This window comes from Rubricoccus marinus (assembly GCF_002257665.1).
Taxonomy (GTDB): domain Bacteria; phylum Bacteroidota; class Rhodothermia; order Rhodothermales; family Rubricoccaceae; genus Rubricoccus; species Rubricoccus marinus.
In genome coordinates this window covers 2,642,370-2,700,040 of record NZ_MQWB01000001.1, presented here as the reverse complement: position 1 = coordinate 2,700,040, position 57,671 = coordinate 2,642,370, and the positions used below count along the sequence as shown (strand labels likewise).

Sequence of the window (57,671 nt, the reverse complement as noted above, 5' to 3'; positions counted from 1 at the left end):
AAAGGCGCGGATCAGCGGGCCGCGCACCCACGGGGCCTCGGATGCGGCAAGGCGGCCGATCGCGCGCGAGAGGCCGTGCTGGGGGAGGATCTTCTGAAGCCGGACGAACGCGCTCATGGGGCGGGGGAGAGGGGCCAGGCCTACCGCCGAGCCCGCCGGGGGTTCTCGCGAGGTGCCTCTGGCGCCGGAGAGGGCGTGCCCATGAGGCGCGAAAAACAGGCCACGAGGGCGCGAATACATAGCCCGCACACGTTAGGGAAGAAACGCCTCCCCACACCGTGCCGACCCGACCCGCCGATCCCCACCGACGCCATCCCGCCCGCTCCATCGCTGGATGGATCCTCACGCTTTCGCTCGTCCTCGCCGGAGTCGGCTGGATCGGCGCCTCTGGCGACTCGCTCGCGTCCGCGCTCTCGCCAGAGGCGCTGATGAGCGACGCCGACCGCGAAGCGCTCGTGGACGCCCGCGCCGACTTTGCCGCGACGCTCGCCGAACGCGAGTCGGCCTTTGCTGCGATCGACTCGCTGACGGGCCGCGAGACGCGCCTCTTGCGCCGCTCGCTCAACCGCAGCCACGTCTCCACCGCCCGCCGCCTGGGCATCGATCCCGAGGCGCCAGAGGCCGAGGCGAGGGAAGACCTGGAGTGGCTCGCGTTCGAGAACCCGTACTACGTGGCCCGGCGCGGGCACCTCACGCCGGACGCCCTCGCGGCGCTGGACTCCATCGGCGTGCGCTTCCAGTCCCGTCTGGCCGAGGCCGGTCTGCCCGCGTACCGCTTCGTGGTCTCGTCCGCGCACCGGAGCGCCGAGTACCAGGCGGAGCTGCGCCAGAGGAACTCGAACGCCGCCAGCGGCACCTCCAGCCACCAGTTTGGGACCACGTTCGACATCGCTTACCGCCGCTACCGCTACCGCTACACGCCCGCTCAGCCTCTGGCGCGGCCGGTGCTCCCGGACTCGGTCTCGGTTCTCGCCAGAGGCCACCTCTCGCGCGAGCTGGACGCGATGGAGCGCGCCTGGGCCGACCGCATGGCGCATGAGTACGCGGGCATCCTGGAGGCCGAACTGGGCCGCGCGCTGATTGAGTTGGAGAACGAGGGCGTGCTGCTCACGCTCCGCGAGGTGCGCCAGCCGTGCTTCCACGTGACGGTCGCGAAGCCTCTGGCGTCGGCGGGCGGATCGGCGTAGCTCGGCGCCAGGGGGCTCCGGCGCCAGAGGCTAGAGGCGACGGCCGCCGTACCCTGCGGGATGCGACGGTTCAACCGCAAGGCTCAGAAGCCCATTCGGCAGCACCTCCGCCGCGAGGCGACACCTGCCGAGCGGGCGCTGTGGACGGGGTTGCGCAACAAGGCGCTGGGCGTGCGGTTCCGGCGCCAGCACGGCGTCGGGCGGTACGTGCTGGACTTCTACTGCCCTGAGGTCCGCCTCGCAGTGGAACTGGACGGCGCCGCTCACGACTCCCCAGAGGCACAGGACTACGACGACGCGCGGACACGGTGGCTCGGTGAGACGCACGGGATCCGCGTGCTCCGCTTCGAGAACCGGACGGTGTTCGAGCAGCCGGACGATGTGCTCGCGGCGATCCGGCGGGCGGTAGCGGAGGCGCCAGAGGTCTCTGGCGAATTGCGAAAGACATAAGGCGCCTCTGGCGGTCAGGCCTCGGCACCCCCCTGCCGTCGCTGCGCTCCGGCTGTCCCCCCTCGCAGAGCAAGGGGGGACGGGAATGCGGAAGGCCCGGGAGAAATCAAAGCCTCGGACGGGCACGAAGCTCCCCGATACGACAAGCCCCCCTCGCACCGTGAGGGGGGCTGCCGCGACAGCGGCGGGGGGGTGCCCACCCAGCGCGCCAGAGGCTACAGGTCGACGCCCACCGTGAGGTACGCGCTGCGGCCTCTGGCGGCGAGGTCCGAGATCGCGAGGTGCTCCTGGTAGAAGGTGTCCAGCACGTTCTCGACGCCCGCCTGGAGACGGAGGCTACTCAGGGCGCCAGAGGCGGGCCGCCATCCTGTACGGAGGGCGAAAACGGCGAAGCCGTCCGTGGCGCGCTCGCCGTAGGTGAAGCGCGAGACGCGGTTCTGGGCGAGCGCCCATCGCGTCTCGACCTCGGCAAAGAGCGGGCGTCGGTCGTAGCGCAGCGCGAGGACGCCGCCGACGGGCGGAATCATCGGCAGAGGCTCGTCGAGCGTCGTGTTCTGGCCGTAGGCCGCGGACACGCTCGCGACGGCTTCGAGGCCGCCGCCCAGCGGCGCGAGTGCGCTGATCTCGCCGCCCGCCATCCAGCCGCTGTCCACGTTGTCGTAGAGCCGGAAGCGGTAGGTGGAGCCGGCGAGGCCCGCCACCACGTCGCGGTCGGCCAGGCCCACGACGATGTTGGACAATTGATGCGCGTAGGCTGAGGCCTCTAGCGCGATGCGCGAGCCTGCGTGCGCGACGCCGAGTTCGATCTGGCGGCTCCGCTCCGTTTTCAGGTCCGGGTCGCCGGTGTAGAAGTAGCCGTCCACGTAGTTGTAGACGTAGTGGCCGTACTGCTCCACGACGGTCGGCAGGCGGCCCGCGTCCGCGAGCGTGAGGCGGAGGTGCGTTTGGAGCGTGAGCGAATAGCTCGCCATCGCGTTCACGCTCGGCACGAGCCTCTGGCGCGCCACGTCCGACGAGCCGGTGCGGCGCTCGAAGAGCTGGCGCATGGCCTCCAGACTCACATCGCGCGCGGTCCCGTCCACGCGAGCCGAGGCCGAGACCGTGAGGCGGTCCGCCAGAGGCCGCTCGGCTTTGAGCGTGAGCGAGCCGTTGAGCGCCGTCACGTCGCCGACGTTGAGCAGCACCATGTCCCGGATTCCGGGGTAAAGGCTGTACATCGTCATGTCGCCGAACTGGCGGAGGCGGTGGGCGTCGGCCGTGAGCGTCAGGCCCGTCGCGCCGAACACCGTCATGCCCTCGGCCTGCGCGCCGACCACCTCGGTGTAGCCGCCCATCGGCATGTACATCCCGCGCATCACCTCGCGCGCGAGCACGTTCCGGTTGCGGTCGTCCATGTAGTGATCCACGCGGTTGGCGTAGAGCTTGGCCTCGAGGTGGTGGAGGCCCGGGGCGCTGCCTTCGTATCCGAGGCTTCCGATGCGCGCCTGCGCGAGCACGGCGTCCATGAGCAGCGCCGGGTAGCCAATGAGCCACGCGTCGTCTGTGATAAGCTGCGCCGTGAGCTGGTGGGCGCGGCCGAGGCGCAGCGAGGCCGCCGCGGCGAGGTTGCGCTTCTCGTAGCCCGAGGTCTCGATCGTCTCGCCGCCGCCCGGCGCGTAGTCGCCAGAGCCGCGGTAGGAGCCGCTGACCCTCAGCGCCAGAGGCCCGATGCTGCCGCTCGCGGCACCACGCACGCGTCGCGCCATGCCGTTGGACTCGACGCCGCTCTCGGCCTGCATCGCCAGAGGCGCGCCGAACGTAGGGCGCTGCGTCGCGAGGTCCACCGACCCGCCGATCTGGGAGCCGCTGGCGAGATCCGAGGCTCCCTTCGAGACCGAGACGGCGCGCAGGTTCTCGGGCTCGACGTAGCTGGAGGCCGGGTCCATCTTGTCCACGCACGCGCCGTAGACCGGCATCCCGTCGATGGTGAGGCTGATCTGCCCGCCCTGGTAGCCGCGCACGACGGGCTCGGAGGCGAAGTTGGCGCGCTGGATCATGTTCACCCCGGGCAGCCGGCCGAGGAGGTCCTCGGTCGTCCCTGGCGTCCGCGTCGGCGCCGAGGGGGCGCCCGCGACCGTGTGCTCGCCCTCAACCGTCACGCCGTCGAACTGCGTGGCCTCTGGCGCGAGGCGGATCGCCAGAGGCTGCGTTCCGTGGACGTGCACGCGCTCGGGCGCGTAGCCGATGGCGGTGACGAGGAGAATGGTGTCGCCGCGTTGGAGCGCGAGGCGGAAGCGGCCGTCCGCGTCGGCAGCGGCGCCTCTGGCGGTGCCGTCCACGCGGACCGTCGCGCCGGGAATGGGGGCGTCGGTCTCGGAGTCCAGCACGCGGCCGGTGACCTCTTGCGCGGAGGCGCCAGAGGCGAGCAGGAGGAGCGCGAGGAGAGGGAGGAGGCGGGTCATTGGTCGTACACGGTGTAGCCCACGAACCGGGCGGTCGCGTCGCTCTCGCCGGGCGGGGTGAGGGTGACGGTCATTTCCCATCCGCCCGACATGATGAAGTCCACGTCCCACGAGTAGCGCCCATCGCCGAGGGCCTCTGGCGCGCTGTGCGGCGTCGAGTGGCCGTCGCCGCCGCCCATGTCCATGTAGGGATAGAGGTCGGCGCCGAGCCCGTCGGCAGGCACGAAGGCCGATCCCGTCCAGCGGAGCGCCGCGACCGTGAACAGGTTGTTGCCCACGACGGGCCGCAGCGGGTCGATCCACGAAACGAGCAGGTCGCCGTCCTTCTGCATCCACAGGTCGTTGCGCGCCTCGACGGCGAACGTCACCTCGCCAGAGGCCCCGTCCAGCGTCTCGACGCTCGCGCGAATGGTGAAGTCGCGGGCCGTCGTGTCGGGCGTGAGGAGAAACGCGGCGCCGCGGAAGAAGCCGTCGGCGTCTGCGGCCGTCGCGGGGTTCTCCACCGGCAGCGCGACGCCAGAGGCGGGTCCCGCCTCTGGCGTGGCCGAAATCACGATGCGCGCGTCGCGGACCGCTTCGCCGGAGCGCGCGACGCGGAGGCCGAGCCGCACGTAGCCCAGGTGCGCGCCGCCTCTGGCGGCGTAGAGCTCCACGTCCAGACCACCGCCAGAGGCTGTGCCGACGAGGGCGTCGCCGGTTAGTTCGTCAGGCGGTGGGGGCGGCTGCAGGCCCTGGAAGTCGAAGTCCTCCAGCCCGTCCGGGACGCACCCGGCGACGAGAATCAGCAGACACGTCGCGAGTGCGCGAGCGGAACCCGCGCCCCGGAGGAGGCTTCCGCGTACTGGGTGTACGGTGCTCGCGGAGATCTCCGGTTTCTGGCTCTTCAGCCCCATTCTCGTCATTCCCGCGAAGGCGGGAATCCAGGGTGTTGAGCGTCGGTGGAAGCCGCTCGCTTCAGAATCGCAGGGAGGGAGCCCGCCTCGACCATCGCGCCCGTCCAGCGCGTTCGTGGAGTGTACAGGGGGCGCTGTCGGAGGGATCGGCGCTGACGACGAACGCCGACGCTCTTTTGCCTCCGCCGGAGGCAGGACCGAGCCTCTGGCGCCAGAGGCGTCGGGCAGGGGCGGCGCGGTGTGGGGGCGGTGTCGTCTCATCGGGTCGGGGATCGGTCGACCGCAGCGGGACGGTCGTCGAGGGTCTGGAGAAAGGCCACGAGGGCGGCCTTCTCGCCAGAGGACAGGCGGAGCGGGCGGACGCGCGGGCTCTGTCCCGGCGTGCCGTCGCCTCCCTCGTCGTAATGGGCCACGACGGCTTCCAGGGTCTGGAACCGTCCGTCGTGGAAGTAGGGCGCCGTCCGCGCCACGGCGCGGAGGCTGGGCACGCGGAACGTGCCGCGGTCGCCAGAGGCGAACGTGATGCGCTCGCGGCCGGGGTCGTCGTCGGTGACGGACGTGCCGTTGTTCTCGAAGCCGTCCGTCGTGAGCTGCGCGCCCGCGTGGCAGGCGGAGCAGTGCGTTTGGAACAACGCGAGGCCGTCGCGGGCCTCTGGCGAGAGGGCGGAGGTATCGCCCGCTCGGTAGCGGTCGAAGGCCACAGGCGCGCTCACGAGCGTGCGCTGGTACGCCGCGAGGGCGTAGGTCAGCGTCTGGACGCTCGGGCCGTCGCCGTCGAAGGCGCGCTCGAAAAGGACGGGGTACTCCGGGTGCTCGCGCAGCCGCTCCAATGCGGCCTCTGGCGCGAGGTCCATCTCGTGCGGGTCTTCGAGCGGGACGAGCGCCTGGCTTTCGAGGAACAGCGCGCCGCCGTCCCAGAACAGGCTCTTGCGATAGGCCACGTTGAGCAGCGAGGGCGCGTTGCGAAGGCCTGTGGCCCCGCCGACGCCGACGCTCCTCTGGCGACCATCCGAAAACGACAGCTCCGGCAGGTGGCAGGAGCCGCACGAGACCGTCCGGTCCCGCGAGAGCACGGGATCGAAAAACAGCCTCTCGCCCAGCGCCACGCGGTCGGCGTAGAGCGGGTTCTGAGGGGGGACAGGGAGGGGCGCGAAGCCCTGTGGCACCGGAACCGTCACGAGCGCGGGGCGCTCGGGACTGGAACTGTCACACCCGCTGGCGGCCATCGCGAGAACGGCCGCCAGCAGAAACGGGCCGCGCCAGAGGCGGGCCAGCATGGGATTACATGCCGTGGCCGTGCACGCCGTGGATGCTGAAGGCCGCCTGGACGTTGGCCTTGGCGGCGTCCACCACGTCCTGGCAGCCGCCCGTCATGCACCAGCGCTTGGAGGCGTCAGAGAAGTCGAGGCCCTGCACGATGCGGTTCAGGTCCACCTGCACGTGGAGATCCTGCATCTCGCCGCCCTCCAGTTCAAAGCTCTGGTTGAGCGTGACGGTCTGCGCGTTGGCCGCGCCACCGACATGCATCCGCCACTGGCCGGACGCCGGGTCGCGAGGCGTTCCGGTCGAAGCGTCGACCGTGCCGTCGCCGTCGATGTCCAGCAGGCCATCGAATCGGAGGAAGACGTAGCCCGCGTTCCAGTTCCAGTGCATCGTCTGCGTCTGGGGCGCGAGCGGGTGATCGGCCGGCAGATCCTCTGGCGCGATCCGGTTGTCCAGCCCCTCTACGCCGAGAAGGAAACGAACGCCGGTGTAGCGGCCAGAGGGCACCTCGCCGAGGGACGTGAGCGTGTTGCCCGCGTCCGCGTCCACGAGGACGTAGCGCTTCTCGACGGTGTGCTGGATCTCGGTCTGGTTCTCGTCCTGCGCGCGGACGGTAATCGGCTCGTCGGCCATGAGCATAATCTCGCGGCCGTCCTCGTGGAGAAGCGTGATGCCGGAGAGGTACATCTGCGCGATGTCGAGCTCAGCCGTCATGCCGTTGACGGTAAATGGCTGAGCGGCCTGGAAGGCGTCGGAGCCGGTCATGGGCTCCACGTCGAGGCGGAGCGTGGCGGGCTGGTCGGAAGTGTCGGTGGAGTCGCAGCCCGTGAGGGGGAGGGCGGCGAGGCCGAGGAGAAGAGCGCCGGTGGGCGCAAGCGTGCGGAGGTTCATGCGTACGGAGAGCGTGCAGACGCCGGGCGCCTGCAAAGGGGAGACGGCCTCTGGCGACGCCGGAGGCAAGAGCGATGCGGAAGCGCGGCCACACGCGGCATCCGGCGCCGTGCGCCAGAGGCGGGGCGCCGAGCGGTGCGGCCGTATCCGATGGGGCGGCGTGAGCCGTCGCCTCGCCTCCAGGGCGAGGGCAGCTACGCCGTCGTCTCCGTCCGCGGGGGGTGGAAAACGCCCAGGGAGGCCTCCCTCCCGGAATCGTGGACATCTCGCGCAACGGGGCCTCTGGCGTCCGCGCTGGGCGGGGCCGGAGCCGCTGTGCGTTCCGTGACCGAGGCCCTCACCGAGAGGGCCAGTTCGAGAAGCGTGGCGGGCTCGTCGTGCGAGTGCTCGCCGTGGCCCATCTTCTCCATCCGGTCCATGAGCTGGCACTTGCCGTCGCAGTCCGTCTCGGGGTTTTCGCAGAGCACCTCCGCGATCCACTCCTGGTTGACGAGCCACGAGCTCTGCGCCAGGAGCAGCCCCTGCGTGCTCGCCACGAGGGCGAGAACAAGGACGAACTGGAGCGCGGAGCGGAGCCGGGTCACGGGCCAAAAATACGGAGGGGGAGGCGGAACCCGCCGCCCCGCCGCCTTCACGCCCGGGCCTTCTCAAAACAGAGACGCCTCTAGCGCCAGAGGCCGGCTACAGCCACACGATCCAGATCATCGCGAGCGCCGTCACCGCCACGATCACGTTGACGGCCGCGCCGCTCTGGAGGTAGTCCGAGAACCGGTACCGCCCGGCCGCCATCACCATCATGTTGGTCTGGTAGCCGACGGGCGTGAGAAAGCTCGCCGAGGCCGCAATCGCGACCGCAACCGCAAAGGCCTCTGGCGGGGCGCCGGTCGCCGCCGAGGCCTCCAGACCCACGCCCACCATGAGCGCGGCGGCGGCATTGTTGGTGATGACCTCGGTCAGCAGACTTGTCACGAGGTAGGCCGCGGCGATCACGGCGATGGGTCCGAGCGCGGATGCGGGGCCGGCGACGCCAGAGGCGAGGGCGGCGGCCAGCCCGGTCTGCTCGATGGCCTTTCCCAGACCCAGCGCGGCCACGATGACGAGGAGGACGGGGAGGTCCACCGAGCGCCGCGCCTCGGTCCACGACAGGCAGCCGGTCGCGATCGTGGCGACGGCGCCGAGAAACGCCGTCGTGACGATGGAGACGTCGAAAATGGCGGAGACGCCGATCACGCCGACAAGAATGGCGAGCGACGCCGCGGCCTGAGCGGGCCGGGCGACGGTCCGCGCGGCGCGCACGGGCGCAACGACGTAGAACGTGCCGCGGTCGCGGCCCCACCGCTCGGCAAAGGCCTCTGGCGCCTCCACGAGCAGCAGGTCGCCTTCTTGCAGCGGCGTGCGGCCTAGAGGCCCGTCGAGTGCGGCCTCGCGGCGGCGCACGCCGAGCACGACGCCGCCGTACTCCTCGCGGAAGCGCGCCTCTCGCAGCGTTGCGCCCGCCAGAGGCGACCCGGCCGCCACGACGGCCTCGTACACGGGCAACCCGCTAGGCTCCACGGCGTCCACCGCACGTTCAACGCCGAGCCGCGCCAGGAGCCGGTCCATTGCGGCGAGGTCGCCGGTGAACAGCAGCACGTCGCCCTCGCGCAAGACGGCCTCTGGCGAGGCGGGGACGGTCTGATCCCCGCTGCTGATGTGGACGAGGAACGCGTCGCCGAGCGACCGCAGCTCCGCGTCCTCGACGGTCGCGCCCGCCAGAGGCGATCCGGCGGGGACGCGGACCTCGAACAGGCAGTCGGCCGGGACCATCGCGTCGTCGCCGTCCAGCCCGCGGTCTGGCAGCCAGCGGTGGCCGATCAGGCCGAAGTAAGCGATGACGGCGAGGGCCGCTGGCGCGCCGACCGCCGTGAGGCCGAACAGGCCGAGCCCCGGAAGACCGGCGTCCTCCATCAGTCCCGAGACGAGAAGGTTGGTGCTCGTGCCGATCAGCGTCGTCATGCCGCCCACGATGGCGGCGTACGAGAGCGGGATCATCATCTTGGACGGCGAGACGCCCGCGCGCTCGCACCACGCCTGCACGCGCGGCATCAGCATCGCGACAAGCGGCGTGTTGTTGAGAAAGGCCGAGAGCGCGGCCGTCGTCACCATCATCTGCGTCGTCGTCGCGGCGAGCCCGGCGCCGCGGCGGAACAGGAGGCGGTCCGTGAACGCGAGCGCGCCCGTCGCCTGCACGCCCGCGGCGACGATGAACAGCGCGCCGACCGCCAGAGGCGCCGAGTTGGAGAACCCCGCGAAGGCGTCCTCTGGCGAGAGCACGCCGAGCGCGAGCAGCGGCGCGAGGCTGGCGAAGAGGAGGAGCTCGGGCCGCGCCACGTCGCGCACGAGCGCGACGACGAGGCCGAGGACGACGGCGAGCGTGAGCCACGCCTGCCAGGTGAGGGCGGTGAGCATCGGGGGCGGGGGAGGCGCCAGAGGCCGGCCGCGACGCTACCGCCGGCAGGCCGAACGGGGGTTTCGGGCGCCGGAGGCTACGCGATTACCAGGCCGAGAGCGCAGCCGAACGCCGCGCCTCGAAAACGTCACAGAGCGGCCCGCGTGGTGCGGCCTCGCCAGAGGCGGTGCCGCGCGCGCTGCGGGCCTAGAGCGAGCGCAGGAACGCCAGGAGGGCGTCGCGCTCCTCGCGCGAGAGCGCGCGGAACCGTTCGCGCGCGGCCTCGGCCTCGCCGCCGTGCCACATCACGGCCTCTACGACGCCTCTGGCGCGGCCGTCGTGCATCAGCTCCTCGGCGCCGTTGACGACGCGCGTCAGGCCAAGGCCCCACAGCGGCGGCGTGCGCCACTCGCTGCCGCTGGCGCCGAAGTCCGGGCGTCCGTCGGCGAGCGCGGGCCCCATGTCGTGCAGGAGGAGGTCGGTGTAGGGCCGGATCGTCTGGTTGGAGACCGCCGCCACGCCCGTCTGGGATCCCGTGCGGAGCTCCGGGGCGTGGCAGGACGCGCAGCCCACGCTCGCGAAGAGCCTCTCGCCGCGCACCACCATCGGGTCGAGCACGCCGCGGCGCGCGGGCACGCCCAGCGTTTGGGTGTAGAACGTCACCGCCTCCACGGTCTCGCGGTCGATCTCGGCCTCGCCAGAGGCCGACAGCGCCCACGGCGACGACACGCCCATGTCCTCGCTGTACGCCGTCACGGTCTGGGAAATCAGGCTGGGCTGGTTCGCCTTCCACCCGAAGCGCCCCACCCGCATGCGCCCCTCGATGGGGTCCCAGACGACGTTGGGGCGGCCCGACACCTCGCCGCCGGCCTCTTGCGCCCGCGCGAGTGCGTAGAGGTCGCTCTCGCGCACGGCTTCGAGCAGGCCGAGGCCGAAGACCGGGCGCGAAAAGCGCGGCGAGACCTCGGAGGGGAGGGCGTGCAGCGGCCGGCCGATGGTGTACGCCGGCTCGCGGAGGCTCACCACCGTCCCGTCGCTCAGCACCTCTCGGCGCTCGGTCCACGCCACCTGCACGGTGCCTTCCGGCTGGTGGCCGAGGATCGCGCGGTCCTGCACCTGGAGGCCGAACCCATCCGCCGCCAGAGGCCCGCCGTTGAGGTCGCGCCCGCGCTGGCTCACGCGCAGCAGCAGGGACTCGCGGCTACGGCCGTCGCGCGCGTGGCACGCGATGCAGGACGTGTTGTTGAAGACCGGCCCCAGCCCACCGTTGACCGGCGCGGGCGCGGTCACGAACGTGGCCTCGAACTCGGCGTCGCCCACGAGGTGGAGCGCCAGGTCCCCCGCCGAGAGGTTGGGCGCCGGCGTCGAGAACCCGTTGCCGCTGGCGTCGAAGACCGTCGTCGCGCCTCCCGCCAGGGGCTCGGCGCCGCCCGAGGGCGCGGCGGAGTCGCACGCGGCGAGCGAGACGGCGAGGGCGAGGAGAGCGAGGACGCGCATGGCGGGCGCCTCTGGCGCCAGAGGCTGTGGGGGGACGCCAGAGGCCTCTGGCGGGGCCGTCGGGCGGGCTAGCGGAGCGCGGCGGTGACGGGGCCTTCGAGCGTGGCGCGGAGCGCGAGCACGGCGTCGATGGCGGCCTGCACCGTGGGGCGGCTCTCGAAGATGGCCGTCGAGAACGGCGCCGGGATGGCCTCGATGGCGTTGATAGCGGCCGTGATCTCCGCCTGCACGCGGGCGTCGAGCGCCTCGTCGCGCGCGGACACGAGGTCCGTCAGGCCGGCGCCGCTGCGCCCGTCGTAGGCGCCGAGGTACACGTTCTGGACGCTGCGGATGTTGTTGCTGAAGTCGGCGATGGAGTTGCCGCTAAAGCGCGACTCCTCCTCGGCCGTCGAGCGGTCGCCGTAGGGGCCGCCGAGCTTGCCCGCGCCCACCTCGTCGGTGATGGTGATGAGCCCGCCGATGAGCTCCTGCACGGCGGCGTTCTGGCTCACGTAGAGGCTGCCGCTCAGGCCCGCGTTTTTGATCTCGGCGGCATAATTGCCGCCGGATGGCATCCAGAGGGTCACGAGGCGGGCCGCGTCGTCGCGCAGGACGGCCGTCGCGGAGGCGAGGTACTGCACCTCCCGGTCCGTGAAGTCGGCCGCGCGCTTGTCGCCGTCCTCGCCGAACAGCAGGTACTCGATGGTGTGGAAGCCACGCAGCGTGGCCTCCAGGCCCGCCACGTAGGAGGGGGTGAGGCTCGCGCCAGAGGCCAGCACGGCGTCCAGGTCGGTCTGGTTCACGGGCCAGCTGTCCAGCGAGGGGTCCAGGCCCTCCGTATCGACGGGGCCGAAGAGGAAGCCTTCGGACAGCTCCCAGGGCGCCCGCGCGTCGCGCCACGCCTGTTGCGCGAGGGCGAGGCGCGCGTCGGAGCGGTCTGCGTCGAGGTCGTTGACGGCGACCACCAGGTCGGCCGCCTCGGCGGCGAGGTCGCCGTAGGTCGCCGTGATCACGTTGTCGGCGACGTTTTCGAGGGCCGGGCGCGCCTCGACGTCGTCGGTGCCGACCCCGCCGCCGGTGTCGCAGGCGGCGAGAGTCAGCGCGAGGGCGGAGAGGAGGAGAAAGCGGGTCATCGTAAAAAGGTGGGGAGGCCTCTGGCGCCAGAGGCCGGAAACGGAGGCCGGCCTCTGGAGGCCGAAGGAGGTGTGGGTTTAGAACTCGAAGCCGAGGCCGAGCGAGGCGGTGTCCTCGATCCGGTCGGCGCCTGTGCCGAGCACGCGGCGGCTGAGGTGCGCTTTGAACACGACGGGCTCCACGGGCCGCCAGTTGAGGCCGGCGGTGTAGGCCGTGCGCTGCCAGCGCGGGTTGTCGAAGACCGCCCCGGTCACCTCGGCCATGCTGTCGTAGGCGTCGGCGCGCGCGAACACGTCCAAGCGGTCGCCAGAGGCCCGGAGCGCGGGGACGACCTGGGTGAGGTCCAGCCCCGCCTCCACGCCCACGCCGTAGGCCGCGCTCGCGACGGGTGTGCGGCGCACGCCGAGCGCGTTGGGGAGGTTGCGGTTGGCCTGCGAGACGGCGCCCGCGTTGCCGAGGCGGCCGTAGAGCGCCGCGCCGCGGAGCGTGAGCGCGCCGCGCTGCACCTCGCCGTGCACGCTCCCGATCGCCACGACCGCGGAGACGTCCAGGTCGGGGCGCGGGCGGTTGCCGGCGCTGTCGCCCACGTAGCCGCTGGCGCCCACGCGCACGCCAGAGGCCGGCGCCCAGTCCAGACGCGCATGGAGCGCGAGGTCGTCGGCGTTGACGGTCTCGAACCGGCTCTGCCCGCCGCGCTGCACCCAGTTCGCCGAGCTGAAGCCGCTGGCGTCGAGGCCGCTCACGAGCGAGACGACGTAGGCCGCGCGCCCGAGCGATCCGTACGCCTGCACGCCGGTCTCGTACCAGTTGCTGGGGATGATCGTCGCCTCGGCCTCGCCGCGCGTCGTGGTGTAGTACTCGTTGGGCTCGTCGTTGACGGCCGCGAGCCCGATGGGCAGCTTCACCTTGCCCACGCGGACGCCGAAGGCCGGTCGCAGCGCGAACTCCACGTGGAGCTGCTCCAGCACCACCTCGCCGCCTTTCTCGATCTCCTGCTCAAACTCGCCGAACTCCTCGAACACGTCGAACTCCAGCGCCGCCCCCGTCCCGGCGTGCTCGATCTCGAACTCTGCGCGGAGCGCCACGCGCTCGGCCAACTGCAGGGTGGGGTAGAGCACCAACCGCTCCACGTCGATGGCGGCGCGTCGCGCCGGGTCGGTCTCCCAGTCGTAGGCGGCGTAGTTGATGACGCCGTAGCCGCGGATGGAGAACGGGGTCGCAGCACTGTCTGCCGGGGGGCTCTGGGCCATCGCCGCGGATGAGACCAGCAGAAGGGCAAGAAGCCAGGAGCGGGGAGGGGTGAGCACAGGCACTTGTTTAGACTGAGTCCAAACTAGGGGCCTTGTCTGGATCGAGTCTATCTAGCCCGTTGAGTTCGTGCCCCCTTCACCGGTACGGCTCCGTTCTGCCGATGGCGGACACGAAAAACGCCGACCCTGGGGAGGGTCGGCGTCGGACGCTCCGTAGAGCGTAGTAGCGGGGGCCAGATTCGAACTGACGATCTTCGGGTTATGAGCCCGACGAGATACCACTTCTCCACCCCGCAGTGTGGAGCCCCAAGGTACGGGTCTCAGATGGGACCGTCAACCACTAGATGTGGTCTCGCGGTGAAGACGGTGTGGCGCGAAAGTGGAGAGGAAGCCTTTCGGGGGCTAGATTCACCGCTACATCCCCGCGCATCGCGCGCTTTGCCCGCTCCTATGGCCACCGTCCGCCCGTTTCGCGCCCTCCGTCCCACGCCAGAGGCCGCCGAGCGCGTCGCCTCCGTCCCCTACGATGTCATCTCGTCTGCCGAAGCCCGAGAGCTCGCAGCCGGAAACGACCTCTCGTTCCTCCACGTCATCCGTCCCGAGATCGACCTGCCTCCCGGCACGGACGAACACGCCGACGAGGTCTACGCCGCGGGCCGCGCCGCGCTGGACCGCCTCGCCTCCAGCGACGACTTCGTGCAGGAGGCCGAGCCGTCGCTCTACGTGTATCGCTTGGAAATGAACGGGCGCGCGCAGGTCGGCATCATGGGCCTCGTCTCCGCTCAGGAGTACGACGACGACGTCATCCTCAAGCACGAGCTCACGCGCCCCGATAAGGAGGACGACCGCTTGCGCCACATCCTGACGCAAGAGGCCCACGCCGAGCCGGTCATGCTGACCTACCGCGCGCACGAGGACATCGACGACGCCGTGGCGCAGGCGATGGAGGGCGAGCCACTTTTCGACTTCCGCGCCAAGGACTACGTGCAGCACACCATCTGGAAGATGAAGGACCCGGGCGCCGTCGTGGACGCCTTTGCCGAGGTCGACAACCTCTACGTCGCCGACGGACACCACCGCTCGGCTGCGGCCTCTCGCGCGGCCAAGGAGAGCGGCGCCGAGGGCGCGCAGCACTTCCTCGCGGTCCTCTTCCCGATGGAGGACATGGAGATCCTGTCCTACAACCGCGCCATCAAGGACCTACCGGCCGGCGCGCGGAAGTTTCTGCAGCAGCTCGAAGCCCGCACCGGCGAGCTCGTCGAGACGCCTCTGGCGGAGCCGGAGGAGCCCGGCGTTGTCGGGGTGTACCTCGGCGTGGAGTTCGGCTGGCTGTGGATGACGCTCCCGGAGACGACGCGCGACGGCATCGCCGACACGCTCGACGTGGCGCGCCTCGGCGAGCACGTGCTGGAGCCGCTGCTGCACATCACCGACCCCCGGACCGACGAGAACATCCAGTTCATCGGCGGCATCCGCGGCACGGAAGAGTTGGAGCGCCTCGTGGATTCAGACGAGTGCGACGTGGCCTTCGCGATGTACCCGACGAGCCCGGAGGACCTGCTCGATGTCTCGGACGAAGGCGAACTCATGCCGCCCAAGTCCACGTGGTTCGAGCCCAAGCTCCGTAGCGGCCTGCTCGTGCACCGCTTTTAGAGAGGGATCCGGGAAGGAGTCTGGCGGGATGGGGAAACCGCGTCCCGCCGCGTCCCTTTCCCACCTTGCCTCTCCTCTCCCTCTTTCCCGTTCATGACCATTCTCGTTGCCGACTCGTTTAGCCCCGCTGCCCAGGAGCGGCTGCGGATGGCGGGCCACACCCTCATCTCTGAGCCCTCGCTCAAAGACGACGCCCTCACCGCGGCTCTTGCCGAGCACTCGCCCGAGGTGCTCATCGTGCGCAGCACGAAGGTGACGCCAGAGGCGCTGGACGCGAGCCCGAACCTCGAACTCGTGGTGCGCGCAGGAGCGGGCGTGGACACGATCAGCGTGGACGGCGCGAGCCGCCGCGGCATCTTTGTCGCCAACTGCCCGGGCAAGAACGCCGCGGCCGTCGCCGAACTGGCGTGGGGGTTGATCCTCGCGCTGGACCGGCGCATCCCGGATAACGTCGCCGAGGCGCGTGGCGGCACGTGGAACAAGAAGGAGTTCGCAGGCGCCAGGGGCGTGCAGGGCCGCACGTTGGGCCTTATCGGCATGGGCAGCATCGGGCACGAGATGGTGACGCGCGCCAAGGCGTTCGGCATGCCCGTCGTGGCATGGAGCCGGTCGCTGACGGCCTCTGGCGCCGCCGATCTCGGCGTCCACCACGCGGCGACGCCGCTCGATGTGGCCCGGCAGGCGGACGTGGTGAGCGTCCACGTCGCCTCCACGCCGGACACGCGCCACTTGGTGGACGACGCGTTCGTGGACGCCATGCGCGAGGGCGCCTTCCTGCTCAACACCTCGCGCGCCGACGTGGTGGATGAGACGGCCGTCGCCAGAGGCCTGGACGAGAAGGGACTCCGCTTCGCGACCGACGTGCCTGCGAACGAGCCTCAGGACAAGCAGACAGAGGACTGGGATTACGCCCTGCAGGACCACCCGAGCGTTTACATCACGCACCACGTCGGCGCGAGCACGGACGAGGCAACCGAAGCCATCGGGCAGGAGGCGGCACGCGTGGTGCTGACGTACGCCGAGACGGGCCGCGTCGAGAACGGCGTCAACCTCGCGGACCAGACGCCGGCCACGCACCTGCTTACGGTCCGCCACCTGGACCGCGTGGGCGTGCTCGCGGGCGTACTGGAGGTGGCGCGAGAAGCCGGCTGGAACGTTCAGGAGATGGAGAACCTCATCTTCGCCGGCGCCGAGGCTGCTTGCGCTCGCATCCGCTTCGACGGGGAGCCGGACGCCGCCACGCTGGACCGCATCCGCGACGTGGAGCACGTGATCGCGGCAAAGGCCCTCGCGCTGTGACGCTGACCCGCCGATGGCCTCTGGCGGCATGGACGCGAGGAGCCGTTCTGGTGGTGAGCGCCGCGCTGGTCGGCTGCACGCACCCGGCTGTGGTGCGTCACGCGTTGCCGCTGGTGCCTGCGGTACATGAGCCCGGCGTCTCTCTCGACGCGGGCGCACGCCTCTCGATCTTCGATCCTATCGTGCTGGTGGGGAACGGGACTGTGATGTGGTCGCCGGTCCAGAGTGTAGGGGTCTACGCCAGAGGATCGTTGGCCGTGGGCGATTCCACAGAGGAGAACGGGCGGCGCAAGCCGAGCGGATATGCGCGCACATGGGAGGCCGAAGTCGGTCTTGCGGGCGCACTATTGCTTTCGCCAAGACTCTCGGTCACCGGTGCGTTGGGGCTGGGCCGCCGCGCCGTGAGCGCAGGAACGGTGTTCGAGATCGATGATGGGGAGTCGTGCTTTGGGTTCTCGCTGAACTGCGTGGCGTATCCGTTCAGAGTGGAGGGGACAGCGTCGTTTTCGACAGCCGAACTGGGCTTGGCCTCGGTGCCGAGAGAGGGGGAGACCTCATTCCACCTGGGCGCCCGACTCGTGCGATCTCGCTACGCGGATGTGCGTGTGATACGAGAGGACGAGGTTCTGGACGCAGGCCAGTTCGTTACGCACGAGCTCGACACGATCCTCGGGTTCGGGATTCCGCTGACACGTCGTGCAAAGCTGATGGTCTCGGCTGTCTCGTCCGCTCCTCTCTCACTGCCACCGCCGGAGACAGAGATTGACGGCTCGGCCACGCTTGTCGCCCGTGGAGGGGTGTATGTACGCGGACAGTTCCGGCTGTAGCTAGCCCTCTGGCGTTGATTCGCGCTCTAGCGCCAGAGGCCTCTGGCGAGGAAGCCGCCGCTAGACTCCGCCGCGGGCACCGTTAGCTTGGCGCGTCCACCCCCGCCCCTGTATGGAGCCCGCCCCCTCCGTTGATCTCGCGCTCTCGGGAGCAGACCTCTCATGGGTGGAGCCGCCGGAGCCCAAGCGTCTGGCCGGAATGCACCGCCGGGCCGTCGTCGCCGCAGCGCTTCAGGTGCCGTACCCGGTTTTCTCTCTGGTCGTGATCGGAGGGAGCTACCTCGGCGTGGTAGACCCGGGGTCCGTTGCCGTGTTGGCCGGTGAGGTTTTGCTTTCGCTGCCCGGTCTGGTCGCGTTCATGTACTGGTTTTACGGCGCGTACCGGCTCGCGCAGGACATGAGCGCGTACCCCTTGGACACGACGCCAGGGTGGGGCGTGGCGCAGTTCTTTATTCCCATCGTGAGCCTGTTCATGCCCTACCAGCGGATGCGGGAGATCGAGGAGGTGAACGCCTCTGGCGCCAGCGGCACGTTGTTGGACGAGCCGGCGGGAGGTCACCTTTTGGCGCTGTGGTGGGCGGCGTGGGTCGCCGGGCTGATCCTGGGAGGAATCGTGGGCGGCGTGGAAGGACTGGATACGAGCGGGGAAGCCGTTGTCACCGTGGGGCTGCTCGCAGTCGGCTCCGGGGTGCTCTCCAATGTCATGACGGCGCTGGTGGCGCTGCACATCGACGCGGGGCAGCAGGGGCTCAGCCAGGCGCTCTGGGACGCGGAGCCTCTGGCGCCAGAGGAGTGGGCGTGAGCCGCGCGCTCCTGCTTGTGGCTCTCTTGTCCCTTGCGCGCACTCGGTAGGCGTATCGGAGGGGGCCTGCGCCAGAGGCGGGTTCGCGGTGGTGAGGAGTGGTCGCCCTCGCCCAGTGTGGACCTCGGGGGGCGCCTGCGCCTCGGGCGGGGCAATAGAGAGCATCAGCGCGCCGCGATCACCTCGCGGACAAGCGCCGAGCCGCCGTACAGCGACACGTGGACGCCTCGCGAGGTGGGCCTCTTGCGCCCGGTCATGCGCACCTCCAGCGTGTGTGGCCGCATGGGGAGATCGGTCACGACGAGCGTCTGCATGGAGCGGTTGTACATGTCCCACGTGCCGACCTCCTGGCCGTCTATGAGGAACGTCGCGAAGCCCTCGTTGCTGTCCCCGTCCATCATGAACGCGACGGCCTCGGAGGGGACGCTGAGCGCGACGCGAGCCGCCAGAGGCCCCTCCACCATGAACAGGTGCCGCGTGCCGTTGCCGCCCGCGCGGCCCTGTCCGACAAGCGCCCAGTCTCCGCCACCTTCGCCTGCATCGCGGTAGTCCACCACGCGGTAGCCGGCCACTGCCTCCACAGGCTCGCCGCCGGGCGTCGTCCAGCGCGCCTCTGGCGTGCGCGGCGGCGCAAGAGATGCGCCGAAGGCGAGCGCGCCAGAGGCCAGTAAAAGGGCGAGCGCGAGAGCCAGTCGGCGCATGGCAGGGGCGGAGGGAGAGGCGCCAAACAAATCAGCGCGTCGGGTTCGTGCCCGGGGAGCGGAACGGCCGCTGGCGGCGTACACCGCGCATGTCCATCCGCCGCCCCAGCCTCGCCACCGTTGTTCTCACGCCGACCGCACTCGCCGCGGGCGCCGCTCTCGGCCTGTGGCTGTACAAACGCTGGGGCTACTCCGTCGATTCCGAGGAGACAGATGTCCCGACGGTAGACGCGCCGCCAGAGGCCGAAGGGCCGGAAATCCAGCACGCCGAGGACGGCGAGGGGCCGCGCTTTCACCGCACCTACCGCGTCCGCATCGCGGGCGCCGAGCACACGCCAGAGGCGCTGATGAAGCGTATCGGGCAGGACCTCTCGCCGTACGTGGCGCCGGAGGTCGCGCGGTTCGAGAAGACCAAGGGCGCGAAAACCGTCTTGGCGGCGGGCGACGAGTTCATGGTGCACATCAACGCGCCGTGGAACGGACCCGTCCGCGTGGTGGAGGCCGAGCCGACGCGCTTCCGCCTCGCAACCCTGGAGGGGCACATGGAGGCTGGGCAGATCGAGTTCCGCGCCGAGACCGCGCCAGAGGCCTCTGGCGAGACGGCCCCCGACGACGGCGCTGACGCTGGTCCAAACGCCGCCTCTGGCGCCGACCTCGTGTTCACCATCGAGTCCTGGGCGCGCAGCCGGGACATGTGGGTCCACCTCGTCTACGACGGGCTGGGAACGGCAAAAAGCATGCAACAGGCGATGTGGACCTACTTCTGCGCCCGCGTCGCCGACGAGTGCGGCGGCGAGATCGTGGGCGAGATCGAGGTGCGGACGGAGCGCGAGGAGGCGTGAGCGGTCTCGACTGGACTCGGTACCGCCAGAGGCTGGAGGCCATCCCCGAGATGGCGCTCAACTTCGACCCCGACGACCTCCGCGAGGAGCACGCCGAGTCCAACGGGTGGCACGTGGACCGTCACGAGGTGGACCTCCCCGCCGAGCCGCCCGGCCCGCCTCTGGCGCCAGAGGCGCCGCGCGCCTCTTGGGCCGTCGCCTGCCGCATCGTGCGCGCCTACGAGTTCCCCGACCCCAAGCTCATCACCGGCGTCTTCGAGCCCGACGGCGATCTGGAAGGCCGGCCCATGCTGCTCCGCGCGCGGTTTCTCGCGTTCCGGTTCTGGCTGCCCGTCCGCGTGGCCGAGGTCGTGGACGAAACGCGCGAGACCGACCGCGGCTCGGCGCAGGTCTGGGGCTACAGCTACACCACGCTGGAAGGGCACTTCGAGAAAGGGCAGATCTGGTTCGAGGTGTGGAAGTGGACGGACTCGGGCGAGGTCGCCTTCCGCATCCGGGCGGTGAGCAAGCCGGAGACGATCCGCAACCCATTTTACCGCATCGGCTTCAAGCTCTTTGGGCGGCGGCTGCAGCTCCAGTTCGCGCACCGCGCTCTGGAGCGGATGCAGCGGTTCGTCTCCGAGGAACTCGCCGCGCGAGCCGCGAGCGTTCCTGCCAAGCCGCGCGAGGCGCCTGAGGTCGCCCCGGCGTCGCACGACGCCGAGGCCGCCGAGCGGCTCGACGAGGCCGAGCGCGACGCCTCCTAGCGGGCCTCTGGCGCGACGTTCGCGCGGGCGCGCGATATTCAGGCGTTCCATCCCGCCAGCGGCCACGGGTTCGCCCCTGGCGCCATTCCGACCTGCTATGCGCGCATTCGCCCTTCTCGCCTTCGTCCTCCTCACCGGCTGCGCGTCGTCGGCGCAGACGCCAGAGGCCTCTGGCGCCACGCCCGATCCTGCGACGTCGGACCCCGTGGCGCAGGTCAAGGCCACCATCGCGACGCTGTTCGACGGCATGCGCGCCGGCGATTCCACGATGGTGCGCTCCACGTTCCACCCCGACATGCGCCTCAACACCGTCGCGCAAGACGGCGAGGGCTACCGGCTGGTCGGCGGCGACGCCGAACGCTTCCTGCAGGCCGTCGGCACGCCGCACGACGAGGCGTGGGACGAGCGCATCGGCGAGATCGACGTGCGCGTGGACGCGGGCCTCGCGACGGCGTGGATGGCCTACCGCTTCTACGTCGGGGACACCTTCTCGCACTGCGGCGTCAACTCCATGCAGCTCGCGCGCCTGGACGGCCGCTGGCAGATCGTCAGCCTTGTCGACACCCGCCGCCAGGCCTGCGAGTAGCGCCAGAGGCCTCTGGCGACCGCGGCCCCCATCGGCGCACGCGCTCCTTTTCTGTTCCATTCCCCTTCTCCCGTCTGCTCATGCCTAGCGCCCAAGCCGCCATCGCGCGCGGCCACAACTTCTCCGCCGGCCCCGGCGCGCTCCCCACCGAAGTCCTCGAAGAGGTCCGTGACGAACTGCTGAGCTTCCGCGATGCGGGCGCGAGCGTGATGGAGATCAGCCACCGCTCCCCGCAGTACACCGACGTGCACGAGGGCGCGAAAGCCAAGATGAAGTCGCTCCTCGGCATCGGCGACGGATGGCACGTGCTGTTCCTCCAGAGCGGCGCGAGCATGCAGTTCCACCAGGTGCCGCTCAACTTCCTCAAGCCCGGCCAGACCGCGGACTACATCGACACCGGCAACTGGAGCGCGAAGGCCGTCAAGGAGGCGCAGATCGTCGCCCGAGATCGCGGCGCGACCGTCCACGTCGCCGCCAGCAGCGCGGGCGCGGACTACACGTTTATCCCGAGCGAGGCCGAGACCTCGCGCTCGCCAGAGGCCGCCTACCTCCACTTCACGTCCAACAACACCATCTTCGGGACCGAGTTCGGCGCCGAGCCTCTGGCGGACTGCCCGCTCGTGTGCGACGCGTCCTCGGACTTTCTCGGGCGGCCCATCGACACGAGCCGCTATGGGCTGATCTACGCGGGCGCGCAGAAGAACATCGGGCCCGCTGGCGTGACGGCCGTGTTGGTGACCGACGAGTTCTTGCAAACCCGTATGGAGGGCCTGCCGACGCTTCTCGACTACGGCACGCACGCTGCCAAGCTGTTCCACACCCCGCCCGTGTTCGCGATCTACATCGTGGACAAGGTCATGGACTGGATCACGGCAAACGGCGGGCTGGAAGGCATGAAGGCGCGGAACGCCGCCAAGGCCGCCACGCTCTACGGGGCCATCGACGCCTCGGACTTCTACCGCGGCACGGCGCGCGAGGATAGCCGCTCACTCATGAACGTCACGTTCCGCCTGCCGAGCGAGGACTTGGAGGCCACGTTCGTCTCGGAGTCCAAGGCGCACGGCCTCTTGGCGCTCAAGGGCTACCGGACGGTGGGCGGTGTGCGCGCGTCGCTGTACAACGCCGTCTCGCCAGAGGCCGTGGACGCGCTCGTCGGCTTTATGCGGGACTTCGAGGCCTCGAACGGCTGAGCCGACGGTCCGGGCCTCTGGCGCCAGAGGCCCCGGCCACGTCTAGCTGGCCTCTGGCGCGCGGGCGCGCCGAGCGCGGACGAGGGCTTCATCCACCGCCCAGAGCGTGAGGCCGATGGAGAAGAACGCCACGAGCGATCCGATGGGCTGCCAGATCACGAGCCCGCCCAGCACGCCCAGGATCGCGCCGAGGTACTTGATGTAGTTGAGTTGCTCGTTGGAGGTGCTCTTGAGCAGGCCCTCGAGTTGCCCCTCGTCGAAGCCGCGGGCCTTCTCGACGATCATCGAGCGGATGTCCAGGCTTTCGACGAAGCCGAGAACGGCCTGCGTGGCGAACGCCTCGATGTCCTCCGAGCGGGCCTCGATCTTCGGCGGAATGGCGTCCAGCGCCACGTCGATGCGGTCCAGGAGGGGTTCGACGGCGCCCGGGATCTCGTCCAGCGCCTTGTCGATGCGGCGCTGGAAATCGTCCTCGGCGACGGAGCGGTAGATCTTGAGCACGGCGCCGCCGAGACCTTGCCCGGCGGACTCTTCCATCTTCTGCGCAGCGAGGCGCGTGAGTTCGCGTCTCAGATCCGGCCGCTGGAGCACATCGCCCACGTAGCCGCTGGCGAGGCTGCGGAGGTCCGTGCGGAAGCCGGGGTCCTCCACCACGCCGCGCACGACGCCAAGCGCCATGTCGCGGTAGCGCCCGATCGCGCCGCTCTCCTGGATTTTCTGCTTGATGATGTCGGCGTTGATGAGCTCCTTCGAGATGGCCTCGCTCAGCCGATAGATCACGCGCTCGCGCTGGGCCGGGATCAGCCCCTGCGGGATGATGGCCCGCTTCTCGCGCGGCTGGAACAGCATGGTGATCGCCACCCAGTTGGTCAGGAAGCCGATCAGGCCGCTGACGGAAAGCACGCGCAAGAGGCCGTCGAGCGGGACCGACCAGCCGAACACCGGCACGATCATGCTCATGTCCTGGAAGTCCCACCAGAACGAGAGGACGAACACGATCAGCAGCAGGACGGGGATGACCTGCAGGACCGGGATGATCTGCCCGAGGCGTCCGGCCAGTTTGGGCGGCCCGGAAGGCGGCGCGTGGACCGGCGGCTTCCGCTCCGGCAGGTGCGCCTTGCCGTACGTGACCAGAAGGCTGCCGACTTCGCGCGCGCGGTCCCGCGTGGCTTCCTTGGCCTGCTCCACCAACTCGCTCTCGGTCGGCCGGATGGTCTCAGACACGATCGTCGCCTCGAACGGCCCGGCGGCCTCTGGCGCCAGAGGCGGGGACGGGGGAGGCGGCTGCGGGGTGCGCGAGGCCTCCGGTGGGCGCTGGGCCTCTGGCGGGGGCGTCGCGCGGGGAGCGGTGGCGCCTGTCGGCGGAGGCCCGCTGGGTTGCGCGGGGTCGCCAGAGGCCTCGTCCTCGTCCAGCCATGCCGAAGCGCGGGGCGCGGCGTCGCGGAGGGCGTCTGCGGGGACCTCGGCGGGCTCGGCCTCGTCGGGCCCGAAGATGCCGGGGACGGGCGTGACGCGCGCGCGGCGGTCGCCGCCAGAGGCAGGTGGGCGGCCGGAGGAGCGATCGGAGGGGCGGTCGGACACGAGGCGGGCGGGGGGCGGGGTGGGGGCTCCTACGCGAGATCGAGCGAATCGGCTTCACGCTGGAGTGAATCGATGACGAGGGCGATCACCTCGTCCAGCTCCATGCCGACCTCCTCGGCGCCCTGGCGGATGTCCTCGCGGCTCACGGCTGCGGCGAATCGCTTGTCTTTGAGCTTCTTTTTGACCGAGCGCGGCGTCATTCCGTCCAGCCGGTCGGGCCGCACAAACGCCACGGCAACGACAAAGCCCGAGAGCTCGTCGACGGCGAAGAGCGCCTTCGCCATGTCGGTCTCGCGGGCGACGCCGGTGTAGTCCGCGTGGCCCAGGATGGCCGTCCGCATCTCCTCCGGGTAGCCCAACCGCTCCAGCTCTTTCACGCCGATATACGGGTGCTCCTCTGGCGTCGGGTGCCGCTCGTAGTCCATATCGTGGAGGAGCCCGGCGGTGCGCCAGAGCTCCTCGTCGGCGCCCATGCGGCGGGCCATGCCGCCCATCGAGGCGGAGACGGACTCGGCGTGGCGGCGGAGGGAGTCGGTCTCGGTCCAGGCGTGGAGAAGCGTGCGGGCGTCGTCGAGCATGGGGCGGCGGGGCGTGTGGGCGCGCAATCTCGCACGCCTCTGGCGCCGGCGGGTGGAAACGCTGGAACGCGGGGCCTCTGGCGAAACGGCGCGCGCGTCGTTCGCGCCAGAGGCGAGCGGTAACGGCTTGGTCACGCTGAGGCTATCGCTTCGTCATGCACGCGGCGGAAGTTTGGGCTCCTTCTTGCTGCTTCCGGTGCCACACGTTCGCACGCTGTTCCTCTCCGATCTCCACCTAGGCATGAAAGGCGCGCAGGCCGAGCGCGTCCTGGACTTCCTCCGTCACTACGATGCTGACCGTTGGATCCTCGTCGGGGACATCCTGGACGGCTGGGCACTCGCCAGAGGCTGGCACTGGCCGCAGGCGCACAACGATGTGATTCAGAAGCTGCTCCGTAAGGTCCGCGCCGGCGCCGAGATGGTCTACGTCCCCGGCAACCACGACGGCGCGGCACGCCAGTTCGTAGGGCTCTCGTTCGGCGGGATCGAGGTGCGCCGGGACCTCATCCACGAGACCGCCGACGGGCGCCGGCTCCTCGTGCTCCACGGCGACGAGTTCGACGGCGCGGTCCGCTTCGCGCCGTGGCTCTCCAAGCTCGGCGCGCGGGCCTACGAAGCCGCGCTGCGGGCCAACACCGTCGTCGCGGCGGTGCGCCAGAGGCTGGGCTACCCGTACTGGTCGCTCGCGGCGTACCTCAAGGGGCGCACCAAGCACGCCGTGCAGTACATGGCGGAGTTCGAGGGCGCCGTGGCGCGTCGCGCGATGGCCTCTGGCGTGGACGGCATCGTGTGCGGGCACATCCACCGGCCCGAGCTCCGCGCGTTCGCCAGCGGCCGGGGCGAGGTGCTCTACGCCAACTGCGGTGACTGGGTGGAAAGCTGCACGGCGCTGGCCGAGATGCACGACGGCACGCTCGAACTCATCCGGTGGGGCGAACCGGCGGCGGCCCTGGCCCGTGGAGACGGGCACGCCAACGCGCTACCCGTCCTGGCAGCATGAACCGATCCCTCCGCATCCTTTTCGCCGTGCAAGGCGACGGCCGGGGCCACATGACGCAGGCCCTCGCGCTTGCGCCGCTCTTGCGCCGCGCCGGGCACCGCGTCCTGGGCGCGCTCGTGGGCGTGGGCCCGCGCCAGAGGCCGCCTGCGTTGTTCCGCGAGGCGCTCGGCGCGCCCGTCACGCCTCTGGCGGCGCCGACGTTCGTGGCGGGAGAGAACGGGCGCGTCCGTCTGCTCGCCACCGGCCTCCACGCCGTCGGCGCGTGGCGCGAGACCTCGGCGAGCCTCGACGCGATGAGCGCCATTCTAGACCGGCACGAGCCAGACGTGGTGGTGTCGTTCTTTGACGGCCTGACGGCGTTCCACGGCCTCTGGCGCTCGCCCGAAGCGCCCGTCGTGGCCGTGGGACACCAGTTCATGTTCGAGCACCCGGCGTACCCCTTCGCGCCCGGGCAGCCGTTCCAGCGCGCGGCGATGCGTGCGTACGCGCGGTTCGTGGGCACCGCCGCCGCCGCGCGCCTCGCGCTCTCGTTCTACGACGCGCCAGAGGCCCCGGCGGGCACGGCGGTGATCGGGCCGCTGCTCCGCCCGCAGGTCATGCGCCTGGACGCCTCTGGCGACGATGGCTCGCTGCTGGTCTACCTCATGGACCCCGCGATGGCGGGCGATCTCGCAGCGTGGAGCGACCGCCATCCGGCCGTGCCCATCCACTGCTTTTCCGCCGCTCGCCCGCACCGGCAAAGCCGCGCGCTGGCTTTCCATGCGTTGGACGGCGAGGCGTTTCTCGCGCACATGGCCCGCGCCAGAGGCGTCGTCTGCACCGCCGGCTTCGAGTCGGTCAGCGAGGCGATGTGGATGGGCAAGCCGGTGTGCATGGTCCCCACGCCGGGGCACTACGAGCAGCGCTGCAACGCCCGGGACGCCCTCGCACTTGGCGTCGGCGTGGCGGCACCGACGCTCGCCAGAGGCCTCGACGCGTTCGTGGAGTACCTCCCCACGCACCACGCCGACCCCGAGCCGTTCCGTGAGTGGGTACGCCGCTCCGGCCCCCGCGCCGTGGCCGCCATCGAGCGCGCCGCCGGGCTGCCGCCGCTGCCGCAGTCCTCTGGCGACGGCGACGGTCGCACGGCCGTACCCACGCTGCGGCCTCTGGCGTCAGAGGCTCAGAAGTGGAAGCGCGATCCGACCGTCACTTCGCGGTAGCTAAAGTCCACGCTGTGGGCGTCCACGATGCGCAGAATGGGACGGTTGGGCCGGATAGGGCGGTAGATGTTCTCGAAGGTCTCCTGCTCCAGCGTCGGCAACGGGTACCACGTGTGGCGTACGAACAGCGAGGAGAACCGCGATGTGTACACCTCTACGCCGGCGTTGTAGAACCATGCGCTGCCTTCCTCGAAAGCTGTCTGCTCTGCGCGGAGCAGGGGAAAGGGCGATGCCTGCCCGATCTCGGTGCCCACCTCGACGGTGTCTGGCGCGCGCTGTGTGACACGCACGTTGTAGCTCTGCCGTCCTCCGCCGCCGGAGATCTCCACGCGCCGGTTTCCCCACCGGATCAGGGGAAGGATGCCCTCGGCGTAGGGCCGGACGGAACCAACCGTGCGCGTGACTTGCTCTTCCTCCAACAGAGGCGACACATCCCCGCCGGTGGTGAAGGCCCCCACGAACGCTCCGACGCGTAGCCACTTGATAGGGCGGATGCTGGCGTCCAGCCGGTAGGGCACGTCCAGAGTCTCGCGCGTCTGCTCCATCAGCAGCGTTCGGAACCCGTTGTTCCGCGTGAGCGACCGCGCGATAAACGTGGTGATAGGAGCCTGGGGCGCGTCGGTTGTGGCGACCGCGCCGTGGACACCTGCGCTTACCCACTCGAACGAACGCGGGCGCTCGCGCTTGGGGACGGGCGCCGGTCGCGGCCCGGTCGCGCGGGCGATGGCGCCAGAGGCCGTGGGGAGTTCGGGCGGGCGCGGTCCGTTGTACAACGCGAGGCCGTCGATGGCGGTGGGATCCACTTCTACCAAGCCGCCGCTGGCGAGCTCGGAGGTGATGCTTCCCATCGTGATGCCGGCCAGCGCTCCAAACGCGCCTGCCGCGCGCCGGTCAATGCTGAGGGGCAGAGCGGCCCCAATCGCGGCCCCGACCCCGATGCCGAGGACCGGCCCCCACGTCTGCCACGCGTACGAACGCTCGCGGTCTAGCGCGAGCACGCTCGAACGCGGCAGCGTGTACGCTCCGGCCAGGGAGGCGTCCCGGGGGAACACCTCTGGCGCCATCACGAGCGTGGAGTCGGTGGTGTAGAGCGTGAAGCCGGAATAGCTCCCTTCCGCGGTCTGCACGCGGACGATCCGAGAGGCCGCCCCGGTTGGGATCGGGGTTTTGGCATCGATGTACTCGACGAAAGCCCGGTTGGCTACCCAGTTCGGGTTTTGCGGGATCGAGGCGTAGTCCTCAAAGGTGTCGATAAGGCGCCTCAGCCGCTCGACGTCCTCGCGAGGAATGCCGCGGAGGGTGCGCCCCTCGCTGCGCACAAAAACGGAGTCCGTCTGGGCAACGAAGTCCCACGGCAGCGGTGCGCGAAGGGCCGGAAACAGGCCGAAGTAGTCCCGCTCCGACGCCTCCAGCGTGGCGCCGATGCGCTCGCCGAGCGGCGCCACCGTTTGCGCGCCAGAGGCCGAGGCGGTAGCGAGAAAGACACAGAAGAGGGCGGCAGATCGGAGCACGGAGGCGGGAGGAATCGGCCGGCGAACCTACGCGCATTTGCCTCCGGTATCACAGGCCTCCTATTTCGCTTTGACGATGGTGAACGTCTCGCCGAATCCCAGCCCTTCCACACGCACGATGTACACGCCCGAGGGCAGGCCCGCGCCGACCTCGACCTCGGCCTCTGGCGCGCCCTCCACGTCCACGCGCGAGAGGCGGCGGCCGAGCACATCGTAGACGCTCACGGACGCTCTGGCGCCAGAGGCGCCCGTCATCCGCACCGTGGCCGACTCAGAGAATGGGTTTGGGCGCGGACGTGTGAGCGTGAGAACGGGGGAGGGGGGCGGAGGTGCCTGAAGGAAGTTCTCGAACGCCTGCAACGGGAAACCGCCAGCGCTCGCCGCCCTACCGACGACCTGGGCTTGCGCCCTGAGCCGTGTGATGGAATCCAACCGGTCCGAGCCCTGCGCGAACACGATGGCATACGTGGCGTGCGCGGACTCCCCGGGCTCCAGCCGAACGGGGCCTGTGGCCGCGAGGTCTCGGCGATCGCCACTGGGGCTGCTCTCGCCGCTTCCTGTCCAGTTCTCCTCGCTCCAGAACTCCCCAGCAACGGGGTCACCGGTGAAGCCGAACCGCGTTGTGGGAGTCCCGGCGGGAATGGGCGAGGGCGTCAGCCCCGCGTACCCAAAGGCATATTCGTACGTCGGGGATCCGTCTCCGAAGAGACCAAGGAGTCTGTTGTAGTAGGCCGCTGGCGTCAGGGGAACGCCGTAGGTGTCGAAGCCGCCGGACTTAAAGATGATGGGGGATGCGGTGAGCTTCTGGCGCTCGTCGTCTACGCCCGCGAGCCCCTCGAGGACGACCGCGCCAGCGGCCGGGGGAATGCCATACACAGTGTCTGTCTCAGACGCATTGTAGACGTAGCTCATCTGGAGCGTCGTATCGGTGCCGACGTAGTCGTCGCTGGCGTCTCCCAGGTCCCAATCGAAGAAGATGCCGAGCGCGGCGTCCTCGATGGCGACGCTGTTGCGGTTGGTGAGCGTGAACCGGTAGAACGTGGTCGTGGGCAACTGGCGAAGGGTAAACGCCTCGACCGTCACATCGACGCCCAGCGGAAACTCTGGAGACAAGGGGTCGCCACTTGGAGCGCGGTCGGTTGCGGTATCGGTCATGGCCCAGAACGCCATCACGTCGCCCCGGATGGCCGGGCGGTCGCCGGCGTCCACGTCGTAGTTGCCCGGGATCCCGTCCCCGTCAATGACGGGTGCTCCAAGGTCTGCCGGCCACGCCCGGACGGCCTCTGTCTGAGAGTCGCGCGGCTCCATCGTGGAAATCACAGCGATGCGGTCCGCCTCGGCGCAGGCCTCTGGCGCAGGCGGTGTGCCGTCAGCACCCGTCCGTCCAGGGCGGAGGTGGAAGTTGCCGAACCGCGCTCCCGCCGTGCGGATCTCGCCGCCCACACGCCCGCCGAGCCAGAGGTTGGCGGCGAACAACGGAGAGTTGTTGGCTCCCGAACCCGCCAGAGGTACAACGTAGCCGTCGCCGTTCGTCGTCGTGTTGCCAAAGAAGAGGTTGCCGTTGGTGAACAGCGACGCCTGGACGTTCGTGCCTAACAGGGTGGCCTCGCCTGTGCCCTCCGGGCAGGGATCGCTCGGGGCTCCGAATTGTGCCGCGGCAGGGGCGGCGGTCAAGGCGAGAGCAGCGATAAAAGTGGCAAGACGCATCAGCAGAGGGAAGGCGAGGGATAGAGCAACGTAAAGTGCTGCGCCGGATCGAGGTGTGAGAAGGGCGCGGACTGTTCCATTGGGAGCGCCAATGGCACTCTGCGAACGGCGAGCGCGCTCCACCACGGCCCCAAAACAAACGCGGGCCTCTGGCGCCAGAGGCCCGCGTGGGCAGAGAGGACGGGCGGGAGCTACCGCACGATGGAGACGCGCTCCGAGGCCTCAAACGTCTCGCCCGCCACGCGGACGACGTAGACGCCCGCCGGCAGAGCCGAGCCGTTCACCTCCAACGCCACCGTCTCGCCAGAGGCGACGGCGCGGTCCAGGAGCGTCGCCACGCGGCGACCCGTGAGGTCGTAGAGGGCGGCGTAGACGAGCTGCGCGGCGTCCACGCGGAGCGAGAGCGTGGAGCGCTCCGACGCCGGGTTGGGCTCCGGAAGCGAGAGCGCGTAGGCGGCCTCGGCCTCTGGCGCGGGCTCCTCGGCGACGGCGAAGAAGCGGGGCTCCGGGCGGAGCACGAACAGCCCGTTGTTGATGTCGCTCGCGATGACGGTCCCGCTCGCGAAGTACGGGTAGTTGCTCCACTGCCCGTTAAAGGTCGCGTTGTTGCTCTGCGGGTACGTGTCGAAGTGGCCGGCCTCGGCGAACGTGCCGCTGGCGATGCTCGCCGCGTCCAGAATGCGGAGACCGCCCTCGTAGTTGCTCTGGTAGACGAAGTTGCCCCGCACGTACAGGTTGTGGTCCGTCACCGCCAGAGGCGAGTCGTAGCGGAAGGTGAAGTCCGGGTTGTCGAGGTCGGAGACGTCGAAGACGAACGTCCGCGTGCCGCCGTCGGAGTTGTCCAACTCGTCGTTGACGATGAAGTACTTCTTGTCCTCGGTGAACCAGCCCTGGTGCGTGTAGCTGGGGTTGGGGTAGAAGCCGCGTGCGATCTGGATCGGGCTCGACTTGTCCGTCACGTCCACGATCGTCAGCGTGTCCTCGTTGCTCGCGAGGCAGATCTGCTTGCCCGTGTGGTCGGTGTCCGGGCCGTCGTAGACCACGCACTGCGCGTCGTGGGTGTAGCCGTCCTCGTCAAAGCAGCCGGCGTACGTCGGCGCCAGAGGCTGGCGGATGTCGATCATGTGGAGGCCCGTGCCGCCGCACGTTGGCACGTTGCGCGCGCCCACAGCGTAGGCGAAGCCGCTGGCCTCGTCCACGACGATGTTGTGCGCGTTGCCGATGCCGACGTACAGCGCGTCCTCCTCGAGGTCCCGGTTGGAGTCCTCGGAGAGGCCGCGGAGCCGCGTGAGGTCGAAGACCTGCATCCCGTGCCCGCCCACCTCGGCGACGACGACGGCGTAGTTGCCGTACGTCTTGACATCGCGCCAGGCCGCGAAGCCGTTCGGGACCGAGGTCTGGAGCTTGCCGAGCACACGTGGAGAAGCGGGCGTGCTCACGTCCACGAAGACGACGCCGCTGCGGGTGCCGACGAGCGCGTACTCCTTGTCGTCCTGCGGGTCGGTCCAGCCCCAGATGTCGTTGAGCGCGCCCGACCGGAACGGGCTGGTGGTGCCGACGGGGATCACGGCCGCCACGTCCACGCCGTTGCACGAGTAGGAGGTGCCGCCAAAGCTGGCGCTGCCGTCGGTGCAGGTGCCCTGCGCGAAGGCGCCAGAGGCCAGGGTTAGCGCGAGCGCGAGAAAGGGGAGACGCAGCATGGAGCGGGGTGCGGAAAGGGGGCGGAGCGCGGCCACGCGTGTGGGCCGTGCGGAGCACGAACCTAGGCCGGTTCTGAGTGCGCGTCTATTCAAAGCCCGCGAGGATCTGCCCCGCGAGCCCGGCCCTGCGCCTCTGGCGCCAGAGGCGCCCCGTCTACCTCGTTTTGACGATGGTAAACGTCTCGCCGAACCCTGCCCCTTCCACGCGCACGACGTACACGCCAGCGGCCAGCCCCGCGCCGACCTCGACGCTGCCGCGGGCGCCCTCGACGGCCTCTGGCGCGCGGACGAGCCGGCCGAGCACGTCGTAGACCGCGACGGTGAGCCGGGCCTCTGGCGCGGCGCCGCGGACCTCGACGGTGGTGGAGCCGGAGAACGGGTTCGGGCGCGGGCGACCCACCGACAGCGGGAGCGGCGGCGGGATCACGCCGATGCGCTCGGGCTCGAACGCGCCAGAGGCCTGGGCGGCGAGCACGCCGCGAGCCTGCCCACGGAGCACGCGGACGGAGGAGAACCGGTCCTCGCCCTGCCCGAAGGCGTAGGCGAACATGACAGACTCCGAGGCGCCAGGGGCGAGCCGGAACGGGCCGGTGCTGGCCACGCCGCGGCGGTCCCCTGACGGGTTCCGCGTCCCGGTGCCGTCAACGTTGACCTCGCTCCAGTAGCTTTCCGTGACGGGATCGGCGGGGAAGGCGAACGGCGTGATCGGGAAGCGCGTGGCTTGCTGGTACCCGCTGCCGTTGGCGCGCTTCGGAGAGCCGTCCGCCCACAGCCCCTTGAGGTATCGGTAGTACTGGAGGTTCCGGACCGGATCTCCCGTCGTTGAGGCCGAAGTGCCTCCGTAGAAGAAGGAGGTAGCCGTCAAACCGATCCGCTCGCCGTCCTCATCGGCTTCTCCGTCTCCGTCGTCGTCGCGCCCGTTCGGCAACCCCACCGGGCCGCTGGCGACCACGGTCCCGAAGGCTGGGGGGACGCCGTACGCGTCGTCGTTGGGTTGGGAGTTGTACACGAACAGCATCTGCGTGTCAGCGTCCGTGCCGAGGAAGTCGTCACCTGCGTCGCCGAGATCGTAATCGTTGAACAGCCCCACGTACGCGCTGTCGATGGGCACGGCGTTGCGGTTGGTGAGCGTGAACCGGTAGAAGGTGTGCTGCCCGAAGAGGCTCTGGCGGAACGCGAAGGCCTCCACAGTCACGTCAATGCCGAGAGGGAACTCTTGCTCTCCGGAAAAGGCGAAGCGCTCCGCCACCGTGTCTGTCATAGCCCAGAAGGCCATGACGTCGCCGCGGATGGCGGGTTGGTCGCCAGAGGCTAGGTCGTAGTTGCCCTCGATGCCGTCACCATCGAGGACGGGTGCGCCGAGGGCGACCGGCCATTCCGCGAGGTCCGCTGTGGGCGCGCCGCCTGCGAGGTAGTCCACCACGTCCTGCCGCGAGACGACCCAGATGCGGTCGGCCTCGGCGCAGGCCTCTGGCGTCGGTGGGACGCCATTAGGGCCTGTGAGTCCAGGGCGCATCTCGAAGTTGGTGTAGCGCGACCCCGCGCTCCGAACCTCGCCGCCAACGATTCCGCCGACCCAGAGGTTGGCTGCAAAATTGGGGGAAAGAGCGAACCCGCGCGGTCCGGTCTGTCCGAGCGGCACGAGGTACCCGTCGCCGTTGGTGGTCTGGTTGCCGAAGAAGAGGTTTCCGTTGGTGAACAGCGCGGCCTCCACCTCGGCGCCGCGGAGTCGCACCTCGGCGGTGCCGACCGGGCACGGGTCCGCTGGGTTCGCGAACTGCGCCGCCGCCTCTGGCGACGCGGCCCACGCCAGAGGCAGCAGGAACAGGAGACGAGTGACAATGCGCATAGACCTCGTGGGGAAAGAGCGCCCGAACGTACACGAACGAGGCCGCATCTGAGCGCACGTTTTGTGCCAACAGCCCCTGGCGCGGGATGAACCGTCGGTGGGAGAGGGAGCCGTAGGCGCCAGAGGCCTCTGGCGGGGGCTACCTCGGCGGCCGTTACTCGCCGAGACGGGCGTGGCGCTCGTCTTCGGTTGTGCTAGGTAGATCAGATATCAGCCTGCATAGATCGCATCGAAAGGCAAACGAGCCGAGCCAGGTCTCGTCAGACTCTCCCACAAACCACTCCTGTCCGCATGACGGGCACAGTCGGCCTTCTTCCTCAGATCGCCGCCCCCAATACCGCATGAGGTAGACGTAGGTCGGGAGCGTTGTCTCGCCTTCAACCGTGCGGGCGAGGGTTCGGCCTGCATCGATCAGAGAGCTAGTAGGCTGGACCAACTGTTTGTAGCTCGGTATTTCCAGGTCACCGCATCCAAGCCAGACGTCGTCTATCGCGCTGTACTCGGCTCTCCAGTGCTGGAGATCTTGCCGTGCCTGCTGATCTACAGGTAGGCGAAAGACTGCAACGCTATCGCCGTCGTCTCCGCGGCGCAGTGGCGATCCGGTGTCGAGCGCTGTCGTGAACAGAATGAGAGCGCCTGCGCCTTCCCAATTTGCCTCTGAGAATCGCTCCGGCTCGTCATCTAGGATCTTCCAGCTTGGCACGGCTCCGAACGCTTCTTGTACAGACTCCAATTCGTTTAGGAGCCATTCGGAGGCGTACTGCTTGTCAACAGCCTCTTCGCGAGACAACTCCACGTACGCGAGTAACCGGCCCTGCTCCACGGAAAACATCTGGGTCTGAGAAGACGAACCATTCTTCCACAGCATGGCGAGGTAGCCTCTAGCGGCGTCAACCTGCTGCTCTCGCTCCGGGTCAGCAGGGGCGAGTGCACCAAAATCGATTCGAGTGGCAACCATGGTTTAGAGAGGACGGCCGCCCACACGATACCGCCAGAGGCCTCTGGCGCCGCGCGCCGAGCCTCGTGTTGCTGCGCTGATTCACGCCTCTGGCGCCAGAGGCTCCGGTAGCTTGGGGCTCGCGCCTCCCGAGCCCCTCCGCACGCCCGATGCCCACGCCCGACGCCGTCCCGCAGCCCCGCCCCGAGGACCCCGAGATCACGCCAGAGGTCGTAAAGGATCACGGCCTGACGCCAGAGGAGTACCAGATGGTGCTCGACTACCTCGGCCGCACGCCGACGCTGACCGAGCTCGGCATCTACTCGGTCATGTGGAGCGAGCACTGCTCGTACAAGAACTCCATCGCGCTGCTCAAGACGCTCCCGCGCGACGGCGAAAAGCTCCTCGCGGCCGCTGGCGACGAGAACGCCGGACTGGTCGACATCGGCGATGGCTGGGCGGTGGCGTTCAAGATCGAGAGCCACAACCACCCGAGCGCCGTCGAGCCCTACCAGGGCGCCGCGACCGGCGTGGGCGGCATCCAGCGCGACATCTTTACAATGGGTGCCCGGCCGATCGCAAGCCTCAACAGCCTGCGCTTCGGCAGCCTGGACAACCCCCGCGTCCGCTTCTTGGTGGACGGCGTCGTGCGCGGGATCGGCGGCTACGGCAACTCCTTCGGCGTGCCGACCGTCGGCGGCGAGGTCGTCTTCGACCCGGCCTACGAGGGCAACCCGCTCGTCAACGCGATGAGCATCGGCATGGTGAAGGTGGGGGAGACGGTCAGCGCGACGGCCTCTGGCGTCGGCAACCCGGTCTACATCGTGGGCTCGGCGACGGGCCGCGACGGCATCCACGGCGCGACGTTCGCGAGCGAGGAGATCAGCGAAGAGAGCGAGGCCAAGCGCCCGAGCGTGCAGGTCGGTGACCCGTTCACCGAGAAGCTCCTGCTGGAGGCCACGCTGGACGCCATCAAGACCGGTGCGGTCGTGGGCATGCAGGACATGGGTGCGGCGGGCATCACGTGCTCCTCGTGCGAGATGAGCGAGAAGGGCGGCGTCGGCATGACGATCCAACTCGACAAGACCCCGCAGCGCGAGACGGGCATGACGCCCTACGAGATCTTGCTGAGCGAGAGCCAGGAGCGGATGCTCGTCGTGGTGGAAAAGGGCCGCGAGCACGAGATCGAAGCCGTCTTCGACAAGTGGGACCTGCACGCCGTCCAGATCGGCGTCATCACCGAGGGCGACCGCGTCCGCATTTTCTGGCACGACGACCTCGTGGCCGACGTGCCCGCGCCCAGCCTCGTCCTCGGCGGCGGCGCGCCCGTCTACCATCGCGAGCGCACGCGCCCAGCCTACCTCGACACGACCCAGGCCTTCGACCCCGCCACTATTGACGACCTGACGCCCCCGGATCGGGGTCCGGGGCAGGCGCCGGCCTCTGGCGACGCGCTCAAGGCGCTCATGGGCAGCCCGACGATCGCGAGCAAGCGCTGGGTGTTTGAGCAGTACGACACCCACGTCCGCACCAACACCGTCGCGGGCCCTGGTCCGACCGACGCGGCCGTGATCCGCCTCAAGGGCACGACCGGCGCCAGAGGCGGCGAGCGCGGCCTCGCGGCCAAGACCGACTGCAACGGCCGCTACGTGTACCTCAACCCGCGCCGGGGCGGACAGATCGCCGTCGCCGAGGCCGCGCGCAACGTCGTCTGCGCGGGCGGCGAGCCTCTGGCGGTGACCAACTGCCTCAACTTCGGCAACCCGTACAAGCCCGAGGTCTACTGGCAGTTCTCCGAAGCCGTCGGCGGCATGGGCGACGCGTGCCGCGCGTTCGAGACGCCCGTGACGGGCGGCAACGTGAGCTTCTACAACGAGAACCCGGACGGCGCGATCTACCCCACGCCCACCATCGGTATGGTCGGGCTCGTGGAAGACGTGGAGGCCGACACCACGACCGCCGCGTTCCCCTCTGGCGCCGTGCTGCTCCTCGTCTCGCCCGCTTCCTGGGCGCACACCGGCGGCATCGAGGCCAGCGAGTACCTCATGCACCTCCACGGCCTCGCCTCTGGCGACGCGCCGCACCTCGATCTGGAGGAAGAGAAGACGGTCCACGCTGCGACGCTCGCCGCGATCCGCGCCGGACACGTCCTGGCGGCGCACGACGTGAGCGACGGCGGCCTCGCAGTCTGCCTCGCCGAGGGCTGCATCCACGGCGAGACCGGCGCATCCGTTGAGACGCCAGAGGCCTCTGGCGCCCGCCTAGACGCCGTCCTCTTCGGCGAGGCGCAGAGCCGCATCGTGCTCGCGGTCGCGCCAGAGGCCGTCGACGCGGTCACCGCGCTCGCGACCCAGCACGGCGCGCAAGCCACGCGGTTGGGCACCACGGGCGGCGACCGTCTCGTGATCGCCTCTGGCGGCGCAACCGTTGTGGACGAGGCGGTCTCCGACCTCGCGCACCCGTACACGAACGCGATCCCGGACGCGATGGGCGAGCCGGTCGTGGCGTAGGCAAAGGCCTCTGGCGCCAGAGGCGCTTTACCATCTGCGTTCTCGCTGAGCGCAGATGGCGGGACGGGAGTCAGATCGTCTACGGGTCTCTTTGGCTATAGCTGGCGGAGAGGCCTGATAGGCCGTGGCATAGGAGTCCCGCCGCGCCAGAGGCTTCAGGGGTTGTTGCACGACGTGGAGAAAGCGCAGCCCGCGTTCGTCATTGAGTGGCTGGGTACCTACTCGGAGTTGAAGATGATCGAGGCGGAGGCCGCACTCCGTGGAGGGCAGTCCGGCCGTGCCTACGAGGCCTATCTGGAGGCTATTCGTTCTCACATGGCGAAGCTGGGCGTCAGCTCAGACGACGCGGAGGCCTACATCTCGGACACCTCCGTTGGCGTCGGGGCCGGCGCGCTCTCCCGGGAAGACATCGTCCGCGAGAAGTACAAGATCATGTTCCTCAATCCTGAAGCGTGGGTGGACGCCCGCCGGTTTGACTACCAGTACGCGGGGTTCACCCTGCCGGCGAACAGCGACCTCCCCGAGTTCATCCGCCGCCTGGATTACCCGGACACGGAGTACACGCGCAACGGGAGCAACATCCCCGCGTCATCCCTTACGGGTAGGATCTGGTGGGACCGCTAGGTCGCTTCTCTCTGGCCTCCCCTCGCACGGAGCCTCTGGCGTACCGCTTGGGCACTGCAGGCTGGGAATAATGTGACGTACGCCCCGGACCTCCGCACTCGGTCGAACGAGAGGGCGAGGCCTGGGGCGTGCGTGATTGCGGCTCTCGCTGCCCTTGCTGAGAAAGAGGGGAGCGCCCCCGCTAGCTCAGACCCGGAGGCCGTCCATGAGACGGGCCGCCTCTGGCGTGAACGCGCCGTCGCCAGAGGCGTAATCCGCGGGGACGCGCGGGAGGCAGATCGTGAACGTCGTGCCGACGCCCTTCTCACTCTCGACCTGGATCGTGCCGTTCATCATCGTCACGAGGCGGTCGGTGATGGCGAGGCCGAGGCCGGTGCCCTCGTGGCTGCGGCCGTGGCCTTCGGACTCCTGGCGGAACTCGCTGAAGAGGTCCGGAAGGAACGCCTTGTCGATGCCGATCCCGGAGTCCGAGATGGTGAGGATGGCGTCCTCGCCAGAGGTGTCCAGCGCCACGCGGATCTCGCCGCTCTCGGTGAACTTGACCGCGTTCCCCACAAGGTTGGTCACGATGCGATCCAGCGCGCCTGCGTCGGCCATCGCGGGGAGGCTCTCGACGGGGCTGGAGAATGTCAGGTTCAGCCCTTTCTGCTCGGCGAGGGAGCGAACGAGGAGCACGGACTCTCGGATGTGCTCCACGAGGTCCATCGGCCGAGGCGTGAGGTCCTCGGCGCCGGAATCCAACCGCGCGAGGTCCAGGACGGAGTTCAGCGTGCGAAGCAACCGGCGGCCGCCTTGCTCGATGATCTCGGCGAGATCCTTTTGCTCGGGGCCCACCTCGTCATGCAGGATTTCGGCGAAGCCGATCACGGCCGTCAGCGGCGTGCGGATCTCGTGGCTCATGCTGGCGAGGAACGCGCTCTTGAGGCGCACCATCTCCTCCGCCTCGCGGCGAGCCTGCAGCAACTCGGCCTCGTAGGCGCGGCGGGCCCCCACGTCCCGCGCGAGCGAGAGCACGCGCTGCTCGGAGCCGACGTCCAGCACGTGTGACTCGAACTCGTAGATCCGTGCCACGCCAGAGGCGTCGCGTTCTGTGCCTCTGGCGCGGAGCGCGAGGTCGCAGCGGTCCGAGCCCTTATCTCGAAGCGCGTCCAAGTGCGCTTGGGCGCGGTCGCGGTGGTCCGGGTCCACCACGTCCAGAAGCGAGGGGATGGCGTCCGACGGGCCGAGCCCGAAGGCGGCGCGCGCGGCCGGGTTCACCTCGAAGCCCTGGCCTTCGAGGTTGTACACGAACACGGCGTCGGAGGCGCTCCGCACGAGGGCGCGGTGGTAGGACTCCGAGCGGCGCAGGTCGGCCACGCGGTTGTTGACCTCCTTGCGTAGAACGGTCGCCCAGGCGATCGCGCCGAGGAGGAGCAGGATGGCGCCAGCGGCCAGCCACTGGTACATCCGCGAGGTCGCGTCGCCTCTGGCGATGTCCTCCACCGTGCGAGGGTAGATCTGGTACGCGTCGTTGTAGGGTGGCGCGTTGTCGTACTGCCCCGCCAAGCCCGTCACGATCAGCCGGTCCCCGACGTCGTACGCGTCGAAGTCCAGGCCTTCCGGGTGGCTGCCGTAGGCGAACACCGTGACCAGGGTGTTGTCCGTCAGCGTGAGCATCATCGCCTGCCCGCCGTTGGCCGTCGTGCTGACGCTCGTGACGTTGCCTTCCACGCGGACAAGGCGGCTCTCGTACGCTTCGAGGTCGCCGGTGATCACGGGGTTGATCCGCGGGTGCGCCCGTGAGGCCTCCACGATCTCTACCGCCGCACGGTCGAGCGTGGCGATACCGTGGTTGATGCCCAGGGTGCCCTCCACGTGCAGGCTGTCGCCGGCCTTGACAGAGCCGGCGGTAGCGGAGCGGATCCAGATGCCGCGGCCGCCAGAGGCGAGCGCGGTCGTGCCCGGGTCGCCCAGCGCGCCGGCGTCCAGCACGGCGCGGCCCGCGATGCGCACGGTCTCGCCGATGCGGTCCGGCGCGCGGTCCCCGTCCGCATCCACGAGGATGCCCGGGAGCGCCTCTTGCGGGACGACCGTCTGCGCGTGCGCGGCCGTAGGCAGGAACGCACCGAGGAGCAGCGCGAGGCAAAAGGCCAGACGCATGGTTACACCGGTTGTGTGGGCCAGGCGGCGGGCATGCCGTCGCCAGAGGCCTCTGGCGCGTACGGGTCGGCCTGCGCGATCGTGTTGCCGTTGACGCCGGGGGCCAGACGCGGGATCGAGACCTCGAAAAGGCTGCCCTGGCTTTTGCGGCTCCAGACGCGGATTTCCCCGCCCATGCGCTCGGCCAACCGCTTGGTGATGGCGAGGCCCAGGCCGGTGCCCTCGTGGCTCCGCGCGTGGCCTTGCGACTCCTGCTTAAAGGGCTCGAAGAGGTCTTCGAGGAACGAGTCCTCGATGCCGACGCCCGTGTCGCGCACGCGGATGGCGAAGTACGTGTCGGCCGAGTGGACCGAGACGCGGACCTCTCCCTTTTCAGTGAACTTGATGGCGTTTCCGACGAGGTTGGTCACGATCCGGTCCAGGCCGCTGGCGGACTGCCGGATGTGCACGCTCGGCGTGTCGGCTTCGAGGTGGAGCGCGAGGCCCTTCTGGTGCGCCAGAGGCGCCAGGAGTCCCGCGGACTGCCGCACGGCCGCAACGGCGTCGAGCGGCTCGGGGTTGAGCTCGTGGTTTTCCGAGTCGAGCCGCGCGAGGTCGAGCACGGAGTTCAGCGTTTCGAGCAGGCGGGCGCCGCCGGCCTGGATCGTTTCGGCGTGCTCGCGGAGCTCGGGCGGCACTTCCTCTGCCAGCACGTCGGCAAAGCCGATGATGGCGGTCAGCGGCGTCCGGATCTCGTGGCTCATGTTGGCCAGAATGGCGCTCTTGAGGCTCGCGGCCTGTTCGGCCTCCTCGCGGGCGTTCTCTGCCTCCTGCATCGCTTCCAGCAGGCCAAGCTCGTAGGCGCGGCGTGCGGCCACGTCGCGCGCAACGGAGACGAAGAGGTCTCCGGTGGGAAGCGCGAGGCGCCGCGTGCTGACTTCGTAGGGCATCGGGCCCGTCAGCGTGACGAGCTCCATCACGTCCAGGGCGTGGCCCAGGCGGCGGGCGCTGGAGATGTGACGCGCGGTGGAGTCCTGGTCGGCGGCGATGTCCAGCAGGCCGATAGAGCGGGGCCCCTTGCGGCCCTCTTCGTCCAGGCCGAAGGCCATCTGCGCGGCCTTGTTGGCCTCGACGACCTCGCTGCTCTCGTCCATCTCGAACACGAGAACGACGTCGCCAGCGGCGTCGAAGAGGTAGGCGTAGCGCGTTTCGGACTCGCGCAGGAGCGTGGCGCGGCGGCGCACTTCGCGGCGCATAAAGTGCATGCCCACGAGCGCGAGCGCCAGAAGCCCGAGCGTGCCGGCGATGCCCCAGATCAGGACGGACGGCGGGATGCCGGCGGTACGGATGTCGCCAGAGGCGCGCGGGTGGAGGACGTAGCCGCCGGAGTACGGGGGCTGGCTGTCGAACTGGGACGCGATGCCACGCACGCGGACTTTCTGGCCGACTTCAAACCGGGTCAGGTCGATGGGCTCTCCGGAGCGGCGCTCGTAGGCGAAGACCTGCACCAGCGTCTTGCCGCTCAGGAGCGCCAGCATCTGGCCGTTCTCGACGGTCTCGACCTGCACCACGTCGCCTTCGATCTCGACGAGCCGCCCCTCGTAGGCCTTGAGCGGCTCGCTGAGTTCGCCGAGGTCCACGTGCTCCGGCTCCATTCCCGGAACGTTGGCGACGCGGAACGCGGGGGCGATCATCTGCGCCATCCCGGCCTCGAAGGTGAGCACGCCAGAGGCCGAGAGGCTGTCACCGGTGAGCACCTGTGGCGCGTCGGGTGGGAGGATGAGCCTCATACCGCCGCTGCTGCTCTGGAAGTAGATCTCCGTCCGGTCGGAGCGGATCAGGCCGGTCCCTGCGGACACGCGGCCAGACACGACCATCTCGGTCCCCAGCTTGTCCGGGATGCCGTTGTCGTCCGCGTCGGTGAGGGCCTCCTCCATGGACAGCGCGGGCGCGTCCCAGGGGGAGCCGGAGGGGGCGGGGGCCTCTTGCGCGAGGGCAGGCCACGCGAACAAGAGCCCCAGCAAGGCGCTGATGGAACGACGCATCGGAGAGACGCGGGCGGGTGAGGAGGGGAGAGCGTTCATCGTCGCGGGGAGGTATCGGCGCTTCTGCTCCCGGTCATAAGTGCCCCGCGGCCAAGCGTGTGGGTGGGCCGCGCTAGGTGCTGCGCGGTAGCTTCACCGCCTCCTCGGAACTCAGGAGCGCCTCCCCGTCGTCTTACGCCCACTTGTACCACTGACTACCCCAGACCATGGCCCACGCAGTCACCGACGCCACCTTCGAATCCGACGTTCTCAATAGCGACCAGCCCGTCCTCGTGGACTTCTGGGCGACGTGGTGCGGCCCGTGCCGGACCATCGCGCCGACCATCGAAGAGCTCGCGACCGAGTATGACGGCCGCGCCAAGGTGGTCAAGCTGGACGTCGACAACAACCCGCTCGTGGCCCAGCAGTTCAGCATCCGCTCCATCCCGAGCCTGCTGTTCTTCAAGGACGGCAAGCCCGTCGACCAGATGGTTGGCGTCGTGCCGAAGAAGACCCTCGCCGACAAGCTCGACAGCCTCGTTGGCCAGGCAGCCTAGCCGCCGGCGTTGCGGCCCAGCGCCTCTGGCGCCAGAGGCCGCACTCTAGACCCCGAGTCTCCGCGAGGGCGCCGTCACCCGGCGCCCTCGCGCGTATTCTGAGCCCCCCGTTTTCCGATCTGACATGTCTGCAGCACCCGTATCCACCCCGTTCCCTGAAGGCCTCGACTGGAGTGCCGCCGAGCGCCACGCCGTCGTCATCCTCGGCAGTGGGCCGGCGGGCCTCACGGCTGCGCTGTACGCCGCTCGCGCCAACCTCGCGCCGCTCGTGCTCCAGGGCCTGGAGCCGGGCGGGCAGCTCACCACGACGACCGACGTGGAGAACTTCCCTGGCTACCCGGACGGCATCATGGGCCCAGAGATGATGCAGGACTTCGAGAAGCAGGCCACGCGCTTTGGCGCCGAGCTCCGCTATGGGTCCGTGACGCACGTCGACCTCGCGCCAGAGGCGCGCGGCGGGGCAGATCAGCTCTCCGACGCTCGCTCGGACGCCGCCTCTGGCGACGGAGAGGCCGCGCTCGTCCCGCACCGCTTGGTGGTCGATGAGGAGACGCCGCTTCTGGCGGATGCGATCATCGTGGCGACAGGTGCGAGCGCGAAGTACCTCGGGCTAGAAAACGAGAAGCGCCTGCTCGGCCGCGGCGTGAGTGCCTGCGCGACGTGCGACGGCGCGTTCTTCCGCAACGAGGCCATCGCCATCGTCGGCGGTGGAGACACGGCGATGGAGGAGGCGCTTTTCCTGACGCGCTTCGCGAGCGAGGTCCACGTGATCCACCGCCGCGACGAGTTCCGCGCGAGCCAGATCATGCAGGACCGCGTGCTGAACAACCCGAAGGTGACGGTCCACTGGAACACCGTCGTGATCGACATTCTGGGCGAGAACGCCGTAACGGGCGCTGTGCTCCAGGACACCGCCTCTGGCGAGACGCGCGAGCTCCCCGTGACGGGCTTCTTCGTCGCGATCGGCCATAAGCCCAACACGGACCTGTTCAAGGGCATGCTGGAAATGGACGAGGCGGGCTACATCCAGACCAAGCCAGACTCCACCTACACCGAGGTCCCCGGCGTGTTCGTGTGCGGCGACGCCCAGGACCACGTGTACCGCCAGGCCGTCACGGCCGCCGGAACCGGCTGTATGGCCGCGATCGACGCGGAGAGGTGGCTCGCCGAGCAGGACGTGATCGAGGACACGCAGACCGAGACGGAGTACCACGCTGCGCCCGCCGAGGGCTCCGCCTCTGGCGAGGTCGTCGAGGCGTAAAGCAGGCCACTAGGGAGCAGCAATCGCTGGTAGAAGGGCGGGCCTCTGGCGCCAGAGGCCCGTGTTCGCCGGTAACCCGCCGCTTTCTACGCCGCCTCCTGCTCGGCGTACTGCAACTCGTAGAGCCGCCGGTAGAGCCCGCCTTGCGCCAGAAGCGTCTGGTGCGTGCCGCGCTCGCGGACCTCGCCGCGATGGAGCACGAGGATCTGATCGGCGTGCTGCACGGTGGAGAGCCGGTGCGCGACGGCGACGGCGGTGCGGCCGTCCATGAGCGTGTCCAGCGCGCTCTGCACGGCCTCTTCGGTCTCCGTGTCCACGCTTGATGTCGCCTCGTCCAGCACGAGCACGGCGGGATTGTACACGAGCGAGCGCACGAACGCGAGAAGCTGCCGTTGCCCCAGCGAGAGGCTCGCGCCACGCTCGCCGACTTCCTGGTCGTACGCCAGAGGCAGCCGCTCGATAAAGTGGTCCGCGCCGACAGCCGCCGCCGCCTCGCGGAGCCTCTGTCGTGGCACGTCGGGGTCGCCAAGCGTGATGTTCTCCGCGATCGTGCCGGAGAAGAGGAACACGTCTTGGAGCACGAGGCCGACCTGCCGCCGCAACTCCGCCAGAGGCAGTTCGCGCACGTCGATGCCGTCCACGAGGATGCGGCCACGCTGCGGCTCGTAGAACCGCAAGAGGAGCGAGAGGACTGTCGTCTTGCCCGAGCCGGTGTGCCCGACGAGTGCGAGCGTGGAGCCGGGCTCGGCGTCGAAGGAGACGCCCTTGAGCACCCAGTTCCAATCTGGGGATTGGGTGGCGACGCCTCTGGCGCCAGAGGCTCCGTTGAGGGAGGCATCGGCTCCCTCTTTACTCTCGCCCTCCTCAGCCGGAAGGCGTTCATACGCGAACCACACGTCCTCGAATGTGATGCGGCCCCTGGCGCGGCCGCCGGGGAGGTGTGTGGGCGTCTCGGACTCCTCGACGGACTGGTCGTCGTCCAGCAGTCCGAAAATGCGCTCGGACGCCGCGAGGGCGCTTTGGAGCGTGGTGAGCTGGTCCGATAGGTTGCGGACGGGCTCGAAGAACATCCGCACGTACTGGATAAACGCGATCAACGTGCCGACGGTCAGCGCCTCGCGCATGGCCTCCGTTCCGCCGTACCACAGCACGAGTCCCAGCGCCGCGCTCGCGATGAGGTCTACGACGGGGTAAAACAGCGCGAACCACCAGATCGTCTTGATGTGCGCGTCGCGGTGGTCGGCGTTGATGGCCTCGAAACGGCGCTGCTCTTCAGGCTCGCGGCCGAAGATCTGGACCACGCTCATGCCGCTCACGTGCTCTTGTACGAACGCGTTGAGACGCGCCACCTGTTTGCGCGTTTCGCGGAACGCCACGCGCATTTTGCGCCGAAAGAACTCCGTCGCAAAGATCATCACCGGCAGCGAGAGCAGCGCGACGAGGCCCAACTCGACGTTCAGCGACAACATGAACGCCATGATGAACACGAGCCGCGCGAGATCGCCCAACACCGTCACGAGCGCGTTCGAGAGGAAGTCGCCCAGCGCCTCCACATCGCTCGTGGCGCGCGTGATCAGCGTGCCAATGGGCGTCTTGTCGAAAAAGCCCAGCCTCTGGCGCTCGATGTGCCGAAAAACGCGGACGCGCAGGTCGTACAGCGTTTTCTGCCCGATCCACTGCGTGAGGTAGCCGCGCGTAAACGCGAACAGACCCTCGCCCGCCAGGATCAGCGCCAGCCAGCCCACGATCCGGAACAAGCCCGGCGCGTCGCCCTCGGTGATGTATCCGTCGATCGCGACCTGGATCAGCCGTGGCCGCAGCGGCCCCAGAAACGCGGCCCCAAACGTGAGGATGAGCGCCAGCCCCACCCACCAGCGGTAGGGCCACAGCACCGCGCCGAGCTTGCGGATCAGCGTGCGGTCGACAGGGAGGCGGGTCTTCGGTTCGGCCATTCGCCAGAGGCTACGCCCGCCCGTGCGTCGGCGCTCCCACGCACGCCGTTTTCGCCAGAGGCCAGCGCGGAAAGCGCATTGGTACGCCCTGGATGGGCGAAGGACATCATCTGGTGTGCCGCTCGCGACACTACAGGCCTATGCCTCCAACGGAAAGACTCGGACAGAAACAAGCTCCTCGGCGGCGGCGGCGGACTCGAACACCTCACGCGCCTGCGCGACCAGCGGCTGCGTCTCCGAGTACCGCGCCGAGAAGTGCGTGAGGAGCAAGCCTCTGGCGCCCGCGTCGCGGGCCACCTCGGCGGCCTGGCGGGCGGTGGAGTGACCGGTCTCGCCCGCGCGCGCCGCCTCGCCGTCACCAAACGTGGCGTCGTGGATGAGGAGACCGGCGCCAGAGGCGAGCGCGCGGCCGCCGTCGCACGGCGCCGTGTCCAGGCAGTAGGCGACGGCCGTGCCGGGCCGCTCGGGGCCGACGATGGCCTCTGGCGTGACCTCGCGGCCGTCTACGAGGACGGTCCCGCCTCTGGCGAGGGTCTTGAAATCGGGGCCGGGCGTGACGCCAGCGGCTCGGGCGGCATCGGCGTCGAAGCGGCCGGCGCGGGCGGTCTCCTCGTAGCGGTAGCCGAAGCAGGGCACGCGGTGCGCCAGAGGCCGCGCCTCCACGCGGAACGCGTCGGTCTGGTAGACGACCTCGTGCTGGGTATCCTCGGGCAGTTCGGTGATGTCCAGCCGGTACGGGCCTTCACCAAAGGTGATGCCGGGCACGGCGCCCAGAAAGTCCCGGATGCCCTCGGGGCCGACGATCGCCAGAGGCTTCTCTCGGTCCTGCAATCCGAGCGTGCTGATGAGGCCGGGAAGGCCGAAGAGGTGATCGCCGTGGAGGTGCGTGACGAACACGGCCTCTAGCCGGTCGCCGAGGAGCCCGGCGCGGAGCAGTTGGAGCTGGGTGCCCTCGCCGCAGTCGAAGAGCACCATGCGGCCTTCGCGGCGGAGCGTGAGGCCCGAGAGGTGGCGCCCGCGAGCGGGGATGGCGCCGCCGACGCCGAGCGGCGTGACTTCGGTGGGAACAGACATGGCGGGGGAGAAGGGCGCGGTGCAAACCCGCCTCTGGCGCTGCGGGTCCGCGTCAACATCGGCGAGGCGCGTGGCGAGGCCTGCTCGCGGTCCGGTTCCTTCCGATTCGCCACACCGAGCCTAGCGCGTGGGGCGTTCGCGTCCGTAGCCTCCGGTCCGCTTCTACACCGACATGACGTTCCGCCTCTCCTTTCTCGCCCTCCTGTTTACGCTCGGCGCTTCCGCCGGGGCTCAGCCTCTGGCGCCAGAGGCCGGGACGCCCGCTCCCGCAGACGTGCCCGAGGTGGCGCGCGACTTCCGCGCGGCGTGGATCGCCACTGTCGACAACATCGACTGGCCCTCGCGGCGCGACCTGCCGGTGATGGAGCAGAAGCGCGAGCTCCGCGCCATCATGGACCGCGCGCAGGCCATCGGCATGAACGCCATCATCTTCCAGGTGCGCCCGATGGCGGACGCGCTCTACCCCTCCGACCTGGAGCCGTGGAGCGAGTACCTCACCGGCGAGCAGGGCCGCGCGCCCTCGCCGATGTGGGACCCGCTGCAGACCGCCATCGACCTCGCGCACCAGCGCGGGATGGAGCTCCACGCGTGGTTCAACCCCTATCGCGCGAGCCACCCGACGCAGAACCGCCCGCAGCACCCGACCCACATCTCGCGCCAGAGGCCTGACCTGGTGCGCTCCTACGGCCGCTACCAGTGGATCGACCCCGGCGAGCCGGAGGCGACCGACCATTCGCTGGCCGTCATCCTCGACGTCGTCAACCGCTACGACATCGACGGCGTGCACCTGGACGACTACTTCTACCCGTACCCCGAGAACGCGGACGGCCGCCGCGTGCAGTTCCCCGACGCCGAGTCCTACGCCCGCGCCCAGGCCTCTGGCGAGACGCGCTCCCGCGACGACTGGCGCCGCAACAACGTGGACACCTTCGTGGACCGGCTATACCGCGAGGTCAAGGCCGCCAAGCGTCACGTCAAGGTGGGCATCAGCCCGTTCGGCATCTGGCGGCCCGGCAACCCCGCGAGCGTGACCGGCTTCGACCAGTACGCCGAGATCTACGCCGACGCGCGGAAGTGGCAGCAGGAAGGCTGGCTGGACTACCTCGCGCCGCAGCTCTACTGGAGCATCGACAGCCGCGGCCAGAGCTTCCCCGCGCTGCTCGGCTGGTGGGCGGAGCAGAACACCGCCGACCGTCACCTGTGGCCGGGCCTCTACGACAGCCGCTTACTCCCGGGCGTGGGCACGTGGAAGGCCAAGGAGATCCTCGATCAGATCGATCTCGTGGAGTCCAACCGCGTCGCCGATGGCACCATCCACTTCTCCATGAAGGCGCTCATGCCCGAGCACGGCGACCTCGGCGACCGCCTCGCCAGAGGCCCCTGGGCCGAGCCCGCTCTCGTCCCCGCCTCGCCGTGGCTCGATGACGAGGCGCCAGAGGTGCCGGGCGTTCGCGTGGAGTCCTCGAACGGCGCGCAGTGGCTGCGGATGACCGCCGCGGGCGAGCCCGTCCGCCGCTGGGTGATCCACGAAAAGCGCGGCGCCGACTGGACAACGGTCCTGCTGCCCGGCTGGCGCCTGACGCACACGCTGCGCGCGGACGCCTCGGGCGCGATGCCTGAAACGGTCGTCGTCTCCGCCGTAGACCGCGCTGGAAACGAGGGCGAGGCGCGCACGCTCAGCCTGTAAGCCTCTGGCGCTCCAGGCCGCCGCCGATCTGCGCGGGGCCGGATATTGCTCCTCTGTCTTCCGGCGCCGCGTCCATGCCGCTCTGCCTCTCGTCCGTGCTCGCACGCGGTTTCCCGCGGTTCGGTCTGCTCCTGGCCCTCCTGCTCGCCGCCTCTGGCGCCAGAGGCCAGGCCGCGGACTCGCTCGCGAGTGCCGACAGCACGGTGATTGCGGACACGCTCGCGGGCGCCCGGTTCGTGCAGGGCGATACGCTCGTCCTCGTCCTCTCGGACTCGGCCCGCACGGACCTCGACTCCGCCGCCGTCGCCTCGTTAGGCGATACGACAACCGTTCTCTCGTCGTCGATCGTGGCGGAGAGCGTTCCGGTCACGTTGTTCGGGAGCGAGCTGTTTCGCATCTGGGGCTCGCTGGGGGACTTCACGCCAGAGGCCCGCGCCGAACGGCTCTCGCTGCGGCTGGAGTCCTTCGCGCGCAACCGGGACCTCGACCCGACGACGATGCGCGTCGTGGACGGAAACGAGCTGACGGTTATCGAGATCGGGGAGCTCATCCTGATGTCGGTTACGGACGAGGACGCGGCGGGGCGCGGCATGACGCGCCAGGAGGTGGCGGCGGCCTACGCCGAGGAGATCGAGCGCGCCGTGGTGCAATACCGCGAGCAGGCGACCGTCCGCGGGTTCGTCCGGAGCGCGCTGATCTCGCTGGGGCTTCTGGCGGTGTTCCTGCTCCTCTTGCGGGGGCTGGGCTACGTCTACGCGTGGCTGGACCGGCGCACGGCGGTCGCAAGAGGCTACCTCGTGCGGCCCATCCGGATCGGCTCCGTCGAGGTGATCGGGCGCAACCAGGTCTCGCAGTTCGGGCGCTCCGTGGCCAAGGTGGCGCGGCTGAGCGTGCTGCTGGTGCTGCTCTACTTCCTGCTCACGACGGTTTTCGGGCTCTTTCCGTGGACACAGGAGTGGAGCGAGCAACTCCTGCAGTACGCGCTCTCGCCGCTCCGGCAGCTCGGCGCGCTCATCATCGAAGGCGCGCCGAACGTGCTCGCCATCGCGGTCATCGTCGTGGTCATGCGGTGGGTGATCGGCGTCTCGGACTACCTGTTCCGGCAGGTGGAGAGCGGCGAGGCGCACGTGACGGGCTTCCACGACGAGTTGGCCGAGCCGACACGCAAGATTGCCAAGTTCCTGCTGGTGATCCTGTCCATCATGCTCATCTACCCGTACACGCCCATCGCGGAGAGCAAGGTGTTCCAGGGGCTGACGGTCTTTCTGGGCATCCTCTTTTCGCTGGGCTCCTCGACGGCCATCGCGAACGTCGTCGCGGGCGTCGTCCTCACCTACACCCGCGCCTTCCGCATCGGAGACCGCGTCAAAGTGGGGGACACGTTTGGCGACGTGGTGGAGAAGACGTTTCTCGTCACGCGCATCCGCACGCCCAAGAACGAGGACGTGGCCGTTCCCAATGCGAGCGTTCTGGGCAACCACATCGTCAACTACTCCCGCATGAGCCGCGAGGGAGAGGGCGTCATTCTCCATACCTCGATCACCATCGGCTACGACGTGCCGTGGCCTCAGGTCCACGACCTCCTTCTCGGTGCCGCCAGAGGCACGGACGGACTCCTCTCAGACCCGGCACCCTTCGTGCTCCAGACCTCGCTGGGTGACTTCTCGGTCGCCTACGAACTCAACGCCTACACCCACGAGGTGACGCGCATGGCGCGGCTCTACTCCGAGATGCACCGCCGCATCCAGGACGCCTTTGCCGAGGCCGGCGTCGAGATCCTCTCGCCCACCTACCACGCTCGCCGCGACGCGCCCTCCACGGTCCCCGACGCCGCGCTGCTCCGCGCTGGCATGGGACCGACCGAGGCCTCTGGCGACGGCGCCCCCACACGGCCCGCGGCGCCCGGCAGTCCGTCAGAGACGGGGCTGTAGCCCGTAGCCACTCGCGCCAGAGGCCGCTTGGCAACGTGCGGCGGAGTTACGCCGCGCCGCCGAGGGTCGGCTGTCGTAGCATCCCCGCGCCCCTCCACCCCTGCACATGGCTGACGCTTCGACCCCTCCCGCTGCGCCCCTCGCCTCTGGCGACCCCACCGCACCCGTCGACGGGAAGCGGCGTCCGCCTCTGGCGTGGGTGCCCTCGCTGTACTTCGCTGAGGGCGTGCCGTACATGGTGGTGGCCGTGCTCTCGGTCCTGCTGTTCAAGCGGCTGGGGCTGAGCAACACGGAGATCGCGCTGTTCACGAGCTGGCTCTACCTGCCGTGGGTGATCAAGCCGTTCTGGAGCCCGCTCGTCGAGATGATCAAGACGAAGCGGCTCTGGATCCTTGCGATGCAGGTGCTCATCGGCGGCGGGCTGGCGGGCGTGGCGCTGATGATCCCCGCGTCGGGCTTCGTGCAGGGCACGATGGCGTTTTTCTGGCTTCTGGCGTTCTCATCGGCCACGCACGACATCTCGGCGGACGGGTTCTACATGCTCGCGCTCGACGAAGGCGATCAGGCGTGGTGGGTCGGCTGGCGAAGCACGGCGTACCGCGCGGCCATCTTCGGCGTCCAGGGGCTCGTGCCGCTGCTCGCGGGCAGCCTGGAAGCCTCGACCGGCCTGGAGCCCGTGACCGTCCAGGTTTCGGCCATCGCGGCCACCGCCGGTACCGATCTCATTGGGCTGGACGCGCTCCCGTCGGGCGCGACCGAACTCACGGCTCCCGCCGGCGCCGCGCGCGAGGACCTCACGGTTCTCCTCGGCGCCGAGACGCCCGAGGTGCCTCTGGCGACGCGCTCCGCCGAGGAGGTCACGGCGCTCATCGACGCCGCGAAGGCGCAGAACGAGGCCAACGGCTTCTACGGCGGCGACGTGCAGCCCCTCGCGCCAGAGGCCCGGCCGCTGGCGGATTCGTCGCTCGCCACCGCTGACTCGCTCGGTGCGGGCGGCCTGGCGCCGTCCGATAGCCTGGGCGGGATCGCGGCTGCGGACGCGACCGACGCCATCGCGGCCGAAGGGCCGGAAGGGGAGACAGAAGTCGGCGCGCCAGAGGCCGAGGAGGAGCCCTCTCTGTGGGGGCGCTACGTCTCCGGCCCGCTGGGCCGCGGCATCTCGGCGGCCTTTGGCGAGGACCCGGCCGAGGTCTCAGCGACCGCCGGCAACGTCGGCATCGTGCCGTTCCGGCTCTCGGGGCCGCCGCCAGAGGGCGAGGAGGTCGCGGTCACGCTCACGCACAGCGACGGCGACGAGAGCCTGAAGTTGATCGAGGGCGAGCGGTTCGTGTTCACGTCCGAGAACTGGGACCGGCCGTTTGCGGCGGTCGTGCAGCTCGACAAGAACCTGGACGAGCCGACCGCCGCCACCTTCCGCGCCACGAGTGGCAACATCCCGCTCGCGTGGTCCATCACCTTTTTCGCCATCGCGGGCGTCTTTCTCGCGCTGACGGCGTGGCACTTCTTCGCGCTCCCACGTCCGGCGGCCGACGTGCCCAGCGCCGTAGGCGCGGGCGGCGCCTCTGGCGTGGGGCAGTACCTCGTCTTCCTCGCGCTGTTCGTGATCCTGCTCGCCATCCTCATCGTCCCGATGATGATCGCCGGCATCGTGGCGCCGCGCACGACCGGGCCGTGGGGCCGCATGTTCCGCGCGCTCCCGTTCTCGGGCTCGCCTCTGGCGAACGCCATCACGACATTTTTCGAGAAGCCGGAGATCGGCATCGCCGTGGCGTTTGTGCTGCTCTACCGCTTTGCCGAGGGGCAGGTGGTCAAGCTCGTCATCCCGTTCCTCGTGGACCCCGTGGAGGCCGGCGGCCTCGCGCTCACGACCGGGCAGGTCGGGCTCACCTACGGGACCGTCGGCGTGGCGTGCCTCACGGTCGGCGGCATCCTCGGCGGGTGGCTGATCTCGCGCGACGGCATCGGCAAGTGGCTCTGGCCCATGGTGGCGGCGATCAACGTGCCCAACGCGGTCTACCTCGTGCTCGCCATCGCGCGGCCCGAAAGCCTGCTCTGGGTCAACCTCGCCATCGCGCTGGAGCAGTTCGGCTACGGCTTCGGCTTCGCGGCCTTCCTGATGGTGCTGATCTACATCGCCAGAGGCACCAGCAAGACGGCGCACTACGCCATCGCGACGGGCTTTATGGCGCTCGGCATGATGATCCCGGGCATGTTCTCCGGCTGGCTCGAGGACCTCATCGGCTACCAGAACTTCTTTACCTGGGTCCTTATCGCGACCATCCCGAGCTTCCTCGTCGCCGCGCGGATCAAGATCGACCCGACGTTCGGCAAGAAGGAGCCCGAGCCCGCCGTGGCCTAGCCTCTGGCGCGATGGTGCGGTCTCTCGTCTGTTCTCGTCTCTCCCTGCTGGGACCTGTCTTGTCTACGCTGTCATTCCCGCGTACGCGGGAATCCAGGGTGATGAGCGCCAGAGGCTTGTGCAAGGCACGAGCTAGCAGGGAGAGGCGTGCGAGAGTGGAACCGTCTCTGGCGCGCGTCCTCTGCTCCGGCGGCCAGCTTGAGAGATCCTCCGGTACGCTGGATTCCCGCCTGCGCGGGAATGACGCTGTAGGGGAGAACGTGTTCGGTTGCGATGCCGCCGCCTCTGGCGCCAGCGGCCGATGACCCTTCGTCCGCTCCGCGAGTCCGACGCCCCGGCGCTGCTCGCGCTCTGGAACCGGAGCGCGCCCTACGACCTGCTCACGCCCGGCCTCTTGCGCGAAAAGGTGTGGGGGGAGCCCAATGCAGGGCCGGCGCTCGTTGTCGAGGGAGGTTCCGGGTTCCGAGTTCCGGGTTCCGAGTTGGAAGCCTCTGGTGGCGGTCTTGCCAGTCCCCAGTCCCCGGTCCCCAGTCTCCTCCTCGGCTTTGCGCTGGGGGCACTGTGGGGGGCGCCGAACGAGACGCGTGGGACGGTCAAGATGATCTGCGTGGTGCCAGAGGCCCGGCGCGAGGGCATCGGCGGGCGGCTTCTGGAAGCGGTGGAGGCCGGGCTTAAGGCGCGTGGCGCCGAGACGGTCCGCGTCGCCGAGTGCTCGCCCAACTACCTGATCCCTGGGATCGACCTGCGGTACACGCCGGGATGGCTGTTCGTGCAAAAGCACGGCTACGAGTCGGTCGGCGAGGCGGTCAACATGCACGTGGACCTAGGCGCGGAGAGCTGGAACACGGCCGAAAAGGAGGCCGCGCTGCTGGCCTCTGGCGTGGAGGTCCGCCGCGCCCGAGAGGACGAGCGGGGCGCGGTGATGGCGTTTCTGGACGTGCACTGGCCCGCGTGGAAGCCGGAGATCGCGGGCACGTTCGACCAACGTCCGGTCTCGCTCCACCTCGCGTGGCGCGGCGACGCGCTGCTCGGCTTCTCGGGGTACGACGCCAACAACGTCGGCACGGGCTGGTTTGGGCCGATGGGCACGGCGCCAGAGGCGCGCGGGCTGGGCATCGGGGGCGTCCTCTGCCGGCGCTGCCTGCGCGACCTCGCGGCGCAGGGGCTGGCTTCGGCCACGATCCCGTGGGTGGCGCCGGTCGGCTTTTACGCGCACTACGCCGGGGCGCACGTCTCGCGCGTGTTCCACCGTTTCGAGAAGCGGCTCTAGGTGCGGCCGCCAGAGGCGCAGGCGCATCCCAGGGGTGCGTGAGGGCGTACTCTGCCGCCGCTCCCACCTCACCGCTCCCGATGCCTGACCGCACGTATTCCGAAGCCGAAGTCGCGGCCATCTTTGCGCGCGCGGCCGAGCGCGAGCAGGCCGCGCACTCGCGGGAGCCCGTTGCCGGACTGACCCTGGCGGAGGTGGAGCACGCGGCGCGAGAGGCGGGCCTGGACGTCGCCTCGGTGCGCGCCGCCGCGGCGGAGGTCGACGCCAGAGGCGTGCGGGCGTCGTCGCGGATCGCGGTCGCGGAGCGCTGGATAGAGGGGCCGATGGCGCAGGGCGCGTGGGAGGACACCGTGGCCTCGCTGCGGCGCGAGTTCGGGACCAGTTCGTCGTGGTGGGAAAAGGAGACCTCTTCGTTTGGTGAGGCGGAAGAGTGGACGCACAGCGCGGCCTCTGGCGTGCGGACGACCGTCACGCTCAGTCCTCGGGAGGACCGGACGCTGCTCCGCGTTCAGAAAGAGGATGCGGGGACGGACAACGAGCGCGTGATCGCGCACGCGATCGCCGCGGTGTTCTCGTTTCCCGTCGCGATGCTGCTCGGCGCGTTCGTCGCCGAAGTCCTCGGGATGGGCGACGCGGCGGGGATCGCGGCCGTCGTGCTGGTGACCGCTCTCGGCGTGATCGGAGGCGGCTCCTGGCTCACGGGGTACGTCCGCTCGCGCCGGAAGCGCATGATCGGGGAGACGGAGTCTCTCGCCGACCGCATCGCGCAGCACCTCACGGACACCTCGCCCGCGCAGGTCGACCAGGAGGGTCAGACTTCTGCCAACTCGCTCCTGGACGCATCACTTCTAGACGCGCCGCTGGAGGCGGCGCCCGCATCCGGCGGCGCCAGAGGTCCAAACCGGGCGAGGTCCTAACCGGGCCTCTGGCGCCAGAGGCCGGCGCAGATAGTGAGTGCGTTGCGGGCTACTACCTTTCGAGACGAGCGTCCCATGTTCCATGCACCCCGTTCTTCAGTTCGGCCTTGGCTTGAGTGCCGTCGGGGTACCGGTCGTGTACATATCGGTCCGCCTCCTCCATCTAATCTGGGAGTCTGAGCGCTACTCGGGAGGACGGGCTGGGAACCGGCAGGCTCTTCTGGACGCGCCGGACGAGGAGGATGAGCTCGCGAACGAAACCCGCTTCGAGACCCTGGGTGCACTGGCTCCGCTAGGGCTGATCGCTCTGGTCTGGGGCATCCACCAGATCAAAGAGGCACTCGTACGCATGGGGGAGATGTGAGACTCTGGCGCCAGAGGCCTACCGGTCGGCTCCGGGGCGGCCGGCGCCGCTTTCCAGCGCGCGGAGAATCGCCGCCATCAGCCTCTGGCGCGCGTCGGCGTCCGGGATCGCCTCGAAGGGGAAGCCCAGCGTGACGGCGCCCGGAGCGACCACGCCCGCCGAGATCGAGTTCTCCGAATAGCGCAGCGCGACGGTTCCGCGCGGACCGGCGGGCACCAGGCCGTCGGGCGCCTCCACGCGGTAGACGTCGCGGCGGTTGTCGACGTTGTACGCGAGTTCGCTGCCGAGAGGCAGCAGAGCCGGACTCACGCTTTCGACGGCGCCGGTCACGGCCGCGTAGCCGGTCCGCCAGCGGACGCCGAGGATCTCAGAGAGGAAGACCTGGGCGTCGGCGTCCTCGGCGGCGTCGCTGCCGAGGTAGGCGCCAGAGGCGAAGATGCGGCCCCCGCCTCTGGCGTACGTCGTGAGCGCGTCGCGGAGCGCGGCGGGCCAAACGGCGAAGTCCGGCGCGCGGCCGGAGTCGGGGTGGGGCGTCGTCTTCTCCTCGCCCATCACGAGGTCCACGACGGGGAACGCCGCCAGAGGCACGAGCCCGTCCATGACCGCCTCGTCGCTGGCGCTCACGAAGGAGCGGCCGCTGGCGAGGAGCGCGCGGCCGTGCACGGCCACGAAATCGCGGGTGTTGCCCGCGAGGACGAGCGTTTCCAGGTCGGCGTCCGAGCCGCCGTGGCCGGGCTGGTCGTCGTCCACCCACGGGACCGTCGTGTCGAACTCGTACTGATCGCCGACGGTGTTCACGTCGAAGCCGTCCGCGACGCCCTCGTCGAGGTCTCGGTCGAAGCCGATCCAGTCGCCTTCGGAGACGAAGGCCGGGGCGGCGGTCCGGTCGAACCCGTTCACGACGAGGATCGGCGCGGCGTCGTCGCGTCCGATGCCGACGGCCAGTGCTTCGCTGGGCTCGCTCTCGCCGCCACTGTTGACGGCCGCCACGCGGACGCTCAGGACGCGCCCTCGTGCGGGCGGCGCGATGGTCACATCCGTACCGTTGACGAGCGTGCCCCCGTCCCAGCCGCTGGCGTCACCGTCGCGCCGGTCCTCGCGCCGGTAGAGGACGTACTGGGTGGGCCGCGCCAGAGGCTCCAACGGGTCCACCTGCGGCATCCAGCTCACGACCACGTTGCCGCCGGAGAACGTGGCGACGAGGTGCGTCGGCGCCAGAGGCTGCGGCACGAAGCGGGTGCCGTTTTGCTCGGCGAGAAAGCGCCCGATGGACTTGTAGATCGCGCGAGAGGCGTCGTGGCGGAAGCGCGGGTCCAGCGCGTACCGCATGTCGGTCGGGTTGTGGTGCGAGAGGAGCTCTAGCAGGAGCGCGGGCACGTTGGGGCGCGTGGCCTCGGAGTAGGGCCGGTTCCAGTAGTCGCGGAAGGTCCAGTCCGTTTTCCAGTTCGCGCGGAGGTCGTCCACGATGTCCTCGCGCGAGAGCTCGGCCAGGCGTCGGTTGGCGCGGCGCGAGCGGCCATCGGGGAAGACCGTGGTCGTGTCCATACCCTTCGTGTTGTAGATCAGCAGCGTGCCGATCACGCTGCCGTCGGTCGTGCGCCCGGCGTCGGTGTGGAACGCGAGCGAGAGGTCGACGGGGATGCCGAGGCCTCTGGCGTCGCGGTCGCCAGTGGGGCCATAGGGCGCGCCTCGGAGGTGGTTGACCCACTCGCCGCGGCTCTGGTAGTCGTCCTTGTAGTCGTTCTCGCCGGAGACGGCGTAGACCGTGGAGTCCGGGAAGCCGGCGAACTGCTCGTAGTAGCGGGCGCCCTCTACCCAGCGGGGCCGGCCGGAGGTGCTGCCCCCGCGCTCCACCTCGCCCATGCCGCCGCCAAAGCGGACCGCGTCCGCGGAGACCGTCCGGCCGGGCGTTGCGCTGGCGTTGGTGAGGACAACGCTCGCGGCGCCGGCATCGGCGCCTCTGGCGAAGGTGAACGTGCCGAGGTAGACCCACGTGCCGCCGCCCATCGTCTGGTTGACGGCGAAGCGCGTGGTCCCGCCCGCGTGGCGGACGGCGTAGCGCGCGTCCTCGACGTTGCCGTCCTCCTGCTTGTAGGAAACGTAGACGGCGTAGTCGCCTGTCTCGGGGATTTCGGGCACCCAGACGGCTTCGGCGTTGGCCTCGCCAGAGGCCTGGACCGAGCGCGCCGTGCCCAGCGTGAACGGGTTCGTCGTGCCGCGATAGGGCGGTCGGTGCGCGAAGCCGTCGCCGGCGCGGCGCCAGCGGCCGCGCTCGGCGTAGCGGCCGTCGGCGCGGCCGTCGTTGTCCACGATGGCCTGGTTGGGCTGCGGATCGCGCTCGCGTGGTATGAGCACGTTCGCGCCGGCCCGCTCCAGCATCGGCGCGAGGTGGCGCTGGATAAACGCGAAGGGGAGGAGGTCCTCGACGGTCGTGAACACGCGGGCGCGCTGCCACTCCCAGCGGTCCAGGCTGTTCTCGTAGTACCAGCCGTGGCTGGGCCACAGCGCGAGGTGCCGGCCTTCCAACCCGGCCTCTGGCACGTGCGGCGCGCCGATGCGGCGCACGAGCGGGGCCGCGCCCGGCGGAAGCGTTGCCGGCGGGACGGGCGCCGCGATCGCGAGCGACGCCAGAGGCCGCAGCGTCCGGTCGTCCGTGGGCACCGTGCCCTCGACGAACGCGCGGACCACGGCGTCGGGAATCGCCTCCTGCACGGCCTCGGAGAGCCGAGCCTCGAAGGCTGTCGCCTCGCCCTCGCGCCACACCAGCGCGCCGAGCTCGGCGCTTAGGCGGACCTCCACCTCTGGCGGCGTGCCGGGCATCACTACGAGCACGCTCAACCGGGTCCCCGGCGGCAGCACGAGCGGGCAGCCCACTTCGCCGCAGGACGCCAGAAGCCGG

At 69.7% G+C, this 57,671-nt stretch carries 45 protein-coding genes and 1 tRNA gene (1 of these 46 only partly in view); 22 read left to right on the top strand and 24 right to left on the bottom strand.

Annotated features, from left to right (window positions below; all coding sequences use genetic code 11):
• On the bottom strand, nucleotides 1-117 hold the start of the coding sequence (gene asd, locus BSZ36_RS11430) for an archaetidylserine decarboxylase (RefSeq protein ID WP_094549040.1). It extends 708 nt beyond the left edge of the window; only the first 117 of its 825 coding nucleotides appear in the window; the start codon lies at nucleotides 115-117; its stop codon lies beyond the left edge, outside the window.
• Between the two features lie 161 nt (nucleotides 118-278).
• On the opposite strand from asd, the gene BSZ36_RS11425 reads away from it, so the two are divergent.
• On the top strand, nucleotides 279-1,187 hold the full coding sequence (locus BSZ36_RS11425; RefSeq protein ID WP_094549037.1) for a DUF5715 family protein: 909 nt from the start codon (nucleotides 279-281) through the stop codon (nucleotides 1,185-1,187).
• A gap of 60 nt (nucleotides 1,188-1,247) precedes the next feature.
• Nucleotides 1,248-1,637 (top strand): endonuclease domain-containing protein, encoded by a 390-nt coding sequence (locus tag BSZ36_RS11420; RefSeq protein WP_094549035.1) that lies wholly within the window; start codon nucleotides 1,248-1,250, stop codon nucleotides 1,635-1,637.
• A gap of 215 nt (nucleotides 1,638-1,852) precedes the next feature.
• Here the strand turns inward: BSZ36_RS11420 and BSZ36_RS11415 are convergent, their stop codons facing one another.
• The 10 genes from BSZ36_RS11415 to BSZ36_RS11370 form a co-directional block, all read right to left on the bottom strand.
• Nucleotides 1,853-4,078 carry a TonB-dependent receptor gene (locus BSZ36_RS11415; RefSeq protein ID WP_179271155.1) on the bottom strand — a complete coding sequence of 742 codons (2,226 nt, stop codon included), beginning with the start codon at nucleotides 4,076-4,078 and terminating at the stop codon, nucleotides 1,853-1,855.
• Entirely contained in the window at nucleotides 4,075-4,971 is an 897-nt protein-coding gene (locus tag BSZ36_RS11410; protein ID WP_094549031.1) for a hypothetical protein, read from the bottom strand. The genes BSZ36_RS11415 and BSZ36_RS11410 overlap by 4 nt, the downstream gene beginning before the upstream one ends.
• 257 nt (nucleotides 4,972-5,228) lie before the next feature.
• Nucleotides 5,229-6,248 carry a cytochrome-c peroxidase gene (locus tag BSZ36_RS11405; RefSeq protein WP_094549029.1) on the bottom strand — a complete coding sequence of 340 codons (1,020 nt, stop codon included), beginning with the start codon at nucleotides 6,246-6,248 and terminating at the stop codon, nucleotides 5,229-5,231.
• Between the two features lie 4 nt (nucleotides 6,249-6,252).
• The gene (locus BSZ36_RS11400; protein WP_143536871.1) at nucleotides 6,253-7,194 is read right to left on the bottom strand and encodes an MbnP family protein; all 942 of its coding nucleotides are present in this window, start codon (nucleotides 7,192-7,194) and stop codon (nucleotides 6,253-6,255) included.
• Between the two features lie 125 nt (nucleotides 7,195-7,319).
• Nucleotides 7,320-7,709, bottom strand: a complete 390-nt coding sequence (locus tag BSZ36_RS11395; RefSeq protein WP_094549025.1) for a hypothetical protein — start codon at nucleotides 7,707-7,709, stop codon at nucleotides 7,320-7,322.
• Nucleotides 7,710-7,806: 97 nt separating this feature from the next.
• Nucleotides 7,807-9,573 (bottom strand): SLC13 family permease, encoded by a 1,767-nt coding sequence (locus BSZ36_RS11390; RefSeq protein WP_094549023.1) that lies wholly within the window; start codon nucleotides 9,571-9,573, stop codon nucleotides 7,807-7,809.
• Nucleotides 9,574-9,760: 187 nt separating this feature from the next.
• Nucleotides 9,761-11,050, bottom strand: coding sequence for a di-heme oxidoreductase family protein (locus BSZ36_RS11385; protein WP_094549021.1), 1,290 nt, complete (start codon nucleotides 11,048-11,050; stop codon nucleotides 9,761-9,763).
• A 68-nt stretch (nucleotides 11,051-11,118) separates the two neighbouring features.
• Nucleotides 11,119-12,162, bottom strand: coding sequence for an imelysin family protein (locus tag BSZ36_RS11380; protein WP_094549019.1), 1,044 nt, complete (start codon nucleotides 12,160-12,162; stop codon nucleotides 11,119-11,121).
• 78 nt (nucleotides 12,163-12,240) lie between these two features.
• Nucleotides 12,241-13,470 (bottom strand): porin family protein, encoded by a 1,230-nt coding sequence (locus tag BSZ36_RS11375; RefSeq protein ID WP_143536870.1) that lies wholly within the window; start codon nucleotides 13,468-13,470, stop codon nucleotides 12,241-12,243.
• A gap of 167 nt (nucleotides 13,471-13,637) precedes the next feature.
• Nucleotides 13,638-13,709, bottom strand: a tRNA-Met gene (locus BSZ36_RS11370).
• 154 nt (nucleotides 13,710-13,863) lie between these two features.
• Between BSZ36_RS11370 and BSZ36_RS11365 the strand changes: the two genes are divergently transcribed.
• The 4 genes from BSZ36_RS11365 to BSZ36_RS11350 all read left to right on the top strand — a co-directional run bounded on the left by BSZ36_RS11365 (nucleotide 13,864) and on the right by BSZ36_RS11350 (nucleotide 17,994).
• Nucleotides 13,864-15,066 (top strand): DUF1015 domain-containing protein, encoded by a 1,203-nt coding sequence (locus BSZ36_RS11365; RefSeq protein ID WP_094549015.1) that lies wholly within the window; start codon nucleotides 13,864-13,866, stop codon nucleotides 15,064-15,066.
• 93 nt (nucleotides 15,067-15,159) lie between these two features.
• Complete coding sequence (locus BSZ36_RS11360; RefSeq protein ID WP_094549013.1) at nucleotides 15,160-16,365, top strand: NAD(P)-dependent oxidoreductase; 1,206 nt, start codon at nucleotides 15,160-15,162, stop codon at nucleotides 16,363-16,365.
• Entirely contained in the window at nucleotides 16,362-17,192 is an 831-nt protein-coding gene (locus tag BSZ36_RS11355) for a hypothetical protein (RefSeq protein ID WP_143536869.1), read from the top strand. The genes BSZ36_RS11360 and BSZ36_RS11355 overlap by 4 nt, the downstream gene beginning before the upstream one ends.
• A 112-nt stretch (nucleotides 17,193-17,304) precedes the next feature.
• Nucleotides 17,305-17,994, top strand: coding sequence for a DUF4328 domain-containing protein (locus BSZ36_RS11350; RefSeq protein ID WP_094549009.1), 690 nt, complete (start codon nucleotides 17,305-17,307; stop codon nucleotides 17,992-17,994).
• A gap of 164 nt (nucleotides 17,995-18,158) precedes the next feature.
• Here BSZ36_RS11350 and BSZ36_RS11345 read toward each other — a convergent pair whose 3' ends face one another.
• Nucleotides 18,159-18,695: a hypothetical protein gene (locus tag BSZ36_RS11345; protein WP_094549007.1), complete on the bottom strand. Its 537-nt coding sequence runs from the start codon at nucleotides 18,693-18,695 to the stop codon at nucleotides 18,159-18,161.
• Nucleotides 18,696-18,784: 89 nt separating this feature from the next.
• Here BSZ36_RS11345 and BSZ36_RS11340 point away from each other — a divergent pair, with 89 nt between their 5' ends.
• The 4 genes from BSZ36_RS11340 (at nucleotide 18,785) to serC (ending at nucleotide 22,059) form a co-directional block, all read left to right on the top strand.
• Entirely contained in the window at nucleotides 18,785-19,537 is a 753-nt protein-coding gene (locus BSZ36_RS11340) for a DUF1990 family protein (RefSeq protein ID WP_094549005.1), read from the top strand.
• Nucleotides 19,534-20,283 carry a DUF1990 family protein gene (locus BSZ36_RS11335; RefSeq protein WP_218827651.1) on the top strand — a complete coding sequence of 250 codons (750 nt, stop codon included), beginning with the start codon at nucleotides 19,534-19,536 and terminating at the stop codon, nucleotides 20,281-20,283. Before BSZ36_RS11340 ends, BSZ36_RS11335 begins: the two co-directional genes overlap by 4 nt.
• Nucleotides 20,284-20,380: 97 nt before the next feature.
• The gene (locus tag BSZ36_RS11330) at nucleotides 20,381-20,869 is read left to right on the top strand and encodes a nuclear transport factor 2 family protein (protein ID WP_094549003.1); all 489 of its coding nucleotides are present in this window, start codon (nucleotides 20,381-20,383) and stop codon (nucleotides 20,867-20,869) included.
• 80 nt (nucleotides 20,870-20,949) lie between these two features.
• The gene (serC, locus tag BSZ36_RS11325; RefSeq protein ID WP_094549001.1) at nucleotides 20,950-22,059 is read left to right on the top strand and encodes a 3-phosphoserine/phosphohydroxythreonine transaminase; all 1,110 of its coding nucleotides are present in this window, start codon (nucleotides 20,950-20,952) and stop codon (nucleotides 22,057-22,059) included.
• A gap of 42 nt (nucleotides 22,060-22,101) precedes the next feature.
• On the opposite strand, the gene BSZ36_RS11320 is transcribed toward serC, so the two are convergent.
• Entirely contained in the window at nucleotides 22,102-23,640 is a 1,539-nt protein-coding gene (locus BSZ36_RS11320) for a DUF445 domain-containing protein (RefSeq protein WP_094548999.1), read from the bottom strand.
• Between the two features lie 29 nt (nucleotides 23,641-23,669).
• Entirely contained in the window at nucleotides 23,670-24,218 is a 549-nt protein-coding gene (locus tag BSZ36_RS11315; RefSeq protein ID WP_094548997.1) for an HDIG domain-containing metalloprotein, read from the bottom strand.
• 196 nt (nucleotides 24,219-24,414) lie between these two features.
• Here BSZ36_RS11315 and BSZ36_RS11310 point away from each other — a divergent pair, with 196 nt between their 5' ends.
• Both BSZ36_RS11310 and BSZ36_RS11305 read left to right on the top strand, forming a co-directional pair.
• Entirely contained in the window at nucleotides 24,415-25,218 is an 804-nt protein-coding gene (locus BSZ36_RS11310) for a UDP-2,3-diacylglucosamine diphosphatase (protein WP_179271154.1), read from the top strand.
• Entirely contained in the window at nucleotides 25,215-26,420 is a 1,206-nt protein-coding gene (locus BSZ36_RS11305; protein ID WP_094548993.1) for a glycosyltransferase family protein, read from the top strand. The genes BSZ36_RS11310 and BSZ36_RS11305 overlap by 4 nt, the downstream gene beginning before the upstream one ends.
• Here BSZ36_RS11305 and BSZ36_RS11300 read toward each other — a convergent pair.
• The 5 genes from BSZ36_RS11300 to BSZ36_RS11280 form a co-directional block, all read right to left on the bottom strand.
• Complete coding sequence (locus BSZ36_RS11300) at nucleotides 26,381-27,931, bottom strand: hypothetical protein (protein WP_094548991.1); 1,551 nt, start codon at nucleotides 27,929-27,931, stop codon at nucleotides 26,381-26,383. The two genes, BSZ36_RS11305 and BSZ36_RS11300, sit on opposite strands and share 40 nt — an antisense overlap.
• A gap of 60 nt (nucleotides 27,932-27,991) precedes the next feature.
• A complete protein-coding gene (locus BSZ36_RS11295) occupies nucleotides 27,992-29,638 on the bottom strand; it encodes a T9SS type A sorting domain-containing protein (protein ID WP_094548989.1) in 1,647 nt (548 codons plus the stop codon).
• 191 nt (nucleotides 29,639-29,829) lie between these two features.
• Entirely contained in the window at nucleotides 29,830-31,338 is a 1,509-nt protein-coding gene (locus BSZ36_RS11290; protein WP_143536867.1) for a choice-of-anchor B family protein, read from the bottom strand.
• Nucleotides 31,339-31,492: 154 nt separating this feature from the next.
• Entirely contained in the window at nucleotides 31,493-33,187 is a 1,695-nt protein-coding gene (locus BSZ36_RS11285; RefSeq protein ID WP_143536866.1) for a T9SS type A sorting domain-containing protein, read from the bottom strand.
• Nucleotides 33,188-33,341: 154 nt separating this feature from the next.
• Nucleotides 33,342-34,145, bottom strand: a complete 804-nt coding sequence (locus BSZ36_RS11280) for a DUF2310 family Zn-ribbon-containing protein (RefSeq protein ID WP_094548983.1) — start codon at nucleotides 34,143-34,145, stop codon at nucleotides 33,342-33,344.
• Nucleotides 34,146-34,294: 149 nt separating this feature from the next.
• Here BSZ36_RS11280 and purL point away from each other — a divergent pair, with 149 nt between their 5' ends.
• Both purL and BSZ36_RS11270 read left to right on the top strand, forming a co-directional pair.
• A complete protein-coding gene (gene purL / locus BSZ36_RS11275; protein ID WP_094548981.1) occupies nucleotides 34,295-36,634 on the top strand; it encodes a phosphoribosylformylglycinamidine synthase subunit PurL in 2,340 nt (779 codons plus the stop codon).
• 162 nt (nucleotides 36,635-36,796) lie between these two features.
• On the top strand, nucleotides 36,797-37,258 hold the full coding sequence (locus tag BSZ36_RS11270) for a SusD/RagB family nutrient-binding outer membrane lipoprotein (protein ID WP_143536865.1): 462 nt from the start codon (nucleotides 36,797-36,799) through the stop codon (nucleotides 37,256-37,258).
• A gap of 186 nt (nucleotides 37,259-37,444) precedes the next feature.
• Here the strand turns inward: BSZ36_RS11270 and BSZ36_RS11265 are convergent, their stop codons facing one another.
• Both BSZ36_RS11265 and BSZ36_RS11260 read right to left on the bottom strand, forming a co-directional pair.
• Nucleotides 37,445-39,397 carry a sensor histidine kinase gene (locus tag BSZ36_RS11265; protein ID WP_094548977.1) on the bottom strand — a complete coding sequence of 651 codons (1,953 nt, stop codon included), beginning with the start codon at nucleotides 39,395-39,397 and terminating at the stop codon, nucleotides 37,445-37,447.
• A gap of 2 nt (nucleotides 39,398-39,399) precedes the next feature.
• A complete protein-coding gene (locus BSZ36_RS11260; protein ID WP_179271153.1) occupies nucleotides 39,400-41,421 on the bottom strand; it encodes a sensor histidine kinase in 2,022 nt (673 codons plus the stop codon).
• 206 nt (nucleotides 41,422-41,627) lie between these two features.
• On the opposite strand from BSZ36_RS11260, the gene trxA reads away from it, so the two are divergent.
• Both trxA and trxB read left to right on the top strand, forming a co-directional pair.
• The gene (trxA, locus tag BSZ36_RS11255; protein ID WP_094548973.1) at nucleotides 41,628-41,957 is read left to right on the top strand and encodes a thioredoxin; all 330 of its coding nucleotides are present in this window, start codon (nucleotides 41,628-41,630) and stop codon (nucleotides 41,955-41,957) included.
• A 124-nt stretch (nucleotides 41,958-42,081) separates the two neighbouring features.
• On the top strand, nucleotides 42,082-43,218 hold the full coding sequence (gene trxB / locus BSZ36_RS11250; protein ID WP_094548971.1) for a thioredoxin-disulfide reductase: 1,137 nt from the start codon (nucleotides 42,082-42,084) through the stop codon (nucleotides 43,216-43,218).
• A gap of 86 nt (nucleotides 43,219-43,304) precedes the next feature.
• On the opposite strand, the gene BSZ36_RS11245 is transcribed toward trxB, so the two are convergent.
• Nucleotides 43,305-45,170 carry an ABC transporter ATP-binding protein gene (locus BSZ36_RS11245; RefSeq protein ID WP_094548969.1) on the bottom strand — a complete coding sequence of 622 codons (1,866 nt, stop codon included), beginning with the start codon at nucleotides 45,168-45,170 and terminating at the stop codon, nucleotides 43,305-43,307.
• Between the two features lie 138 nt (nucleotides 45,171-45,308).
• Complete coding sequence (gene rnz, locus BSZ36_RS11240; RefSeq protein WP_094548967.1) at nucleotides 45,309-46,244, bottom strand: ribonuclease Z; 936 nt, start codon at nucleotides 46,242-46,244, stop codon at nucleotides 45,309-45,311.
• A gap of 172 nt (nucleotides 46,245-46,416) precedes the next feature.
• On the opposite strand from rnz, the gene BSZ36_RS11235 reads away from it, so the two are divergent.
• The 6 genes from BSZ36_RS11235 (at nucleotide 46,417) to BSZ36_RS11210 (ending at nucleotide 54,772) form a co-directional block, all read left to right on the top strand.
• A complete protein-coding gene (locus BSZ36_RS11235) occupies nucleotides 46,417-47,931 on the top strand; it encodes a glycoside hydrolase family 10-like protein (protein WP_094548965.1) in 1,515 nt (504 codons plus the stop codon).
• A 74-nt stretch (nucleotides 47,932-48,005) separates the two neighbouring features.
• Entirely contained in the window at nucleotides 48,006-49,862 is a 1,857-nt protein-coding gene (locus BSZ36_RS11230) for a mechanosensitive ion channel family protein (protein WP_094548963.1), read from the top strand.
• Nucleotides 49,863-49,968: 106 nt separating this feature from the next.
• Nucleotides 49,969-52,221, top strand: coding sequence for an MFS transporter (locus BSZ36_RS19720; protein WP_094548961.1), 2,253 nt, complete (start codon nucleotides 49,969-49,971; stop codon nucleotides 52,219-52,221).
• Nucleotides 52,222-52,522: 301 nt separating this feature from the next.
• Entirely contained in the window at nucleotides 52,523-53,491 is a 969-nt protein-coding gene (locus BSZ36_RS11220; protein ID WP_094548958.1) for a GNAT family N-acetyltransferase, read from the top strand.
• Between the two features lie 80 nt (nucleotides 53,492-53,571).
• Nucleotides 53,572-54,408 carry a hypothetical protein gene (locus BSZ36_RS11215; protein WP_094548956.1) on the top strand — a complete coding sequence of 279 codons (837 nt, stop codon included), beginning with the start codon at nucleotides 53,572-53,574 and terminating at the stop codon, nucleotides 54,406-54,408.
• A gap of 82 nt (nucleotides 54,409-54,490) precedes the next feature.
• Nucleotides 54,491-54,772: a hypothetical protein gene (locus tag BSZ36_RS11210; protein WP_094548954.1), complete on the top strand. Its 282-nt coding sequence runs from the start codon at nucleotides 54,491-54,493 to the stop codon at nucleotides 54,770-54,772.
• Nucleotides 54,773-54,790: 18 nt separating this feature from the next.
• Here the strand turns inward: BSZ36_RS11210 and BSZ36_RS11205 are convergent.
• Nucleotides 54,791-57,671, bottom strand: a 2,881-nt coding sequence (locus BSZ36_RS11205; protein WP_179271152.1) for a golvesin C-terminal-like domain-containing protein, incomplete at its 5' end; no start/stop codon positions are given.

Coding starts and splice junctions, on each gene's coding strand:
- BSZ36_RS11245 (WP_094548969.1), bottom strand. CDS start 45,170: ATGGCCGAACCGAAGACCCGCCTCCCTGTCGACCGCACGCTGATCCGC.
- BSZ36_RS11210 (WP_094548954.1), top strand. CDS start 54,491: ATGCACCCCGTTCTTCAGTTCGGCCTTGGCTTGAGTGCCGTCGGGGTA.
- BSZ36_RS11350 (WP_094549009.1), top strand. CDS start 17,305: ATGGAGCCCGCCCCCTCCGTTGATCTCGCGCTCTCGGGAGCAGACCTC.
- BSZ36_RS11360 (WP_094549013.1), top strand. CDS start 15,160: ATGACCATTCTCGTTGCCGACTCGTTTAGCCCCGCTGCCCAGGAGCGG.
- BSZ36_RS11405 (WP_094549029.1), bottom strand. CDS start 6,248: ATGCTGGCCCGCCTCTGGCGCGGCCCGTTTCTGCTGGCGGCCGTTCTC.
- BSZ36_RS11295 (WP_094548989.1), bottom strand. CDS start 29,638: ATGCGTCTTGCCACTTTTATCGCTGCTCTCGCCTTGACCGCCGCCCCT.
- BSZ36_RS11220 (WP_094548958.1), top strand. CDS start 52,523: ATGACCCTTCGTCCGCTCCGCGAGTCCGACGCCCCGGCGCTGCTCGCG.
- BSZ36_RS11415 (WP_179271155.1), bottom strand. CDS start 4,078: ATGACCCGCCTCCTCCCTCTCCTCGCGCTCCTCCTGCTCGCCTCTGGC.
- trxA (WP_094548973.1), top strand. CDS start 41,628: ATGGCCCACGCAGTCACCGACGCCACCTTCGAATCCGACGTTCTCAAT.
- BSZ36_RS11410 (WP_094549031.1), bottom strand. CDS start 4,971: ATGGGGCTGAAGAGCCAGAAACCGGAGATCTCCGCGAGCACCGTACAC.
- BSZ36_RS11290 (WP_143536867.1), bottom strand. CDS start 31,338: ATGCTGCGTCTCCCCTTTCTCGCGCTCGCGCTAACCCTGGCCTCTGGC.
- BSZ36_RS11235 (WP_094548965.1), top strand. CDS start 46,417: ATGACGTTCCGCCTCTCCTTTCTCGCCCTCCTGTTTACGCTCGGCGCT.
- BSZ36_RS11265 (WP_094548977.1), bottom strand. CDS start 39,397: ATGCGTCTGGCCTTTTGCCTCGCGCTGCTCCTCGGTGCGTTCCTGCCT.
- BSZ36_RS11215 (WP_094548956.1), top strand. CDS start 53,572: ATGCCTGACCGCACGTATTCCGAAGCCGAAGTCGCGGCCATCTTTGCG.
- rnz (WP_094548967.1), bottom strand. CDS start 46,244: ATGTCTGTTCCCACCGAAGTCACGCCGCTCGGCGTCGGCGGCGCCATC.
- BSZ36_RS11330 (WP_094549003.1), top strand. CDS start 20,381: ATGCGCGCATTCGCCCTTCTCGCCTTCGTCCTCCTCACCGGCTGCGCG.
- BSZ36_RS11230 (WP_094548963.1), top strand. CDS start 48,006: ATGCCGCTCTGCCTCTCGTCCGTGCTCGCACGCGGTTTCCCGCGGTTC.
- BSZ36_RS11340 (WP_094549005.1), top strand. CDS start 18,785: ATGTCCATCCGCCGCCCCAGCCTCGCCACCGTTGTTCTCACGCCGACC.
- serC (WP_094549001.1), top strand. CDS start 20,950: ATGCCTAGCGCCCAAGCCGCCATCGCGCGCGGCCACAACTTCTCCGCC.
- BSZ36_RS11345 (WP_094549007.1), bottom strand. CDS start 18,695: ATGCGCCGACTGGCTCTCGCGCTCGCCCTTTTACTGGCCTCTGGCGCG.
- BSZ36_RS11390 (WP_094549023.1), bottom strand. CDS start 9,573: ATGCTCACCGCCCTCACCTGGCAGGCGTGGCTCACGCTCGCCGTCGTC.
- trxB (WP_094548971.1), top strand. CDS start 42,082: ATGTCTGCAGCACCCGTATCCACCCCGTTCCCTGAAGGCCTCGACTGG.
- BSZ36_RS11385 (WP_094549021.1), bottom strand. CDS start 11,050: ATGCGCGTCCTCGCTCTCCTCGCCCTCGCCGTCTCGCTCGCCGCGTGC.
- BSZ36_RS11280 (WP_094548983.1), bottom strand. CDS start 34,145: ATGGTTGCCACTCGAATCGATTTTGGTGCACTCGCCCCTGCTGACCCG.
- BSZ36_RS19720 (WP_094548961.1), top strand. CDS start 49,969: ATGGCTGACGCTTCGACCCCTCCCGCTGCGCCCCTCGCCTCTGGCGAC.
- BSZ36_RS11305 (WP_094548993.1), top strand. CDS start 25,215: ATGAACCGATCCCTCCGCATCCTTTTCGCCGTGCAAGGCGACGGCCGG.
- BSZ36_RS11285 (WP_143536866.1), bottom strand. CDS start 33,187: ATGCGCATTGTCACTCGTCTCCTGTTCCTGCTGCCTCTGGCGTGGGCC.
- purL (WP_094548981.1), top strand. CDS start 34,295: ATGCCCACGCCCGACGCCGTCCCGCAGCCCCGCCCCGAGGACCCCGAG.
- BSZ36_RS11315 (WP_094548997.1), bottom strand. CDS start 24,218: ATGCTCGACGACGCCCGCACGCTTCTCCACGCCTGGACCGAGACCGAC.
- BSZ36_RS11420 (WP_094549035.1), top strand. CDS start 1,248: ATGCGACGGTTCAACCGCAAGGCTCAGAAGCCCATTCGGCAGCACCTC.
- BSZ36_RS11365 (WP_094549015.1), top strand. CDS start 13,864: ATGGCCACCGTCCGCCCGTTTCGCGCCCTCCGTCCCACGCCAGAGGCC.
- BSZ36_RS11260 (WP_179271153.1), bottom strand. CDS start 41,421: ATGCGTCGTTCCATCAGCGCCTTGCTGGGGCTCTTGTTCGCGTGGCCT.
- BSZ36_RS11380 (WP_094549019.1), bottom strand. CDS start 12,162: ATGACCCGCTTTCTCCTCCTCTCCGCCCTCGCGCTGACTCTCGCCGCC.